This window comes from Streptomyces sp. NBC_00258 (assembly GCF_036182465.1).
Classification (GTDB): Bacteria; Actinomycetota; Actinomycetes; order Streptomycetales; family Streptomycetaceae; genus Streptomyces.
Genome location: NZ_CP108081.1, coordinates 2,120,447 through 2,177,493, shown reverse-complemented (window position 1 = coordinate 2,177,493; position 57,047 = coordinate 2,120,447). Strand labels below are relative to the sequence as shown.

Annotated in this window: 54 protein-coding genes (2 of these 54 running past the window's edge); 15 read left to right on the top strand and 39 right to left on the bottom strand. The window is 71.5% G+C overall.

The annotated features are described in order from the left end of the window. Positions 1–860, top strand: partial view of a helix-turn-helix domain-containing protein gene (locus OG718_RS10110; protein WP_186001337.1) — the 3' portion only. The gene continues 457 nt to the left of window position 1, outside the view; only the last 860 of its 1,317 coding nucleotides appear in the window; the start codon falls outside the window, past its left edge; its stop codon occupies positions 858–860. A gap of 33 nt (positions 861–893) precedes the next feature. Here OG718_RS10110 and OG718_RS10105 read toward each other — a convergent pair whose 3' ends face one another. From OG718_RS10105 to OG718_RS10095, 3 genes are all read right to left on the bottom strand, one after another. Next, positions 894–1,628 (bottom strand): ankyrin repeat domain-containing protein, encoded by a 735-nt coding sequence (locus OG718_RS10105; protein ID WP_143641092.1) that lies wholly within the window; start codon positions 1,626–1,628, stop codon positions 894–896. 133 nt (positions 1,629–1,761) lie between these two features. Continuing rightward, positions 1,762–2,418: a DUF3105 domain-containing protein gene (locus OG718_RS10100; protein WP_143641093.1), complete on the bottom strand. Its 657-nt coding sequence runs from the start codon at positions 2,416–2,418 to the stop codon at positions 1,762–1,764. An 89-nt stretch (positions 2,419–2,507) separates the two neighbouring features. After that, entirely contained in the window at positions 2,508–2,888 is a 381-nt protein-coding gene (locus OG718_RS10095) for a hypothetical protein (protein WP_143641094.1), read from the bottom strand. Positions 2,889–3,025: 137 nt separating this feature from the next. Between OG718_RS10095 and OG718_RS10090 the strand changes: the two genes are divergently transcribed. After that, positions 3,026–3,640 (top strand): TetR/AcrR family transcriptional regulator, encoded by a 615-nt coding sequence (locus tag OG718_RS10090; protein ID WP_328843953.1) that lies wholly within the window; start codon positions 3,026–3,028, stop codon positions 3,638–3,640. Continuing rightward, positions 3,637–5,028, top strand: a complete 1,392-nt coding sequence (locus tag OG718_RS10085) for an MFS transporter (protein ID WP_328843952.1) — start codon at positions 3,637–3,639, stop codon at positions 5,026–5,028. Before OG718_RS10090 ends, OG718_RS10085 begins: the two co-directional genes overlap by 4 nt. Here OG718_RS10085 and OG718_RS10080 read toward each other — a convergent pair. From OG718_RS10080 to OG718_RS10045, 8 genes are all read right to left on the bottom strand, one after another. Beyond that, the gene (locus tag OG718_RS10080; RefSeq protein ID WP_143641097.1) at positions 5,019–5,705 is read right to left on the bottom strand and encodes a hypothetical protein; all 687 of its coding nucleotides are present in this window, start codon (positions 5,703–5,705) and stop codon (positions 5,019–5,021) included. The genes OG718_RS10085 and OG718_RS10080 overlap by 10 nt on opposite strands. A gap of 117 nt (positions 5,706–5,822) precedes the next feature. Further along, positions 5,823–7,088, bottom strand: coding sequence for a damage-control phosphatase ARMT1 family protein (locus OG718_RS10075; RefSeq protein ID WP_328843951.1), 1,266 nt, complete (start codon positions 7,086–7,088; stop codon positions 5,823–5,825). A gap of 95 nt (positions 7,089–7,183) precedes the next feature. Beyond that, positions 7,184–7,975 carry an MBL fold metallo-hydrolase gene (locus OG718_RS10070; protein ID WP_328843950.1) on the bottom strand — a complete coding sequence of 264 codons (792 nt, stop codon included), beginning with the start codon at positions 7,973–7,975 and terminating at the stop codon, positions 7,184–7,186. Positions 7,976–8,115: 140 nt separating this feature from the next. Beyond that, positions 8,116–8,913, bottom strand: coding sequence for an alpha/beta hydrolase (locus OG718_RS10065; RefSeq protein ID WP_143641100.1), 798 nt, complete (start codon positions 8,911–8,913; stop codon positions 8,116–8,118). Between the two features lie 19 nt (positions 8,914–8,932). Beyond that, positions 8,933–9,787 carry an alpha/beta fold hydrolase gene (locus OG718_RS10060; protein ID WP_143641101.1) on the bottom strand — a complete coding sequence of 285 codons (855 nt, stop codon included), beginning with the start codon at positions 9,785–9,787 and terminating at the stop codon, positions 8,933–8,935. 121 nt (positions 9,788–9,908) lie between these two features. Then, positions 9,909–10,733, bottom strand: a complete 825-nt coding sequence (locus tag OG718_RS10055; protein ID WP_143641102.1) for an alpha/beta fold hydrolase — start codon at positions 10,731–10,733, stop codon at positions 9,909–9,911. A 97-nt stretch (positions 10,734–10,830) separates the two neighbouring features. After that, a complete protein-coding gene (locus tag OG718_RS10050) occupies positions 10,831–13,578 on the bottom strand; it encodes a helix-turn-helix transcriptional regulator (protein WP_328843949.1) in 2,748 nt (915 codons plus the stop codon). 122 nt (positions 13,579–13,700) lie between these two features. Next, positions 13,701–15,116, bottom strand: a complete 1,416-nt coding sequence (locus tag OG718_RS10045; RefSeq protein ID WP_328843948.1) for a S1 family peptidase — start codon at positions 15,114–15,116, stop codon at positions 13,701–13,703. Positions 15,117–15,415: 299 nt separating this feature from the next. Between OG718_RS10045 and OG718_RS10040 the strand changes: the two genes are divergently transcribed. Continuing rightward, positions 15,416–16,408, top strand: a complete 993-nt coding sequence (locus OG718_RS10040) for an alpha/beta fold hydrolase (RefSeq protein ID WP_143641105.1) — start codon at positions 15,416–15,418, stop codon at positions 16,406–16,408. Here OG718_RS10040 and OG718_RS10035 read toward each other — a convergent pair. Continuing rightward, the gene (locus OG718_RS10035; protein WP_328843947.1) at positions 16,398–17,057 is read right to left on the bottom strand and encodes a response regulator transcription factor; all 660 of its coding nucleotides are present in this window, start codon (positions 17,055–17,057) and stop codon (positions 16,398–16,400) included. The two genes, OG718_RS10040 and OG718_RS10035, sit on opposite strands and share 11 nt — an antisense overlap. Then, positions 17,054–18,271, bottom strand: coding sequence for a sensor histidine kinase (locus OG718_RS10030; protein WP_328843946.1), 1,218 nt, complete (start codon positions 18,269–18,271; stop codon positions 17,054–17,056). Before OG718_RS10030 ends, OG718_RS10035 begins: the two co-directional genes overlap by 4 nt. 133 nt (positions 18,272–18,404) lie before the next feature. Here OG718_RS10030 and OG718_RS10025 point away from each other — a divergent pair, with 133 nt between their 5' ends. Both OG718_RS10025 and OG718_RS10020 read left to right on the top strand, forming a co-directional pair. Next, positions 18,405–19,313, top strand: a complete 909-nt coding sequence (locus OG718_RS10025) for an ABC transporter ATP-binding protein (RefSeq protein ID WP_143641108.1) — start codon at positions 18,405–18,407, stop codon at positions 19,311–19,313. Beyond that, a complete protein-coding gene (locus OG718_RS10020) occupies positions 19,310–20,182 on the top strand; it encodes an ABC transporter permease (protein ID WP_328843945.1) in 873 nt (290 codons plus the stop codon). Before OG718_RS10025 ends, OG718_RS10020 begins: the two co-directional genes overlap by 4 nt. Positions 20,183–20,238: 56 nt before the next feature. Here the strand turns inward: OG718_RS10020 and OG718_RS10015 are convergent, their stop codons facing one another. From OG718_RS10015 to OG718_RS10000, 4 genes are all read right to left on the bottom strand, one after another. After that, positions 20,239–20,769, bottom strand: coding sequence for a hypothetical protein (locus OG718_RS10015; RefSeq protein ID WP_143641109.1), 531 nt, complete (start codon positions 20,767–20,769; stop codon positions 20,239–20,241). 20 nt (positions 20,770–20,789) lie between these two features. Then, positions 20,790–21,674, bottom strand: coding sequence for an oxidoreductase (locus tag OG718_RS10010; RefSeq protein WP_328843944.1), 885 nt, complete (start codon positions 21,672–21,674; stop codon positions 20,790–20,792). Positions 21,675–21,800: 126 nt separating this feature from the next. Further along, entirely contained in the window at positions 21,801–22,565 is a 765-nt protein-coding gene (locus OG718_RS10005) for a class F sortase (protein WP_143641111.1), read from the bottom strand. After that, a complete protein-coding gene (locus tag OG718_RS10000) occupies positions 22,552–23,190 on the bottom strand; it encodes a hypothetical protein (protein ID WP_328843943.1) in 639 nt (212 codons plus the stop codon). The genes OG718_RS10005 and OG718_RS10000 overlap by 14 nt, the downstream gene beginning before the upstream one ends. 194 nt (positions 23,191–23,384) lie before the next feature. Here OG718_RS10000 and OG718_RS09995 point away from each other — a divergent pair, with 194 nt between their 5' ends. Further along, positions 23,385–23,771 (top strand): PPOX class F420-dependent oxidoreductase, encoded by a 387-nt coding sequence (locus OG718_RS09995; protein WP_143641113.1) that lies wholly within the window; start codon positions 23,385–23,387, stop codon positions 23,769–23,771. Here OG718_RS09995 and OG718_RS09990 read toward each other — a convergent pair. Beyond that, entirely contained in the window at positions 23,757–24,227 is a 471-nt protein-coding gene (locus tag OG718_RS09990; protein ID WP_328843942.1) for a GNAT family N-acetyltransferase, read from the bottom strand. The two genes, OG718_RS09995 and OG718_RS09990, sit on opposite strands and share 15 nt — an antisense overlap. Positions 24,228–24,395: 168 nt before the next feature. Here OG718_RS09990 and OG718_RS09985 point away from each other — a divergent pair, with 168 nt between their 5' ends. Then, a complete protein-coding gene (locus OG718_RS09985) occupies positions 24,396–24,902 on the top strand; it encodes a VOC family protein (RefSeq protein ID WP_223064948.1) in 507 nt (168 codons plus the stop codon). A 36-nt stretch (positions 24,903–24,938) separates the two neighbouring features. Here OG718_RS09985 and OG718_RS09980 read toward each other — a convergent pair whose 3' ends face one another. From OG718_RS09980 to OG718_RS09920, 13 genes are all read right to left on the bottom strand, one after another. Continuing rightward, the gene (locus tag OG718_RS09980; protein ID WP_328843941.1) at positions 24,939–25,667 is read right to left on the bottom strand and encodes a DUF4142 domain-containing protein; all 729 of its coding nucleotides are present in this window, start codon (positions 25,665–25,667) and stop codon (positions 24,939–24,941) included. Positions 25,668–25,848: 181 nt separating this feature from the next. After that, entirely contained in the window at positions 25,849–26,661 is an 813-nt protein-coding gene (locus OG718_RS09975; RefSeq protein ID WP_143641116.1) for an SAM-dependent methyltransferase, read from the bottom strand. Positions 26,662–26,848: 187 nt separating this feature from the next. Beyond that, positions 26,849–27,202, bottom strand: coding sequence for a hypothetical protein (locus OG718_RS09970; protein ID WP_328843940.1), 354 nt, complete (start codon positions 27,200–27,202; stop codon positions 26,849–26,851). Between the two features lie 505 nt (positions 27,203–27,707). Next, on the bottom strand, positions 27,708–29,240 hold the full coding sequence (locus tag OG718_RS09965) for an ABC transporter ATP-binding protein (protein WP_328843939.1): 1,533 nt from the start codon (positions 29,238–29,240) through the stop codon (positions 27,708–27,710). After that, the gene (locus OG718_RS09960; RefSeq protein WP_306936087.1) at positions 29,237–30,094 is read right to left on the bottom strand and encodes an ABC transporter permease; all 858 of its coding nucleotides are present in this window, start codon (positions 30,092–30,094) and stop codon (positions 29,237–29,239) included. Before OG718_RS09960 ends, OG718_RS09965 begins: the two co-directional genes overlap by 4 nt. Beyond that, a complete protein-coding gene (locus OG718_RS09955) occupies positions 30,091–31,044 on the bottom strand; it encodes an ABC transporter permease (protein WP_328843938.1) in 954 nt (317 codons plus the stop codon). The genes OG718_RS09960 and OG718_RS09955 overlap by 4 nt, the downstream gene beginning before the upstream one ends. Further along, entirely contained in the window at positions 31,041–32,618 is a 1,578-nt protein-coding gene (locus OG718_RS09950) for an ABC transporter substrate-binding protein (RefSeq protein WP_328843937.1), read from the bottom strand. Before OG718_RS09950 ends, OG718_RS09955 begins: the two co-directional genes overlap by 4 nt. Before the next feature lie 59 nt (positions 32,619–32,677). Then, a complete protein-coding gene (locus OG718_RS09945; protein WP_306936084.1) occupies positions 32,678–33,457 on the bottom strand; it encodes a class I SAM-dependent DNA methyltransferase in 780 nt (259 codons plus the stop codon). After that, positions 33,454–34,686: an MFS transporter gene (locus tag OG718_RS09940; RefSeq protein WP_328843936.1), complete on the bottom strand. Its 1,233-nt coding sequence runs from the start codon at positions 34,684–34,686 to the stop codon at positions 33,454–33,456. The genes OG718_RS09945 and OG718_RS09940 overlap by 4 nt, the downstream gene beginning before the upstream one ends. Then, a complete protein-coding gene (locus OG718_RS09935; protein ID WP_328843935.1) occupies positions 34,670–35,716 on the bottom strand; it encodes a mandelate racemase/muconate lactonizing enzyme family protein in 1,047 nt (348 codons plus the stop codon). The genes OG718_RS09940 and OG718_RS09935 overlap by 17 nt, the downstream gene beginning before the upstream one ends. Next, complete coding sequence (locus OG718_RS09930) at positions 35,713–36,798, bottom strand: PLP-dependent cysteine synthase family protein (RefSeq protein ID WP_143641124.1); 1,086 nt, start codon at positions 36,796–36,798, stop codon at positions 35,713–35,715. The genes OG718_RS09935 and OG718_RS09930 overlap by 4 nt, the downstream gene beginning before the upstream one ends. Beyond that, positions 36,795–37,790 (bottom strand): Rossmann-like domain-containing protein, encoded by a 996-nt coding sequence (locus OG718_RS09925; RefSeq protein WP_328843934.1) that lies wholly within the window; start codon positions 37,788–37,790, stop codon positions 36,795–36,797. Before OG718_RS09925 ends, OG718_RS09930 begins: the two co-directional genes overlap by 4 nt. Beyond that, entirely contained in the window at positions 37,787–39,043 is a 1,257-nt protein-coding gene (locus tag OG718_RS09920) for an ATP-grasp domain-containing protein (RefSeq protein ID WP_328843933.1), read from the bottom strand. The genes OG718_RS09925 and OG718_RS09920 overlap by 4 nt, the downstream gene beginning before the upstream one ends. Before the next feature lie 315 nt (positions 39,044–39,358). Between OG718_RS09920 and OG718_RS09915 the strand changes: the two genes are divergently transcribed. Together OG718_RS09915 and OG718_RS09910 are read left to right on the top strand one after the other, a co-directional pair. Next, positions 39,359–40,105, top strand: coding sequence for an SAM-dependent methyltransferase (locus OG718_RS09915; protein WP_328843932.1), 747 nt, complete (start codon positions 39,359–39,361; stop codon positions 40,103–40,105). Between the two features lie 207 nt (positions 40,106–40,312). Beyond that, positions 40,313–41,035: a peptidoglycan-binding domain-containing protein gene (locus OG718_RS09910; RefSeq protein WP_143641128.1), complete on the top strand. Its 723-nt coding sequence runs from the start codon at positions 40,313–40,315 to the stop codon at positions 41,033–41,035. 22 nt (positions 41,036–41,057) lie between these two features. Here OG718_RS09910 and OG718_RS09905 read toward each other — a convergent pair whose 3' ends face one another. The 3 genes from OG718_RS09905 to OG718_RS09895 all read right to left on the bottom strand — a co-directional run bounded on the left by OG718_RS09905 (position 41,058) and on the right by OG718_RS09895 (position 46,172). Next, positions 41,058–42,041 (bottom strand): aldo/keto reductase, encoded by a 984-nt coding sequence (locus tag OG718_RS09905; RefSeq protein ID WP_143641129.1) that lies wholly within the window; start codon positions 42,039–42,041, stop codon positions 41,058–41,060. An 88-nt stretch (positions 42,042–42,129) separates the two neighbouring features. Further along, entirely contained in the window at positions 42,130–42,825 is a 696-nt protein-coding gene (locus tag OG718_RS09900) for an alpha/beta fold hydrolase (RefSeq protein WP_306936075.1), read from the bottom strand. Between the two features lie 59 nt (positions 42,826–42,884). Then, positions 42,885–46,172: a family 78 glycoside hydrolase catalytic domain gene (locus OG718_RS09895; protein ID WP_328843931.1), complete on the bottom strand. Its 3,288-nt coding sequence runs from the start codon at positions 46,170–46,172 to the stop codon at positions 42,885–42,887. A gap of 273 nt (positions 46,173–46,445) precedes the next feature. On the opposite strand from OG718_RS09895, the gene OG718_RS09890 reads away from it, so the two are divergent. Both OG718_RS09890 and OG718_RS09885 read left to right on the top strand, forming a co-directional pair. Continuing rightward, positions 46,446–49,046, top strand: a complete 2,601-nt coding sequence (locus OG718_RS09890; protein ID WP_328843930.1) for an ATP-binding protein — start codon at positions 46,446–46,448, stop codon at positions 49,044–49,046. Between the two features lie 115 nt (positions 49,047–49,161). After that, entirely contained in the window at positions 49,162–50,559 is a 1,398-nt protein-coding gene (locus tag OG718_RS09885; protein WP_328843929.1) for an FAD-binding oxidoreductase, read from the top strand. Positions 50,560–50,615: 56 nt separating this feature from the next. Here the strand turns inward: OG718_RS09885 and OG718_RS09880 are convergent, their stop codons facing one another. The 4 genes from OG718_RS09880 to OG718_RS09865 all read right to left on the bottom strand — a co-directional run bounded on the left by OG718_RS09880 (position 50,616) and on the right by OG718_RS09865 (position 53,253). Beyond that, a complete protein-coding gene (locus OG718_RS09880; protein ID WP_328843928.1) occupies positions 50,616–51,425 on the bottom strand; it encodes an SAM-dependent methyltransferase in 810 nt (269 codons plus the stop codon). A 20-nt stretch (positions 51,426–51,445) separates the two neighbouring features. Further along, complete coding sequence (locus OG718_RS09875) at positions 51,446–51,976, bottom strand: hypothetical protein (RefSeq protein ID WP_143641135.1); 531 nt, start codon at positions 51,974–51,976, stop codon at positions 51,446–51,448. Positions 51,977–52,182: 206 nt separating this feature from the next. Beyond that, positions 52,183–52,428 carry a DUF397 domain-containing protein gene (locus OG718_RS09870; protein WP_143641136.1) on the bottom strand — a complete coding sequence of 82 codons (246 nt, stop codon included), beginning with the start codon at positions 52,426–52,428 and terminating at the stop codon, positions 52,183–52,185. Positions 52,429–52,431: 3 nt separating this feature from the next. Next, the gene (locus OG718_RS09865) at positions 52,432–53,253 is read right to left on the bottom strand and encodes a helix-turn-helix domain-containing protein (protein ID WP_143641308.1); all 822 of its coding nucleotides are present in this window, start codon (positions 53,251–53,253) and stop codon (positions 52,432–52,434) included. A 290-nt stretch (positions 53,254–53,543) separates the two neighbouring features. On the opposite strand from OG718_RS09865, the gene OG718_RS09860 reads away from it, so the two are divergent. Then, positions 53,544–54,956 carry a hypothetical protein gene (locus tag OG718_RS09860; RefSeq protein WP_328843927.1) on the top strand — a complete coding sequence of 471 codons (1,413 nt, stop codon included), beginning with the start codon at positions 53,544–53,546 and terminating at the stop codon, positions 54,954–54,956. 35 nt (positions 54,957–54,991) lie between these two features. Here OG718_RS09860 and OG718_RS09855 read toward each other — a convergent pair whose 3' ends face one another. Continuing rightward, entirely contained in the window at positions 54,992–55,816 is an 825-nt protein-coding gene (locus tag OG718_RS09855) for an SDR family NAD(P)-dependent oxidoreductase (protein ID WP_328847718.1), read from the bottom strand. A gap of 153 nt (positions 55,817–55,969) precedes the next feature. Here OG718_RS09855 and OG718_RS09850 point away from each other — a divergent pair, with 153 nt between their 5' ends. Together OG718_RS09850 and OG718_RS09845 are read left to right on the top strand one after the other, a co-directional pair. After that, entirely contained in the window at positions 55,970–56,512 is a 543-nt protein-coding gene (locus tag OG718_RS09850) for an ATP-binding protein (protein ID WP_143641139.1), read from the top strand. Next, a protein-coding gene (locus OG718_RS09845) for a DUF6624 domain-containing protein (RefSeq protein ID WP_306936066.1) crosses the window boundary here: on the top strand, positions 56,509–57,047 show its 5' portion. Its footprint extends 202 nt past the window's final position; the window shows 539 of its 741 coding nt (coding positions 1–539); it begins with the start codon at positions 56,509–56,511; the stop codon falls past the right edge of the window. Before OG718_RS09850 ends, OG718_RS09845 begins: the two co-directional genes overlap by 4 nt.

The following is a 57,047-nucleotide window of genomic DNA, read 5'->3' as shown; positions in this document are numbered from 1 at the left end:
TCACCGAGGACACGTTCACCCTGATCGGGACGGCCATCGCGGCCGCGACACGCGGCTACACGGAGGAGAGCCACCGCGCCCCGCTCGACGTACAGCGGGACCGGCTGCGCGACGCCCTGGTCGCTGAACCAGACGACCGGGCCCGGCCGCTCGCCGAGCTGGCGGCGGCTGCCGACTGGCGGCTGCCCCGCACGCTTGCCGTCCTCGCCCTGCCACCGGGCGACCATCCGCAGACACACGTCCTGCCGCCCGAGATCCTCGCCGACCGCAGCCCCGCCGCGCCCTACCTCATCCTGCCCAACCCCCGTACGCCGGGCCCGCGTTGGCTTCCGAAGACCAGGGGGGCGGCCCTCGGGCCCGTGGTGCCGGCCGACCGGGGCGCGGTGTCTCTGCGGTGGGCGCGGCGCGGCCTGGACCTCGTCGAGCGCGGGGCTCTGCCCGCCGACACGCCGCTGCGCTGCGTCGACCACGTGGCCGTCCTCACCGCGTTCCGGTCGGGCGACCTCCTCGAAGCCGCGGCGGCCGAGCTCCTCGGGCCGCTCCTGGAACTCCCGCCCCGCCGCCGCGAACCGCTCCTCGAAACCCTGCTCGTGTATCTGCGCTGCGGCGACAACGCCGTCCTCACGGCGGAACGCCTGCACGTCCACGAACAGACGGTCCGCTACCGCCTCCGCCAGATCACCCAGCTCACCGACGGCAACTGCCCCGACTCCGAACGCCACCTGGAGACCATGCTCGTACTGACCCGGCTGCTGTCCCCGGGCACCGCGGACCGGGGCACGGCCGGATGGCGGGCCGGGGCGGGCGAGGCGGTCGACGCGGCCCGCGCGCACCCACCCGTCCGGCCGAGACAGGCGTAGGCACGGCGCCGGGCCCTGATCCCGTGCGAACGGTCAGGGCAGCTCGGCGCGGCCCCTCGCACCGTGCTCCCGCAGCCACTGGACGACCCCGTCCGCGTCGGTCGTCCGTGCGATGTCGAGAGGGGTCTTGTTGTCGTAGCCCACCCAGTCGAGATCGGCCCCCCGCGCCAGCAGGTAGTCGGCGGCGGCCAGTTGGCCACCGTGACAGGCGCCCCAGAAGGCACGGGTGACGGCGTCGCGGCCGGGCGGTTCGGGTCTCTCGACGACCTCCTTGACCCGGTCCAGCAGACCGAGCGTCGCGGCGTCCATGAGGGTCGTACGCGCGCCCAGTTCCACCAGCCGGTACGCCGCCCGCCACTGGCCGAAGCCGCGGGCGTCGGCGAGCGGTGTGCCACCGCCGATCACGGCACCCGTGGCTTCGATGTCGGCGCCCGCCTCGACGAGTGCGTCCAGTACGGGCACGTCGTTGCTGCTGGCCGCCCAGTGCAGCGGGGTCTCCGAATGGGCGCCCTCGAAGCGGGCGTTGGGGTCGGCGCCCGCCGCCACGAGGACGGCGACGACGGCGGGACCGTTCGGGTAGTGGCCGGGCCAGTCCGCGGCGATGTGCAGCAGGCTGCGCGACCCGGCCCCGGCGCCGCGCCGCACGATCCGCGTGTCGGTGAGGCCGGGGTGTTCGGCGAGGCACTGCCGGAGCGTCGGCAGGTCACCGCCGCGGATCGCCTCGGTCACCGCGACGGACAGCGGATCCTGCGAGTCGAGCGTCTCCATCTCACGCCTCCTGCTGAGGACGTCCCGTCGGGGACGTCCTGCTCGGGATCGGAACGATGCGCCTGGGGTGAGCCTGCCAGAGACGGAGGTACGGCGTGGCGCCGGGCCCTCGGAAGAGCCCGGCGCCGGCACGTCAGGACGCGTCGATCCCGTTCGTGCACGCGGCCCCCGGCTCCGGGGTCTGCGCGCCCTGCACGTACTTCGTGAGGAACTGCTGGACCCGCGGGTCGGACGCCTTGTCCACGGTCAGCTGCTTGCCCCAGGCCGACAGCATGATGGCCCCGGCCTGGTCCTTCACCGGACTCATCAGCGTGTACGGGGTCTTGGCGACCTTGTCGGACAGCGTCTTCACATCGGCGTCCGCGGCCTTGTCGTTGTACGTCACCCAGACCGCGCCGTGCTCCAGCGAGTGCACCGCGTTCTCGTTCGGTATCGCCTTCGTGTAGACCGAGCCGTCACAGGTCATCCACGCCTGGTTGTGGTCGCCGCCGACCGGCGGGTTCATCGGGTACGACACGGCCTTCGCGACATGGTTCTGCGTCAGCTTCTTCGCGTTCCAGGACTTCTCGCCCTTCACGGGCTTCTTCACGGCCGCCTGCTGCTGCTCGTCCTTTTCGTTCGCCTTGTTGAGGCCGTAGGCGCCGAAGGCGACCAGCCCGACGACGATGGCCGTGCTGACCGTGATCGTGAGGATACGGTTTCTGCGCTCGCGGGCCTTCTCCGCCCGCCGCAGCTCCTCCACGCGCGCCTTGCGCGCCGCGGCGGCCGACTTCTTGCTGGTCCTGCTCATGGGAATGCGTTCCTTGTCCCCGCCGCGCCGGTTCCTTCGGGCGGCGGTGGGTGAGGGGTCGGACGGACGTCTCGGTCATGGACGTCGGTCTAGATCCGCTGCACCTGGAGGACATGGAGATCGGGAGCGCCACGCGCGGGCGGCAGGACGGGGACGTGCGTAGCCACGGCAGGGCGCGCCACGACCGGCATACGCGGCAGCACCGCGGGCAGGGGGTGCGCCCCCACGGGGAGTACGGCCCTCGCCTCCCGGGTGGGCAGGCCGCAGCACCGGTCGTGCTCGGCGGGGGAGCCCAGCCGTTCCTGGGCGACGGAGACGGTGACGACGGGATCGGCGACCGGAGCCGCCCGGCCGTGCGAGGGCACGTACCCCAGACACATCACCAGCGCCGCGAGCAGCACGGCGAGGGCAGGGCGCAGCACCGCGTCCCGCGTGACGCGGTGCGGTCGCCGGTGCGTCCTGCTGCTCATCACGGTGATGGTATGCGGTGCGCGCGACGGTGGTTCGCGGGCCCCGCAGATCGGCCGGGCACACACCTTCGCTCAGCGGGGAACGCACCCGCGGTCGAGAGTAGACACTGTCTACGCGCCACTGGTAGACAGTGTCCATGACCGAACAGGAGGCGGGACTTCGAGCCCGTTTGGTGGCCGTGGGCGTGGACCTGGTGACCCAGGAGGGGGCACAGGCCCTCTCCCTGCGGGAGATCGCCCGCAGGGCGGGTGTCTCGCACGGCGCGCCGCGCCGCTACTTCCCGACCCACCTGGAACTGCTCTCCGCGATCGCGCGAGAGGGATTCGCCGAACTGGGGGCCGAGGTCGCCGAGGAACTGCGGGGCGGCAAGGAGCCGGGAGGCGGTGAGGAACCGGACGGCCGTGAGGCGAGCCCGCGTGCCCAACTCGCGGCACTGGCCCGTATCTACGTCGACTTCGCGCTGTCGCACCGCGGCATGTACGAGCTGATGTTCCGTCACGACCTGCTGGAGAGCAACAGCCTGGGACTGCGCGAGACCAGCCTGCCGCTGTTCAACTCCCTTGCCGACCTGGTGAGTCGGGTACGCCCCGACATGCGGGCGCCGGACGTGGCGGGCGCCCTCTGGGCCAACCTGCACGGCATCGCACAACTGTGGGGCTGGGGCAGTCTCCAGCTCGCGACGGGGGCGGACGGCGTCGAACCCCTCGTACGGGCCGCCCTGGACGCCCACCTCGGGCCGGAGCCCCGGTGAACTCGGCGCGAGACCAGCGCCTCACGCTCACCGCGGGCATCACCGGGGCCGCGCTCGTCGCCCTCGACGGGACCGCGCTGACCGTCGCACAGCCCAGCCTGGGGCGTGACCTCGACGCCTCGTTCGTCCAGATGCAGTGGACGAGCACCGGCTATCTCATCGCCGTCGCGAGCCTGCTCGTCTTCTCCGGACGCCTCGGCGACCGGTACGGACACCGACGGGTTTTCGCCCTCGGAATGCTGGGCTTCGCCGTCACCTCGGCGGCGATCGGCCTGGCACCGGGCGTGGGCTGGGTCATCGGCCTGCGTGTCGTACAGGGGGTCTTCGGCGCGCTGCTGCAGCCGGCGACCCTGGGCATGCTGCGCGCCGCGTATCCGCCCGACCGCCTCGGTATGCCGATAGCCGTGCGCACCAGTGCCATCGGGGCCGCCGCCGCGCTCGGCCCGCTGGTCGGCGGGGCGTTGGCAACCCACTTCGGCTGGCGGTCCGTCTTCTTCCTGGGCCTCGTCCCGGCGCTGGCGGCGGTTGTGCTCGCCCTTGCGGCGCGGGTGCCGAGGGAGGCCTCGGACGTCCGCCTCGACCTGCCGGGCGCGTGCCTGCTGGGGGTGACGCTGGTGTGCCTGGTCCACACCCTCGTCGGTCTGCCGGACACCGGCTGGACGGCCGCGAGCGCGCTCGGACTCCTCTGCACAGCTGCCGCGTGCGCCGCCTTCGTCCGCCACGAGCGGCGTACGACAGGGCCGTTGGTGCCGCCCGACGTGTTCCGCTCGACCACCATCACCTCGGCACTCGGCGTCCTGCTCACCGCGTCGGCGGTGCTGTTCGGCGCGCTGTTCCTCAGTACGTACTACCTCCAGGACGTTCTGGGCCTCGACCCCCTCCGCGGCAGCCTCCTCGCGCTGCCGCTCGCGGTGGCCATGGTGGTCGGCGCGCCGGTCTCGGCCGTACTGATGCGACGGTACGGACCGCGCCGAACGACCGTGGCGGGCATGGTTCTTGTGGCCCTCGCCACGCTTCTGATGTCCCGGCTCGACCAGACGTCGGGCTCCGTGGCGATCGGCGGCTGCTTCCTTCTGCTGGGGGCCGGCTTCGCCCCCGTGATGGTCACCGCGACGGCGGTCGTCGTGCGGGAGGCGTCCGTGCGGTCGGTGGGCGTCTCCGGCGGACTCCAGCAGACCGCGATGAACATCGGTCCGGCTCTCGGGGTTGCCGTGGCCACGACGCTCGCACCGGCCGGTGCCTCCGAGAGGGGAACCGCGCTGGCCGTCCTCGCCGCGGTCGCCGCACTCGGCGCGCTACTGGCCACGGGACTGCCTGCCTCGGCAGGGAAAGGGCGCCCGGACCCCGCCGAGGGTCCGGGCGCCAGAAGCACAGTGGGTCACCCGTAGAACGGCCCCGGTGTACTCCACGTCGTCGTACCGAAGACGTTCGCGTCGTCAATGCTGATGTTGACGTTGCTGACCTTCAGCCCGTACTGGGTCGCGGTCATGCCGGCCGGGCAATTCACCTCCACGGGAGGGAAGTTGACGAAGAAGTGCGGGCCGAACTCGCCCTCGTTGTTCCGGTGCCTGGACAGGATCCAGTTGCTGTCCGGCTCGTAGTACCTCGAGCCGAGGCGTTGCTGCTCGGTGCGGACGACGAAGCTCGTGCCGTGGTCGAAACTGCCGTCGGCGCGGAGGCACCCGAAGGTACGGGCGGTGTCGGCGTGCGCCTGGAAGTAGTTGGCGGTGCTGTTGAGGCCGGCCAGATAGCCGGGCTGGTTGCGGACGTTGTGCAGGACGACGCCGAGCTTGAAGCCCCCGCAGCCCGCCGTCGGGTCGTAGTCGTGGTAGATGAGCTGGCACTTTCGGTCGCCGAAGTAGGCGGTCGGATCCGGGTTGTAGGGCTGAGGCACCACGGTCCCGTAGAACTTCACGGTCGCCGAGATGCCGCCCTCGGTCGGTGCCGGGATCTCCACGGTGGTCGTGGCGTGGGCGGCGCCCGTGCCGGTCAGGACCAGAGCGAACCCGGCGAGCAACGCGATGATCAGCCGTGCCGGATGTCTCAGCACACGCTTGTTCCCCATAGCTGACTTCCCCCCTGTGCATGTCATGCACATTCACGCGAACGGTGACCATCGCACGCTAGCGGCACCCACCACCCCATGAGGGGACAAACAGCTCAGCCCTCACAACCGGAACGCTCACGCGCCGAACTGGACCAGGGCGTGCGTCCCGCTCGTGCGCCACACTTCTTCACCGGCGTCCAGCTCCGCCAGCACTTGGGGTGGGAGTCCGGTCACGACGTCCGACTTGAGCGTCCGCAGCGCCGCCACGGGACCTGGGAAGTACGCGGTGGCCTCGGCGAACGGTGTCGTGGCCGGCCAGTGGCGGTCGCCCACCAGGCGGCGGTAGTTGAGGTCGCCCTTCATCACGGTGAGCGTGGCGGACGCGAAGTCCTCCCGGAGATCGGAAGGCATCCGCTCGTAGGGATGCGGCGCGCAGGAGAACGGGTGGGTGCGCAGGATCAGCCGACCGCTGCTGACAGCCTGTCGCAGCCGCTCGCCGACCTCCGTCGCGTGTCCGGATGCCCCGGTCATACGGTCGAGACAGGCCAAGGTGTCGGTGGTGGTCGCGTCGGAGACGTAGTACGGGTACGGCTTGAGGTGCAGGACGACGGTGGCCGCCCGCCGCGTGGTCAGGAGATGGTCGGCGAGGACGAGGTCGGGAAGCAGCTCGGGGCCGGCGTTGTCGGCGACCAGACAGACCTTTCCGGGTTCGCCGGCTTCGAGGGTCTCCAGGAGGGCGGGGGAGTCGTCGACGACGAGACCCGTCACGCGCTCGCCCAACCCCTCGGCGCCCGCGGACAGTTGGAAGCCGAGATCGGCCCGGTTGCCCCAGAGGGAGGAGAGCAGGAGCGTGCGGTCCTGCTCCTCCGCCGGGAGTCCGGGCAGGCGGTCGAGCGCGACCAGCTCCTCGTCGACCTTGGAGCTCGTGAGTTCGGCGTTCTTGAACGGGGCGAAGGGGTCGATGCCCTGCCACGGTCCCGGCGTGAAGTGGCCCAGGGCGGCCAGGAGTTTGCGGTAGAAGAGGCTCTCCGCCCACAGGAACGGTACCTCCGGCCAGCGCTGCCCGTAGTAGGGCTCGTCCGCCCACCGCTCGGCGCCGGGCTCGCTGTCGTCGAGCCGCTCGATGACCCCCTTGGTGATCTCCTCCAGGAGGGAGTCCAGCGCGCGCTGCTGCTCGGGCGGATACGGGGTGGCCCGCCGTACGCGCTCGATGAGGGCCGGGTGCCGCTCGTCGAGCACGCTCCGGGCGAAGGAGCCGGGGGAGCTGACGATGACGGGGGCACGGTCCTCGGCGGAAGCGGAAGCGGAAGCGGAAGCGGAAGCGGAAGCGGAAGCGGTGGCGGCGGCAGCGCCAGTGGCGTGGCCGGGGGCTCGGCCGGGGCTGTGACTGGGGTGCGTCATGCCCCCCAGTAAACCGTCCGCGCTTCCCGGCGGACGGGAGCGGGGACGGATGCGCCGTGGACCGCCGGGCCGAAGGAACCCTCCCGGTCCGGGCGTCACACCGTGACGTCCAAGGCCTTTCCGGTGGGCAGCCAGCGGAAGCGGTTACGGATGTCGGCCGGAGCACCGGCGAGTTCCGCCTCGATGGCGGTCCGGCCCTCCCGGAAGTGGCCCCAGCCCTCGTAGTGCACGGGCAGGACCGTGTGCGCCCGGAGCTCACCGCACAGGCTGACGGCCTGCGCCGCGTTCATCGTGTAGCGCACAGGGCCCGTCAGCGGGAAACGGACACTGCCCAGATGCAACAGGGCGGTGCCCACGTCCAGACGGCGGGCCACCTCCCGTACGCCCTCGTACAGGACGGTGTCGCCGGAGACCCACAGCACGCCGTGCCGCTGGCCCTCCCAGCGGAGCGCGAAGCCGATGACGTCACCGGTGACCGGCCGGGACAGCGGCGGGCCATGTCGGGCCGGAGTCGCCGTGACGTCGATCGCCGGGCGTCCGGGTGCCTCCAGCCGCGTGCTCGTCCAGGCCGCGAGACCACGCGCGTTGCCACCGAGCCTTCCCGCCCCGGACGGCGTGGTGAGTACGGTGCCGACGCCCGGCAGCAGGGCACGTCCCGCCGTGTCCAGGTTGTCGCCGTGGTGGTCGTGGGTCAGCAGGACGGCGTCGATCGGCGGCAGGTCCGCGACGGCGAGGGCGGGGCCCGCCAGCTTGCGGGAGGAGGTGCCCCAGCCGAACGCGTAGCGGCCGCCCGGCGGATCGAACGTCGGGTCGGTCAGCAGCCTCCAGCCGTCGATCTCGATCAGCGTGGTCGGACCGCCGATGTGCGTGACACGGACCTCGGTCATGCGGTGACCCCCTCCGAGGGCATGCGGTGATCCCTTCCGATCCGATCCGATCCGGTCTCTGTCGGTTTCTGTCGGTTTCTGTCCGTCTCTTACGGCGGCCCGGGGCGGCCCGTGCGGTCGCCCCGGGCGCATTGCGTGCCCTACCTGGCGTGTTCCACGGCCCAGGACAGCGCGTGGTCGGCGATCTCCTCCCAGCCGGGCGAGGCCGGCATGAGGTGCGGCTGTCCCGGATACACCCTGACCTCGGTGACGGTCTTCGACTTGTAGTGCTTGGCGTTGGACTGCTGCACCTTCGGCGGCATCAGATGGTCCTCCTCGCCGGAGAGGAACAGCAGCGGGGCCCGGTCGTCGTTGTGGTAGTTGACCCAGATGTCCTGGTGGCCGGGCTGGAGGTTGGCCAGCACGCTGTTCCACAGGATGCGGCCCGAGGCGGGGATCGCGTACCGCTCGTACAGTGCCCGGGACTCCTCCTCGGGGAACGTGTTGGTGAACGCGTAGTGCCACTGCTCGAAGGTGAGGCCGACCGCCTTGTGATGGTTGGCGGGGTTCTTGAGCACGGGGAACGTGGACTTCACCTGGCTCGGCGGGGTCACCCGCACTCCCTCGGTGGGCGCGGAGTTGATGGCCACGCCCGCCGCCCCGAAGCCGTGGTCCAGCAGGACCTGGGTGAAGGCCCCGCCCGCGGAGTGGCCGATCAGGACGGGCGGCCTGTCGAGTGCGCGGATCACGTCGGCGAGGCTCTCGACGATCCGGGGCGCGGTGATCGCCTCGATCGGCGTCGGGTCGGCGTTGAGGGACTCGACCTCCACCTCGAACCCGGGGTAGGCGGGCGCGATCACTCGGTAGCCCTGCTTCTCGTAGCGGTCGATCCAGTGTTCCCAGCTGCGGGGCGTGACCCAGAAGCCGTGGATCAGGACGATGGTGTCCGGCTTGCTCATGGGCTTTCCTTCCGGTCGGTCAGCGGGTGGCGAGGTGGGCGGCCAGGATCTGGCGGACGACGACGGCGGGACGGGACATCATCACGACGTGCGAGGCGCCCTTGACCTCGACGACCCTGCTCCCCGCCCGCTGTGCCATGAAGCGCTGCACGGCGGGCGGGATGACCTTGTCGGCGGTCGGGATCACATACCAGGACGGCAGCGACTTCCATGCCGGTGCGCCGCTCCTGCCCGCCAGACCGCCGACGCTGCCCGGGCGTTGGGCGGCCGCCATCAGCCGTGTCTCGGAGCGCGGCAGATCGCCGGCGAAGACCTCGCGGAACTTCGCCGGGTCGATGTAGCCGTCGAGGCCGGGATCGCCGGCGGGCGCGTCCGCGGGCAGCGGGAACGGGCGGGTCACCAGGGCGCCTGGCAGCTGACTGCCCGGGAACTGCTCGGCCAGCTGCAGCGCGCTCTCGCCCTCGTCGGGGGCGAACGCGGCGACGTACACCAGCGCCTTGACGTTCGTGTGGCCGCGCCCGGCGTTGGTGATGACCTCGCCGCCGTAGGAGTGTCCGACCAGGATGACCGGGCCGGGGATCGTGTCGACGATGCTGGAGACGTACGCGGAGTCGCCGGCCAGGGTGCGCAGCGGGTTCGCGGCGGCGATGACCGGGAAACCGGCGTCCTGCAGTCCGGCCATGGTCTTGTACCAGCCGGACGCGTCGGCGAACACGCCGTGGACCAGGACGACGGTCGGCTTGGCACCGCCGGCCGCGGGTCTGCCTCCGGCTGCCGACGCGGAGGGCAGCGCGCCGCCGAGGCCGAGCGCGCCGGTGCCGGCCGCGAGCATGCCGCCGAGGACACGGCGGCGGGGGTGACGTTCGGACGTCATGTGAAGAGCTCCTTCTGGGTCGGGGCATGTCGGTGACTGGGCATGCGGACGGAGCTTCGGGAGTGCCTCAAGGCGCCCCACTGGTACGTGAGTTGCGCCGCACGGGTGCTCGCGAGGTGCCTCAGGAACTGAGGAACTCCAGCAGATCGGCGTTGAGTTGTTCCTTGTGGGTGTCGGTGATGCCGTGCGGCGCGCCCGGATAGACCTTGAGCGACGCGTTCTTGATCCGGGCGGCGGAGGCCTTGCCGCCCACCTCGAAGGGCACGACCTGGTCGTCGTCGCCGTGGATGACGAGCGTGGGCACGTCGAAGGCGTCCAGGTCGGCTCGGAAGTCGGTGGCGGAGAAGGCCGCGATGCACTCGTACGCGTTCCGGTGCCCGGACTGGAGCCCCTGGAGCCAGAACGCGTCGCGGACCCCCTGGGACGGGCCTGCGCCCGGCCGGTTGCCGCCGAAGAACGGCCCGTCGGCCAGGTCGCGGTAGAGCTGCGAGCGGTCGGCGATCGAGCCGGCGCGGATCGCGTCGAACACCTCGACCGGTACACCGTCCGGGTTGTCGTCGGTCTTGAGCATGAACGGCGGTACGGCGGAGACGAGTACGAGCTGGGCGAGCCGGGCGGTGCCGTGCCGGCCGACGTAACGGGCCACCTCGCCGCCGCCGGTGGAGAACCCGACGAGCGTCGCGTCCCGCAGATCGAGCGCGTCGACGAGCGTGGCGAGATCGTCGGCGTACGTGTTCATCTCGTTGCCGAGCCAGGTCTGCGTGGAGCGGCCGTGGCCACGGCGGTCGTGGGCGATGACGCGGAAGCCGTTCGAGGCGAGGAACAGCTGCTGCGCCTCCCAGCTGTCCGCGTTCAGGGGCCACCCGTGGCTGAGCACGACCGGGCGGCCCTGTCCCCAGTCCTTGTAGTGGATCCGTGCACCGTCGGAGGCGGTCACGTACGGCATGGGGGGTGCTCCCGTCTGTGGGTTCGTTCCGACCGCCCGATCGTCCGGCGGGGCAGGTCGTCCTCGAATCCCGTGGAGCGCGTAGTCGTGAACCCGTTCAGAGGTCCGGGGTGCGGGCGAGCTGGCGCCGGGACGTGACGTCGAGCTTCCGGAAGATCTTCCTGAGGTGGTAGTCGACGGTGCTCGCGCTGATGAACAGTTGGGCGGCGATCTCGGCGTTGGTCGCGCCCGACCTGGCGAGACGGGCGATCGTGAGCTCCTGCGGGGTCAGCGCGTCGGTCGTCCCCGCCGCACCGCGTCTGGGGTGCTCGCCGGTGGCGGCGAGTTCCTGGGCGGCACGGGCGGCGTAACCCATGGCACGCATGGCGTCGAACATCGCGACGGCCGTGCGCAGTTGCTCACGGGCGTCCTTGCGGCGCTTGCGGCGGCGCAGCCACTCGCCGTACAGCAGATGGGCGATGGCGAGATCGGAACGGGCCCGGGTGCCCGACAGCAGGGTGATCGCCTCGCGGTACAGGGCTTCCGCCTCGCTCGTGGCGGCGAGCAGGGCCCGCGAGCGCGCCAGCAGTCCCAGTGCCCAGGGGGTGCCGGAGGCGGAGGCCCGGGATGTCAGCGTGCGCAGGGCCGCCGTGGCCAGGACGCGGTCGCCGCAGCGTACGGCTGCCTCGACCAGGTGAGGGAGCAGCCGGGAGTGCACCCCGAGGACGTCGTGCTCGATCAGTTCATGGGTGGTGCTGCGGGCCTGGGCGTAGTTGCCGCGGCTCAGGGCCAGGACGACCATGCCGATGCGGGCGATGGACTCGACAGCGCCGTTGCCCAGCCAGGTGCCGGACCCCATCGACCCGTCCAGGACCGCGGGGAGGTCGTCGAGTTCACCGTGCCAGGCGAGCAGTTCGGGATGGCGGTAGATGGCCCACATGTCGTCCGTGGCGCCGATCGCCGCGCGGATCTGGCTTCCCTCGGCACGCAGTTCGTCGGCGGCCGTCAGTTCGCCGAGGTTGGTTTCCGACATCACCGCGCAGTAGAGGGCGATGTCGAGCTGCATCAGGGCGCCGGTCGCGCGGGCGGCGTCCGCGGCCCGCAGGATCACGGCAGAGTGCGTCACCTCGTCCCACAGCATCATCGAGAGGGTGACGACGGGCATGTAGCCCCGCAGCACCTGCTCGTCGGGGGTGCGCGGGTCCAGCAGCACCGCGCAGGCCCGCCGTACGTGGGGCACGGCGCGTTCGTAGCCCTCGGTGGCCAGGACGGCGAACGCGCGCAGCGCCAGGTCGATGCCGGTCGCGTTCCCGGTGCGGGGCACCAGGCCTTCGATGGCCCGGGCGATCTCCGCCACCGTGGTGTCCCGCATGAGGTGTTCCGCGGTGATGGCACGCTCCACCGCTCTCAGCAGCGCTTCGCGGGCGAGCTCCGGCGCTCCACCGGCGAGGAAGGGCACGGCACGCAGACACAGTGCGGGAGCCCGCGCGAACGAGTCCGCGTCGCCCAGCGCGATGATCGTGTGCGCCCGGACCAGCAGGGCCCGGCCCCGGCCGACGTCGCCGAGCAGATCCACGTCGATCCCGTCGAGCAGCGACTCCGCCTGCAACGGCGCCCCGGCGCGCAGCGCGGCCTCGGCCGCCGAGAGCAGCCGCCCGGCCCGGACCTTGCCCTCGGGTGTCAGCTCGGCGGCCCGGGTCAGGTAGGTGGCGCGGGCGGCGTACCCGCCGCGGGAACCCGCACGGTCGGCCGTCCACTCCAGTTCGGCGGCGACATCGGCGTTCGGGCCGATCGCGGCCGCGGCGAGATGCCAGGCCCGGCGATCGGTGTCGGCCGGGCGGTCGGTGACCTCGGCGAGCGCCCGGTGCGCCCGTCTTCGCTCGGCACCGGTGGCTGCGCCGTACACCGCCGACCGCACGAGCGGGTGCCGGAACTCCGCGGCCGAGCGCAGCACCACGAGGCGGGCGGCCTCGGCCGGATCCGACGCCTCGGCACCGATCCCCAGCTGTCGCGCGGCGCTGGTGAGGTAGCCGAGGTCGCCGCTCGGCTCGGCGGCGGCGAGCAGCAGCCACGTGCGTGCGGACCCCGGCAGTTCCCGGACCCGCTGAAGATAGTGCGCCTCCAACCTGCTGCCCACGGGCAGGGGTTCGGGCAGCGCGAGCCCGCCGGAGAGCTGGTCGGCGGAGAGTTCGAGACCGAGGTCTGTCAGCGCGAGCGGGTTCCCGGCGGTCGCGGCCACGATCCGCGCCGCGACCCGGGCATCGAGTTGTCCGGGCACGGCCTCCCGCAGCAGCTCCAGCGCGAACGGCTCCTCCAGACCGGCGACTTCGGTGACGGGCAGGCCGGCGGGTACGTCGAATCCGGTCCGCGCGGCGAACAGCAGGCCGACGCCCTCCGCGTGCACCCGGCGGCCCACGAAGGCGAGCACGCCGAGGGACTCCTCGTCGAGCCACTGCGCGTCGTCGACGAGCGCAAGCACGGGCCGCCGTTTCGCGGTCTCGGCGAGCAGGGTGAGCGTCGCGTGCCCCACCAGAAACCCGTCCGGGGGCGGTCCTTCGGCCAGCCCGCACGCCACCCGCAGCGCCGTGTGCTGGGTCACGGGCAGGACGCCGGGTTCCTTGAGCCCGTCCAGCAAGGGGACGAGCAGCCGATGCAGCGCGGCGAACGGGAAACCTGACTCCGCCTCCACGCCCACCGCCCGCAGCACCCGCAGTTCGGCGGCCTCGGTCACCGCGTGCTCCAGCAGGACGGTCTTGCCGATACCGGCGTCGCCCCGCAGCACCACCACACCGCTGAGCCCTTCGCGCAACTCCCTGACGAGCAGATCGAGTTGACCGCGTTCCCGGGCTCGCCCCTTGAGAGTCATGTCGAACGATTGAACCAGCGCCACGGGCACGATGGACGACAATGGGCACTATCGACTGTTTCAGTTATGTGAACCGGTATATGTGCGGGGATCCAGCCATGGCGGATCGCAGCCGGCCGCCGTCAGCCCCAGCTCTGCGAGTACTGGTTGCGGTACCGCCTGCGTCCGCGTTCCGAGCGGATTCGCAGGGCCACCAGGGCGACCAGGCTGCCCGCGATGACGAACAGTCCGGGACCGAGGTTCCTGAAGTCCGCGACCCGCTCGAGCGCCGAGGCCAGGCTGTCGCTCTGACCCTCGGACGCCGATCCTCCCCCTGCCCCGGGCAGGACCGCTCCGCCGGGAGCGGTCGAGGACGTGCCGGGAGGGGTCGCCGCGTCCGCGCCGCTGTTGGCGCTGCCCGTGTTCCCCGTGCTCCCGGAGGAGGGGGTCGCCTGGCCGCCCGCCCCGGGTTCGGTCACCAGCTTCACGCCGAGCGAGTCGAGCGCCTTGGTGACCGGCTGGAAGAACGTCGTACCGCCGCTCTGGCAGTCACCGTTGCCGCCCGAGGTGATGCCCATGGCCAGCCCGTCGGCGAACATCGGGCCGCCGCTGTCGCCCGGTTCGGCGCACACCGTGGTCTCGACGAGCCCGCTCACCGTGCCCTGCGGGTAGTTCACGGTGGCGTTTAACCCGGTCACCTCGCCGGACTGGAGCCCGGTCGTGCTGCCGCTGCGGAACACCTTCTGTCCGACGGCGGCGTCGGCCGCTCCGATGATCCGTATGCCCTCGCCGTTGCCGACGGCCACGAGGTCGGCGCCGCTGAGCGTCGTGCCCGGGCCGTACTGCACGAGCGAGAAGTCACCGCCGGGGAACGAGCCGGACACGGTCGCTCCGACCTGCTGGTTTCCCTGCTGGTCCGAGAACCACGTCGTGCCCACCGGCCCGCAGTGACCCGCCGTGAGAATGAAGTTGGCCTGTCCGTTGGTCACGTTGAAGCCCGCCGAACAGCGTCCGGCGCTGGCGAAGAGCGGCGACGCGCCGTTCACCCGCGGGGTGAACGTGCCCTCGATGCGTTCCATCCGTACCGACTTGCCGAGGCTCTCGGCGACCTTGGCCAGCCGGTCCCACTCGGCCGCGGAGACGGTGGTGTCGGCTCGGACCACCACCTGGTTGGAGGCGTAGTCCATCGACCACGAGGTGCCGGCCACCTTCGGCGCGTCCTTGAGGGTGTCGGTGGCGGAGCGCAGATCCTTCATGGCGTAGCGGACGACCTTGGGGACGGCACCCGCGCCACGTACGTCGGCCGCCGCCTCCTCGTCGGTCACCGCGACGACCGGGCGCCCCTTCGCGTCGATCCAACTGCCCGCCGTACGCGAGGTGCCCAGCTCGGTGACCAGCTCCTGGCCGGTCCGGGCAGCCCGGGTCTGGGCGTTCGGAGCCTTCGGATCGTCCGACGTCTCGTTTGCCACGGCATGCGAGACCATCAGCCCCCCGCACACCAATCCGCCGATTGCGGCGAACCGTGCGATCCGCTGAACGTTCCGTCGTGCATGCCTCATCCACGGCTCCCGTGCGACTGTCCTGACACAGCGTCACTGCTGTGGGCGCTTCCGTTAGGTGAACGCCCTCCTTCAGTACGTGGCGCCGCTCGGTCTGGTTCACCGGCCCGGCCGAGTGTTCGGAGTCGGCGTGAACTCGCCTGTAACCGCGACCGTCCCGCCGGACATGGGCCGGCGCCACAGACAGCCGGGGTGGTGTGCCCCATCAGTGCGTTGTTGCCGAAACGGCAACGTCCCTCGCACCCTCCCGGAACCGGCGCCATGATCGGAATCAGTGCTTTCCAGCCCGAGGAGGACCCATGCCGCAGTCCGTCGACCCGTTCACCCCGGCAGGCGCCCAGCATCGACTGGTGGACGTCCCCGGCGGCCGTATCCACCTCGTGGAACAGGGCACCGGCCCTCTGGTCCTGCTGGTCCACGGCTTTCCCGAGCTCTGGTACTCGTGGCGCCACCAGCTCCCCGCACTCGCCGAGGCGGGCTACCGCGCCGTCGCCATCGACGTACGCGGCTACGGGCGGTCGTCGGTACCCGACCCCGTGGAGGCGTACCGCATCGGGGCGCACGTCGAGGACAACGTCGCCGTCGTCCGTGCCCTCGGCGAGGAGACCGCCGTGATCGTCGGCCACGACTGGGGCTCGACCATCGCCGCGGACTCCGCGCTGCTCAGACCCGATGTCTTCGCCGCGGTGGGACTGCTCGGCGTGCCGTACGCGCCGCGGGGCGGGATCCGGCCGACCGACGCCTTCGCCATGATCGGCGGGGACGAGGAGTTCTACGTCCGCTACTTCCAGGAGCCCGGCCGGGCGGAGTCGGAGATCGAGCCGGACGTACGGGCATGGCTGACGGGCTTCTACGCCACGCTGTCGGCCGACACCATGCCGGAGGAGGGAGAAGCCGGCGTCTTCTTCGTCCCGAAGGGCGGCAAGCTCTCCGACCGGTTCGTGAAGGACCGGCCGTCCTGGCTCTCGGACGACGAACTCGACTTCTGTGCAGGCGAGTTCGAGCGCACCGGATTCACCGGCGCGCTCAACCGCTACCGCAGCATGGACCAGGACTGGGAGGACCTCGCCGAATGGGACGGCGCCCCGATCACCCAGCCGTCGCTCTTCGTCGCGGGCCGGCTCGACGCCTCCATCGCCTGGTTGGCCAGTGCCATCGAGGCGTTCCCCACCACGCTCCCCGGCCTGGTCTCCTCGCACCTCGTCGAGGGCTGCGGCCACTGGGTGCAGCAGGAACGCCCCGAGGAGGTCAACCGGCTGCTGACCACCTGGCTGCGCACCCTCAAGGCGTAGACGAGACCAGCCCCGCCTCGTACGCGATGATGACGAGCCGCACCCGGTCCCGGGCGTCCAGCTTGGCCAGCAGTCGGGTCACATACGTCTTCGCGGTGGCCACGCTGATGGACAGGCGCGCGGCGATCTCGGTGTTGGACAGCCCGTTTCCGATGAGGGTGAGCACCTCGCGCTCGCGGTCGGTGATAGCCAGGGCCGTGCGCGTCGCGGGCGCGGCGGACACCGGCCGGTCTGCGAACTCCCTGATGAGACGGCGTGTCACACTCGGCGCGAGCAGCCCGTCCCCGGTGGCGACGACCCGGATCGCGTCGAGGATGTCGTCCAGGGCCATGTCCTTGACGAGGAATCCGGCCGCGCCCGCGCGCAGCGCCCCGTACAGATAGTCGTCATCGTCGAAGGTCGTCAGCATGATGACCTGGGCCCCGCCGGATCCCTCCGCGATCAGCCGGGTGGCCTCGATGCCGTCCATGCCGGGCATGCGGATGTCCATCACCACCACGTCGGGGCGCTCCGCCCCGGCCAGTGCGACCGCTTCGGCGCCGGTGCCCGCCTCGCCGACGACCTCCAGGCCGGAGGTCTCGGCGATCACCATGCGCAGGGCCGCGCGGACGAGGGGCTGGTCGTCGGCGAGGGCGACCCGGACGGTCATCGCACACCCGCCGGTACGGGCAGCCGAGCCGCCACCCGGAAACCGCCCTCGGGGCGCGGCGCGGCCGAGAACTCCCCGTGCAGCAGACCGACCCGCTCACGCATGCCGAGCAGCCCGTAGCCGGTGGCCGCGGCGCGCCCAGGGCCGTTTCCGCTGTCGACGACCTCGATGGCCAGCTCCTCGTCCCGGCAGTCGACGGTCACCTGACAGGAACGGGTGCCGGCATGGCGTACGACATTGGTGACGGCCTCCTGCACGATGCGGTACGCGGACATGCCGATCTCCGGGGGCAGCGTGTGCCGTTCGCCCTGCCAGCGGACCTCGACACGGACGCCCGCGGCCGTCGTCCGCTCGGCGAGCCGGTCGATGTCGGCGAGACCGGGGGCGGGGGAGGGATCCAGCGGAGTCTCCTCGGGGGCGTGGCCCGGTTCGGCCCGGCGGAGCGCGCCGAGCATCCGGCGCAGGCCGGACAGCGTCTCGCGGCTCGCGTTCTCCACCTCGCCGAGGGCCTCCCGCGCCAGCTCGGGCCGGGTGTCGATGACCCGTCGCGCGGCGCCGGCCTGGAGGGCGACGATGCCGATGGTGTGGGCCACCATGTCGTGCAACTCCCTTGCGATCCGCAGCCGTTCGGCGGTGACGGCCTGGGCGGCGGCCTGGGCGCGCACCTGCTCGGCGTGCACCCGGGACTGGTGCATCGAGTCGCCGATGAGCCAGGCGATGACGGCCGTGAGGGCCACGATCAGCTCGGTCGTGGTTCCGATGGCCCATCCGCTCAGAACCCGGACGGCCAGGAACCCGGCCAGTGTGCAGAGCGCCATGGAGATGGCCACGATCCCGGTCCTGCGTGCCCGGGCCGCCGCGATGAAGTACAGCGTGAGATCGACTGCCAGGAACTGCAGGAGCTGGATCGCACCGACGCTCAGCGCGCTCGTCGCAGCGATGGAACCGGCGAGCATCAGGGCGAGGGCCCACAGCGGGCGACGGCGCATCAGGACGCAGCCGCCCAGCGTCAGGGCGGTGCCCAGCGCGAGAAGTGTCCAGCCCTCCCACTTGGCACTGCTGAGCAGCACGGTGCGATAGGCGTCGGCCTCCTCCTGGCCGGGCAACCGGAAACGCATGAGCATGGTGAGCGCCAGACCTGCACACCAGATCACCGCCGTCCAGACGCCCGGCGGTATGCGCTTGAGCAGGGGAAGTCGTGGTGTGGCGGGCATACGCCGATCCTAATGACGTGAACTGCGCGGGGCATCGGACCGTGGGTGTACACCCGTGGTCGACATCCGCCCCGCGCGATTGTCGGCGCCGGTCCGATGCCGAACCGCCGTGTTGCCGGGGACCGTTGGACCCGTGATCGAAGTCAACGAACTGACGAAGCGATACGGCGACACTACGGCCGTCGACCACCTGAGTTTCACGGTGCGGCCCGGACACGTCACCGGGTTCCTCGGCCCGAACGGCGCAGGGAAGAGCACCACCCTGCGACTCGTCCTCGGCCTCAACGACCCCACCGGCGGATCCGTCACCATCGACGGACGCCGCTTCCGGGACCGCCCGCGCGGTCTGCGCCACGTCGGCGCGCTGCTCGACGCCCACGAGGTGCACGGCGGCCGCAGCGCCCTGGCGCACCTGACCGTCCTGGCCCGTTCCAACCGCATCCCGCGCCGCCGGGTGGACGAGGTACTGGAGGAGGTCGGACTCGCGGGCGCACGGCGGCGCCGGATCGGCGGCTTCTCGCTCGGGATGAAACAGCGGCTGGGCATCGCGGCCGCGCTGCTCGGCGACCCGCCTGTGCTGCTGTTCGACGAGCCCCTCAACGGCCTTGACCCGGAGGGGGTGAAGTGGCTCCGCGGCCTGTTCCACCGGCTGGCCGCCGAGGGCCGCACTGTGCTGGTCTCCAGCCATCTGATGTCCGAGATGGAGAACACCGCCGACCAACTCGTCGTCATCGGCCGCGGCGCGCTGATCGCCGCCGAGAGCCTCACGCAGTTCGCGGCCCGTGGCACCAGCCCGACCGTGACAGTACGGACGCCGGAGCCCGTGGCGCTGACGGCGCTGCTCACGGGGGCGGGAGCGTTGGTCCACCAGGACGCCGACTCGCTGACGGTGACCGGCATGCCCGCGGACCGGATCGGTGAACTCGCCCTCCGGCACCGGGTGCTGCTGCACGAACTCACCACCCGGACCGCCTCCTTGGAGGAGGCCTTCATGGAACTCACCGCCGACAGCGTCGAATACCTCGCGGGAGAAGCCCGATGACCACCACCGACAGGGCCGCTGCCGCCACCACTGCCACTGCCACGGTCGGCCTTGCTCAGGTCACCGAACCCCGCGCCCGGTTCCGCGACCTCGTCGCCGCCGAGTGGATCAAGCTGTGGTCGCTGCGCTCCAACACGTGGGCGTTCGTGATCGGCGCGCTGGCCGTCATCGGGTTCAACGTGGGAACCGCCTGGGACACGTGCCGCTACTGGACGGCGCAGGACGCGGGTTCCCGGGCCGACTTCGTCCGGGACGGGATCCCGCTGGCGATCGCCTTCACGGCGAACGCCGCCATGGTCCTCATGCTCGCCCTCAGCGCCATCGGCGCCACGGCGATCGTGGGCGAGTACAGGACCGGAATGATCCGCATGACGTTCACGGCCGTCCCGGCCCGGCGTTCGGTGATGGCGGCGAAGGTGTGTGTGGTCACGGCCGTCACGACGGTGTTCGGCGCGGTCGTGGCTGTGGCCTCGTTCGGTCTGACCCAGGCCGTTCTGTCCGGCCGGCACATCGGCGTCCCGATCGACCATCCCGGTGCGCTGCGCGTCGTCGTGGCGTCCGCTCTCCTCGCTCCGGTGTCCGCACTCCTCGGCATGGCCCTCGGCACCCTCATCAGGCACAGCGCGGCCACCATGACCGCCAATGTGGTGATCCTCCTGCTGCTGCCCCTGGCCTTCAGCGCCGACCGGCACTGGGCGGCCGTCGCCGACCACGCCCTGCCGGCCGGGGCCTGGACCCGCCTGGTCGACGTCGACCAGCAGCAGGTCGCCTACCCGTGGACGCTGACCGGCGCCTGGACCGTCTACGTGGTCTGGGCCCTGGCCACCGCCGCTGTCGCGGTGACCTCGGTGCAGCGGCGCGACCAATGATCGTCCGGACACGCCGATCACCACAGGCGCGCCGTCACTGCGTACGTGTCTCGTGCTTACGTACGTGTCTCGTGCAGGGCGGTGCGAGCGAGGTCGACGAAGTTCACGACCGACTCCCAGAACGGGCGGTAGCAGTCGCCGAACCGCTGTCCCGCCCCCTCCTCGCCCTCGATCATCGCGCGGAGCGCCCGCCAGTTGTCGCCGGTCGCGAGGCGGAGCCGGTCCGCGGCCGTGGCGGCCTCCGCCGACCCTTCCAGGTCCACCACCCAGACCCGCTGACGCAGCACGGCGTACTCGCCCCGGAGCCGCATCCGCAGATCCTTCAGGGTGGCGAGCCGCTCGTCCGGGTCCTGGATCTGGTCGGCGTCGGTGACCTTCCAGTAGAGGTCTCCCATGCGCTGGGCCTGCTCGATGACGTCCACGTACGCCGATCGCCGGGTCGCCCGGAGCCGGTCCGCCTGTACGGTCGCGGCGGCCGCGTCCGCCTGGATGCGGGCGGCCCGGTAGGTGCCGCGGCTGGTCACCCAGCTTGCGAGCACGGCGGTCCCGGCCGTCAGCGCGGCCACCCACAGTGTGCTGTCCCCCATGTCGAAGAGTTCCTCAACCCTCAGGCGAGCCGGGCGAGTTCGTCGTCCGACAGGCTGATCGCGCCCGCGGCCACGTTCTCCACGAGATGGTCCGGATCGCCGGTGCCCGGGATGGCCAGGACGTGCGGGCCACGGTGCAGTGTCCAGGCCAGCCGGATCTGCGCGGGGGTCGCGTCGTGGGCTTTGGCGATGTCGAGGACCTCGGCCTCGTGGGTGCCGTCGGCGCCCTTCCGGCCGCCCTCCCCGGCTATCGCGAAGAACGGCACGAAGGCGATGCCCTGTTCACCGCAGATCTGCAGGACGTCGTCGCCCATCTCGGTACGGGTGTCCAGGGCGTACCGGTTCTGCACGCAGACCACCGGTGCGATGGACTGCGCCTCGGCGAGCTGCTCGGGGTCGACGTCGGACACGCCGAGGTGGCGGACGAGCCCGGCTTCCCGCAGTGCGGCAAGTGCGCCGAAGTGCTCGGCGATCGAATGGCGCCCGTGCGTCCGCAGGTTCACCACGTCGAGGTGGTCGCGGCCGAGCTGGCGCAGGTTCTCCTCCACCTGGCCGCGCAGCTGCTCGGGCCTGGCCCACGGCAGCCACTCGCCCGACGGATCGCGCCCCGGTCCGACCTTGGTGACGATGACCAGGTCGTCCGGATACGGGGCCAGCGCCGAGTTGACCAGCTCGTTGGCCGAGCGCAGGGACGAGAAGTAGAAGGCTGCGGTGTCGATGTGGTTGACGCCGAGTTCCACCGCGCGCCGGAGCACACCGAGCGACCGGTCGCGGTCGCTCGGCGTGCCCTGGTGGAAGGCGCCGCTCCCGGTCAGCCGCATGGTCCCGAAACCCAGCCGGCTGACCGTGAGGTCGCCGAGCCGCCACGTGCCCGCTGCCGTCGCGTTGATCGTCTCCGAGGTCATCGTCGGAGTCTTGCACGGAGGTTCGGACGATGGGAGCGGACGGCGAAAAGCGATCTTCACGGGCCTTGCGGACGTGGATCGCCGACGTGGACCGCCGACGTGGACCGCAGGCGTGGAGCCGGTCACCTATGCGGGGCGATCCGGTTCGCGCGTCCCGGTCAGATGCGCGAAGACGACCACATTGCTCCGGTAGCCGGTCCTCCGGTCGTACGCCCCGCCGCACGTGATCAGCCGCAGTTCGGGACGCTTTCTGGCGCCGTACACCTCCTGGCTGGGGAACTGCTCCTTGTCGTACGTGCGGACGGCGTCCACCGTGTATACGGCGGTGCGGCCGTCGGCGCGCCGGGCCTCGACGAGCCGGCCGGGAGTCAGTCCGCTGAGGCCGACGAAGACGGCGGGCCCGGTGGCGGTGTCGAGGTGGCCGACCACCACGGCGGTGCCCGCCTCGCCGGGCGAGGGGCCGCCCTCGTACCAGCCGACCAGTTCGGGCTTGTCCACCGGCGGAGTGGTGAGCTGCCGCTTCCCGTCCAGGCGCAGTCCGACGACCGGGGCCTCCAGACCGAGATACGGGATTCTCAGGACCGTCGCCCTGGACCGCGGGAGCGGCCGGGGAACCGGGCCGGGCCGGCGGACGGGAGGCGGCACCCGGACGTGGCCGCGCCGGGGCTCAGGTGTCGCGGCGGCGGAGGGACCCGGGGCTGGGGAACCCGGGGACGCCGTGGCGTCCCCGGGCCGGGCGGCGGGGGCGGCGGCCGGTTCCGGGGGCCGACCGTCGTCCTCGGCCCACCAGATGCCGCCCATCACCAGCGAGAACGCCAGCACGGCCGTCCGCGTCAGACGGTAGGCGCGCGTCCGGTGCCAGGGCCTGGGCGCGCGCCTACGCGGCGCCATTGGGCCGGCGGCGCAGCAACCGGAAGTAGACGAAGCCCGACACTCCGACCAGGCCCAACGCCGCCGCGGCGCCGACCGCCGACACACTCGGTGGCTCGGCGAGACCGCCGCCGCCCGCGGGCACTCCGCCGTTGGGCCCGCCGGGTGTCACGCCCTCGGATCCGCCGGCGGGCGGGGTCTTCTTGCAGTCGACCTTGAACACCTTGTGCTTGCCCGCGCCCTTGCCGTCCACGATCTGCCAGGTGAGCTTGTACTGGCCGTCCGGCAGGGCCAGCAGACCGGTCGTCCGGCCGGTGCCGGTGGGCAGTGCGAGGGTGCCGGTGAGCGTGGCGCTGCCCCGCTTCGCCGGCTGGGGCTCGATGATCCAGGTGACCCCCTGTCCCCGGTCGAAGTTGAAGGCGGCGAGGTAGAACTGGCAGACCTTCGGGTTGTTGCGCTGGTCGGCTTCGGGCGTCGTGTCCGCGTGGATCTTGACGTCGCCGTTGTCACCGGGGGCGGCGAAGGCGGCGGCCGGGGCCCCGAGGAGGGCGGTTCCGGCGAGGGCGAGCGTCGTGAGCGCGGCTGCCCCCGTGCGGGCGCGGGCGGTACGGGCGCGGGTGGTGCGGGGGAGTGGCGAGGCGGGCATGCGAGATCCTCCGAGCGGGATGATTGTCGTACAAATTGACTCTTCGTCTGACTCCCTTTCACATCCCGCGCCGGAAAGCCCGGAGCATCGCTGACGAGGCGTCAGAGATCGCTCGTCCGGCTTAGGATTCCGCCAGCCCAGGATCCCGGCCGGCCGGACTCCCGCCGGGCCCGCCCGCCGCCTAGACTCACCGCGTGGACAACGCAGCGCTGGAGCGGCTCGGTGCCGGCAAATACCTGCTGGTCACCAGCTTTCGGAAGAACGGCACGCCGGTCGCGACCCCGGTGTGGGTGGTCCGCGACGGCGACACGCTCGGAGTCTGGACCGTCGCGGACTCGTGGAAGGTGAAGCGGATCCGCAACCGTGCCGACGTCCTGGTCGGCCCCTGTGACGCCCGCGGCAACCCGACCGGCGAGCAGCTCCCCGCCACCGCCGAGGTCTGCGACCAGGACGTCACCGACCACTATCGCGGTCTCATCGCCCGCAAATACGGCATCAACGGCCGCCTCGTCCTGCTCGGCAGCCGGCTGCGCCGCGGGAAGAAGGGGACGCTCGGCATTCGGGTGTCACTGGTGCCGTAGCCAGACGTAGTCGACGGGCTGTACGGCGTTCCAGGCCTCGGCCAGTTCCGGGCCGACGGGGGCGAAGCCGGCTCCCCGATAGCAGCGCAGAGCCCTGTCGTTGTCCGGGTGCACCCGCATGAACACGTCCGAGTGCCCGGAGCCGCGGGCCTCACCGAGCAGACCCCGGACCAGTACGCGCCCGAGGCCACGACCGCGGGCCGCGGGCGCCACGATGATCCGCGCCAGCTCCACCTCGTCCTCCTCGGCGTCGAACCACAACTCCCCGTACGCGACGGGCCGTTCGTCCTCGACGAGCAGACGAGCCGTCACGTCCGTGTCCTGCTGCCACGCCGCGACGGTCTCACCGGCCACGGGGAACTCCCGCCGCCCGCACCACATCGCGACCTCGATCGCGGAGACCGGCCAGGTCGCCACGGTCGTCGCGTGCGCGGTGCTGAAGGGAAGCAGGTCCATGGTGTGGCTCCGTTCGTTCGCCTCCGCTGCCCCTTGACCGGGCGGAGGGGATGCCTAGAGTGACCGGTGGTTGAACGGCAAATCGTTTTCGCGATGGTGTCGGCGACGCGCCGGCGCCGGCCGTCGTGGCCGACGTCCCGATCCATTGTGTGAGGAGTGTTCGCACACGTGGCGAGCCAGGAGGAGAAACCCTTGGACCTGACGGCGATCGAGACCGAGAGGGCACGGATCCGGGATGCCTATCTTGCCCCGGACAGACGGCCCAGTTCGGCCCGGGGCGTGCACCATGTCGCGCTGCTCTCCGGCGACGTCGAGCGGACGGTGCGCTTCTACCAGGAACTGCTGGAGTTCCCGCTCACGGAGATGTTCGAGAACCGCGACTACAAGGGCTCGACCCACTTCTTCTTCGACATCGGTCACGGCAACCTGCTCGCCTTCTTCGACTTCCCCGGCCTCGATCTCGGCCCGTACGCGGAAGTCCTCGGCGGCCTCCACCACCTGGCCATCTCCGTCGAACCCACCGCCTGGCGCCGTTTGCGCGACCGGCTCGACGCGGCCGGGGTGGACTACCAGGAGGAGAGCGGCACTTCGGTCTACTTCCGCGACCCCGATGGAACCCGCGTCGAGCTGATCGCGGATCCGCTCGGCGAGATGTACGGCACGAGCGTGCGGTGAGTCGCGCGGGACAGCCTGCGGCGCCGCGCCGCAGGCCTACCGCACCGTCGGTGACGGTGTCGGTGAGGTGCTGCCGGACGGCGGATTGAGAGCGACGACCGGCGCTCCTGGCTGGGGCGGGGGCGGCGTGACATCGCCGGCGGGCAGCTTCGGAGGGGTCGTCTCCTGGAAGAGGACCGAGTCGAAGTCGACCAGCCCGGTCTTCTCCAGGACGGAGATGTGGTCCAGGACGGTGTCGTTGGCCTGGTCGGCCAGCTCCCTGACCAGGCTGTTCTCGGTGGTGGCACGGATCTTCGCGACGGTCGGGAAGATCTGGCCGTGGGTCACCCGCAGGATGTTGGCGAGGTCGGTGTCGAACTGCTTGCCGTGGTCCGCGGTCAGGGTCGCCACGAAGCCCTGCTGCTGAGGGGACGCCTGGTTGGGCAGGGTGATCCCCAGCCGGGGAGCGATCAGCCGGCACTCGGCGTCGAGCGCGGCGTGGCCCGAGATCAGGTGCTCGCCCGCCGTCCTGACGGGCTGGGTCGTGCCTTTCGTCAGGGCCAGCTCGCCGGAGGGGAACTCCCACAGCCCGGCGGCGCGCACCTTGACGACGAAATCGCGGTCCGCTTCCGTGAGCGGGCCGGTCGAGGTACGGGCGATGATGCGCGACGAGGAACTCGACGCGTTCTGCACCCCGAGCATCGCGGGATACGCGAGCGCGACGAGGGTCAGCGTCAGACTGCCGACGACGAAGACCGTTCCCGCCACGTTCCGGGACATACGCATGGCTCCTCCTGGCCCATCCGTCCCCGAAGTGGAGTGCTCCGGGAACGCTGCTTTCGCCCCGCGGTGGCGGTGCAGATGCCGGGGAGTACGGCTGCGCCGGTTCAGGAGATCCTTTGGCCCGGGCAAAGACTGAGCCATGGAGGACGGCCCTGGGACCGGCCGGACCTTTACAGGCAGCGGATCACGGCTTGCGGCCGACACCGCCGAGGGCGATCACCTCGGACGGGATCGCGGCGGCGCCCGGGTCGGGCCGCCACTCCGCGAGCGGGACCACACCCGGGTCCAGCAGCTCCAGGCCCTCGAAGAAGCCGGCCAGTTGTTCCGGGCTGCGGAGGAAGTACGGGGCGGCGCCGCTCTCGTTGTAGCGCCGGGTGGCCTCGGCGTTGGCCTTGTGGGTGTCCACGCTGTCGTTGAACGCCAGGAAGCTGCCGGACGGCAGGGCCTCCATCAGCGTGGTCACGATGGAACGCGCCTCGTCGTAGTCGGCGATGTGCCCGCTGACCTGCATCAGGGTGAGCGCCACCGGACGGGTCAGATCCAGCGTCGTGGCCGCCTGCCGCAGGATCGCGTCGGGATCGTGCAGATCCGCGTCGATGTAGTCGGTCACCCCCTGCGGGGTGCTGGTCAGCAGCGCCCGGGCGTGCGCCAGCACCAGCGGGTCGTTGTCGACGTAGACGATGCGTGCCTCGGGGGCCACGCGCTGGGCTATCTGATGCGTGTTGTCCACGGTGGGGAGTCCGGTGCCGACGTCCAGGAACTGCCGGACACCCGCTTCGCCCGCCAGATGACGAACGGCCCGGCCGAGGAAGGCCCGGGAACCCCGGGCGAGTTCCTCGATGCCCGGGAAGAACTCACGGAACGCGTCGCCCACCTGATGGTCGACGGGGTAGTTGTCCTTCCCGCCCAGCCAGTAGTTCCAGATCCGGGCCGAATGCGGCACCGATGTGTCGATCTTCGACCGCTGGCCCGCGGGTGCGGACGAATCGTGAGTCACCGAACAGCCTCCTCAGCACGCGCCGTCGCAAGTCTCACCACACAACGTAGAGCCGCCGCCCCGGCCGCCGGACGGGATCCGGCCAAGTGCCGGGGACAAGGGCCAAGAACAGCGGATCGGGCTCGTGTGTACGGCCGGAAGACGTGCGTCCCCTCCCGTGCCGCCTCCTGTGTCTTCCCCGTGTCTCTCAGCGGAACTCGTGGACGAGCTGGATCTCTCCCACGATGTGGGCATTGAAGTCGTCCAGCTCTTCGGCCGGAACCCACAACTCGAGGATCGTCCGTCCACCGGCCTGCTGGACGGGATACCGGCGCAGGAACTCCGACTCGACCTCGAATCGCGTGACGAACCCGGCGCCATCGTGTTTCACGTTCCAGTCCCGCGCGATCCTGACCGCGTAGTCCTCGTTGAGGACCGGGTAGAAGATCGGCTGCTCGGGGAGACGCGGCGGCCAGGCGCGCCACTTCAGTTCCCTGACCAGATCCAGCTCTTTGGGGCCGACCGGGCGCCAGAGGGTCGTCGTCGCGTGCCGACTGGTCATGAGCGCTGCTCTCCGAATGTGGGAAGCCGCTGAAACGGCTGGTCAGGAGATCGAACGATAGCGGTACGGTCCGCCCGACGGCGACGCGGTTTCCCCGCCCCGGCCGGTCCGCCCATGGCCGTGCGGCCCCTCACGCGACAGCTCACCAATGAATCCCCGACCCCCCAGTGAATTGCTGAAACGGCGCCCGTCGTATTTCTGCGGTACAACGGAAAGGACCGTTGACGCGGCGAGAGCGCGGTGCCAACGTGCACGCACCAGTCCCCCCGGCCGACCGGGACCCGGGGTGACGTCGGCCGGACGTCACCTGCTGAACGGCGTTACCGAAGACCACCGCCGCGGCCAGACTGGCGGAGATCATCCGCGACGTCGCCGCCGGCCGCCGGTACGTCGCCCCTGATATCGCCGCCTCCGACATCGTCGCCTCCGCGCTGACCGAGGACGACTGCCCCCTCACCGACCGCGCTGACGCCCGGCGACTTCACGGCGCACAGGATCCGCCCGGTCACCGCCGTACTCTCGAACGGCCCGAAGTCTCCACCAAGGACACGGTGAACGGATGTGCCGGTGCTGTCAGCACGTCCTCGGCCGGGCCCTGCTCGACCACCTCCCCGGCGTCCAACACCGCGATTCGGGAAGCGAGTCGGGCGGTGTCCAGGTCGTGTGTGATCAGTACGAGGGACAGGTCGCCGCGGTCCCGCAGCAGCCCGGCGAGCAGGTCGAGGATGCCCCGGCGGGTGACCGTGTCGAGCCCGGAGGTGATCTCGTCGCACACCAGGACCCGCGGCCGGGCGAGCAGGGCCCGGGCCAGTGCCGCCCGTTGGAGTTCGCCACCTGAGAGCCGGGCGGGTGAGCGGTCCGCCAACTCGTCAGCCAGGCCAAGGCTGTTGAGGACCTTCGACGCCTCGGCCAGGGCCTCCCGAGGGGGCACCCCACGCAGCCGTACCGCCGTACGGGCCACCTGGTCGAGCACCGGCCGGCGTTCGTCGAAGGAGGCGCGCGCGTCCTGGAACACGTACTGCACGGCGGCCAGTTGACCGCGCGCACGATCGCGCAGGCTCGGTGGCAGTACCACCCCGTCGAGCAGTACCTCGCCCTCGTACCTGCGATGGAGTCCGGCCATGCAGCGGGCGAGTGTCGTCTTTCCGCTGCCGGAGCGGCCGAGGACGGCGAGGCACTCGCTGGAGCGCAGGGCGAGTTCCGGCGTATGCAGCACCTCGACGTCGCCGTGCCGGGCACGGAGATCGCGGACCTGAAGCACGGTGCACGAGTCCGACGTTGCCGGTGTATCGCTTCTCAACGTCGGCTGTTCCGCGAGGAGTTCACGCGTCCATGGATGCGAGGGCGCGAGCCATACCCGCTCCGTCGGCCCGGACTCGACGACCCGGCCGTCCCGCATGACCAGTACCTCGTCGGCGAGCGCGCGTACGGTCTCCAGGTCGTGGCTGAGCAGGACGACGCCGATACCCCGCGCGGCGACCGCCGCCAGTTCGTCGACCACGCGTCGCTTCGTCAGCGCGTCCTGCCCGGTGGTGGGCTCGTCCGCTACGACGACCCGCGCGCCGAGGAGCAGGGCCTGAGCGAGGACGACGCGCTGCTGCTGGCCACCCGAGAGCTGATGCGGAAAGCGCCTCAACAGCTGTGATCCATCCGGAAGTTGTGCCATCTCCAAGGCGTTCAGGACGTGCTCCCGCGCCGCGGCACGACGGGCACGTCGAGGCAGTTCGCGCACCTGGCCCCGCGCGATGTCGTACAGCAGCGCACCGATCCGCCGCGCGGGGTTGAGCACCGCCGCCGGATGCTGCGGGACGTAGCCGACCAGTGCCTCGTCCACCCGTACGGAGCCGGTGACCCGCGCGCCCGACGGGAACTCGCCCAGCAGCGCACGCCCTGTCGTCGTCTTCCCGCTGCCGGAGGCACCCACCAGCGCGGTCACCCTCCCCGGCAGAACCCGCAGGCTCACCCCGTCGACGATGCGCCGCCCACCGACCTCGACGGTCAGCTCCTCGATCTCCGCCACCGCGGTCGACTCGCTCACGGGCGGGGCTCCTTCACATGGTCACGAGCAGCAACGGCGTCGTGGGCGACATCCCGTTCAGTCCTGAGCAGCGCGTCGAAGAGCAGATTGCAGCCCATCGTCAGTGCCACGATCAGCAGCGCCGGGACCACCACGGCCCACGGCTGCACGAACAGACCCGTACGGTTGCGGTCCACCATCACCGCCCAGTCGGCCGCGTCCGGGGCCACCCCGATGCCCAGGAAGGCGGCCGTGGCCACCAGATAGAGGACACCCGTCAGCCGCACGCCCGCGTCGGCGGCGAGCGGCCGCAGGATCGACCGGCCGACATGGCCGACGGCGATGCGCCACCACGACTCGCCCTGCATCCGCAGCGCCTCCACCGTCGGACGCGAGGCCACGTCCGCCGCGGCGGCGCGCACGATGCGTGCCGCGTCCGGGATGTTGACGAGCGCCACCAGCAGGGCGAGACCCGCCGCGCCGGGCGAGAACACCGACGCGACCAGCAGGATCATCAGCAGCGACGGCACGGCGAGGAGCACGTCCAGCGGCCTCATCAGCACCTCTTCCAACCAGGTCCGGTGGGTGAGCGCGCTGATCAGCCCGACCGGCAGCGCCACCAGATAGGCCAGCGTCGTGGCCGCGAGGGCGACGACCACCACGGGCCGGCCGCCGAACAGCACCTGCCGCCACACGTCACGCCCCACGAAGTCCGTGCCGAGCCAGTGCCCGTCGCCGAGCGTGAAGGAGACGGCCCGCGGCCCGGGTTGACCCGCGAACAGCGGCCCGAACAGGGCGAGTACCAGCGGTACGCACACCAGGGCGGCCCCGAGCGCGAAGCGCCCCGACGGCAGCCACTTCGCCCGTCTCCTCACGCGGCCACCTCCGCCCGCGGCGCGAACCGGTGGGCGACGAGATCGGCCCCCAGGTTCAGCACGACGGTGATCACTCCGAAGATCACCGCGAGCCCCTGCACCACCGGTACATCCCGTTCGGCGACGGCGTTCATCAGTACGGTCCCCAGTCCGGGAATCACGAACAGCGCCTCCACGACGATGACCCCGCACAACAACCAGTCGACGGTGCGGGCGAGTTGCTGGGCGGCGGGCGCGATCGCGTTGGGCAACGCGTGCGCGTACCGCACCCGGGTGCCCGGGATCCCGTAACGGCGGGCCTGCGCGACGTACGGCGAGGCGAGCGCGTCGATCATCCCGGCGCGCACCAGCCGGGACAGCGAGCACACCGGCCGGGACAGCAGGACGAGCACCGGCAGTACGAGCGCGGCCGGATGCCCGAGCAGATCCGTGCCATAGCCGACCGCCGTCGGCGGCAGCCAGCCGAGCCGCAGCGCGAACACCGTCACCAGCAGCACCCCGAACGCGAACTCCGGCACCGCGTACACCCCGAGCGTCACGGAACTGACCAGCCGGTCCACGAACCGCCCCTCGAACCGCGCGGCCAGCACCCCGAGCCCGACCCCGACCGGCACCAGCAACGCGACCGTGAGCCCGGCGAGGAGCAGGGTGGGACCGAAGGCGTCGGAGATGTACGAGGAGACGGGCCGCCCGGACGTCAGGGAGTTCCCGAAGTCCGCGTGCAGCAGGCCGGTCGCCCAGTCGGCGAGCCGTTCGTACGCGGGACGGTCCAGGTCCAGCGCCTCGCGGATGGCGGCGATCCGCGCCGGATCCGGCTGGTCCCCGGCGAGGGCCACCGCCGCGTCGCCCGGCAGCGCCTCGGTGAGCGCGAAGACCAGCACCACCACGGCCACGGTCTGCGCGCCACCGAGCAGCAGCCGACGGGCGGCCCACGAGCCCAGTCCGCTCACGCCAGCCAGACCTTGTCGAACCGCGCCCAGTCGAGCGTGTTCGCGGGCGCCTTCCGCTCAACTCCCTTGACCGTGCGGGCCGTTCCGATGATCCAGTCGGCGAACCCCCACACCAGGAATCCGCCCTCCGCATACAGGCGGCGCTGCATCCGGCCGAACACGGCGGCGCGTTCGGTCTCGTCCTTCGTGGACTGCGCCTGGTGGTAGAGCGCGTCGAAGTCCTTGTGGTGCCACTTGGTGGCGTTGGTGGTGGAGTCGGTGAGCAGCCGCTGCGAGATGTGCGACTCGATGGGCATCGCGCCCGAGCGGTAGCAGCACAGGGTTCCGGAGTCGAGGATGTCCGCCCAGTACGAGTCCTTGCTGCCCATCTTCACCTCGACGGTGACACCGGCCTTGGCGGCCTGGTCGCGGAAGATGCCGGCCGCCTCGGTGAATCCGGCCGCGACCGCCGACGTGTCCAGCGTGACCTTCAGCTTCTCCGCGCCCGCCTTCTTGAGGAGGGAACGGGCCCGGTCGAGGTCTTGCTCGCGCTGCGGCAGGCCGTCCGCGTAGTACTCGTACCCCTTGCCGAACAGGTCGTTGCCGACCGCGCCCGCCCCGGACAGCGCGCCGTCGATCAGTTCCTGGCGGTCGGCGATGAGGAAGAACGCCTCCCGGACCCTCTTGTCGTCGAAGGGCGCCCGGTCCGTCTTCATGGCGAAAGCCTGCATGGCGCTGTTCCGCAGCCGCACGATCTCGATCTGGCCCTTGCCCTCGTGGGCGCGCGCGGTCGTCGGGTTCAGCTCATGGGCGTACTCGACCTGTCCGCCGAGCAGCGAGTTGACCCGCGCGGACTCCTCGTTGGCGACGACGAACTCCAGCTCGTCGAGGTGCGGGGCGCCGTCCCAGTAGGCGTCGTTGCGCCGGAAGACCGCCGAGCGGCCCGGTGCGAACGACGCGAAGCGGAACGGCCCGGAGCCGACCGGCTTCTTGTCGAAGGCGGTGTCCGACGTCCCGTCGGGCACGATGTACGCGCCGAACGCGGCCAGCACATTGGGGAATTCGGCGGTCGGCCGCTTGAGGACGAACTCCACGGTCCGCTCGTCGACGGCCCGGCTCGCCTTCAGGTCGATGGGTTCGAGGGAGGCCTTTGCGCGGAACGCCTTCTCGGGATCTGCGATACGGCGGTAGCTGAACAGGACGTCCTCGGCGGTGACGGGCTTCCCGTCGTGGAATTCCGCCTTCCGCAGGGTTACCTTCCAGCGGTCCAGGCCCGCGTTCGGCTCCCAGCCGGAGGCCAGGCGCGGCTGGGCGGAGAGGTCGTCGCCGTAGTCGGCGAGCTTGTCGAAGAGCGCCTTCGCGCGGGCCACATCGGCGAACAGGTTGGCCAGGTGCGGATCGAGCGTCTCGCTCGCACCGCCGCCCGCGAAGGCGGCCCGGAGCCGCCCGCCGCGCCGGGGCTTCCCGTCGTTCCCGCCGTCCGCGCCCGCACCCGAGCCGTTGTCCGAGCTGCCGCAGCCGACGAGGGCGAGGGCGCCCGCACCCGAGGCGGCGGCGAGGAAGCCTCTACGACGGAGGCCGGGGTATTCATGCATGACGATGTCCTTGCTGTGTGAGGTGGACGAAGCAGTTGAGGCAGGGAGGCGTGGTGCGGTCAGACGTCGAGCCGGGCCACCACGTGCAGCCGGTCGGCCTCTGCCGCGGTCCCGGGCAGGTCGCCCTCCTGCCACGGCGGTTCGGTGCGCGGCCCCGGACCGTCGTGCAGCGCGAGCACGGTGAAGCCGTGGGAGGCGAGGAAGTGACGCAGCTCCAGCGGGAGGAGCAGCCGCCAGGCAGATCGCTGTTCGACGGGGGCCGAGCCGTCGTCGGCGGTCCATGCGCGGGTACGCCGCAGGAGTTGCGCGGTGCGGTCGACGTACAGCGTGGTCGTCGACCGGTACGAAGTCCCCTGCCAGGCAAAGGCGTTGACCTTCGGTGTGTTCAACAGGTCGTCGCGGCCGAGGAAGTAGGCGCCGTTGCGCATCTCGGCGACGAGCAGGCCTCCGGGTGCCAGGCTCCGGCGACAGGAGGCGAGAAAGCCGTCGAGATCGTCGTTGGTGTGGCAGTACAGCAGCGAACTGTCCAGACACACCACGGCGTCGAAGACGCCGAGCGAGAAGTCCCTCAGATCGGCGCGCACGTACTCCGGGCCGGGGTGTCGCTCGCGGGCGTACGCCAGCATCGCCTCGGAGAGGTCGGCCCCGACGACCGTCCGCCCGGACGCGTGCAGCTGGGCCGCGTCCCGGCCGGTGCCGCAGCCCAGGTCGAGAACCCTCGGACCGGCCGCGTACCGCCGCAGGCAGTCCTCGGCCCACCGCCCGGCCAGCCGATCGGGATCGGGGAACCGGGCCTCGTACAGCTCAGGGTTGTCGGTCAGCAGATTCCCGCTCGTCATGCCGTCGCCCCCACGGGCACGGGACGCTCGGGCAGCGCCTTGAGACGACGCAGCCAGGTGACCCCGCCCGCAGACGCCAGGCCGAAGACCAGGCAGCAGGCCCACGGCAGCCAGGAAGCTCCCCGCTCATCACCGGTGTCCATGGCCCAGCCGACGACCGTGTTGCCCACGGCCGCCGCGATCCCGGACACCATGTAGAAGATCCCGAAGTACGTGCCGGTCAGCTCAGGCCGCCCGAAGCCGGGGATCAGCTCCATCACGAAGGGCTGGGCGACCATGACGCCGACGTAGAGGAACAGGACACCGACGAGGACGGGCACGGCGTGCCACACCTCCGGCGAGGCCCCCGACACCAGCATCGGCGGCAGGAAGGCCAGACCCATGAGGGCGAGCCCCACACCGATTGCCTGATGCCCGCGGTCCTTCAGAGCCCGGGTCAGGCGCATCTGCAGGGCGAGATTGGCGAGCGCGCCCACCAGGAAGACGAGTCCGGCCGCGCCGTCCCAGCCCGTGGCCCGGCGGGCGCCGTCGGGCAGCAGCAGATACAGCTGGTTCTCCAGGGTGAACATGCCGACCATGGCGAGCGAGAAGGCCAGGAACGCGCGGTTGCCCACCACCTCACGCCAGTCCGCGAGCACACCGCCCGTGCTCTTCGGCACCGCCCGCGCCGGCAGCACGAGCGCCTGCGCCACGGTCAGCACCGCGAAGATCCCGGCGGCCGTGAGCGCGGAGGCCCGGAAGTCGAACAGCAGCAGGACACTGCCGAGCAACGGCCCGATCAGCGCACCGGTGGTCGCGAAGACGTTGAACAGCGCGAACGCCTCGGCCTTGCGCTCACCGGCCTCCTGCGAGAGATAGGCCCGCACGGCCGGGTTGAACAACGCCCCCGCGAGTCCGCTCAGCACGGACGCGGCGAGCAGCACCGCGAGCCCGTCCCCGAGCGCGAACAGCGCGAAGCCGACGGTACGCACCGCACACCCGGCGATGATCACGCCGCGTGCCCCGAGCCGGTCCGCGGCCGATCCGCCGATGAGGAACAGCCCCTGCTGGCTGAGGTTGCGCACCCCGAGCACGATCCCGACGACCGCCGCCGACATGCCCAGGTCCTCGCCCAGATGCGTGGCCAGATAGGGGATGAGCAGATAGAAACCGGTGTTGACGCCCAGCTGGTTGACCAGGAGCAGCCGGATCGCGGGCGAGAAGCCGCGTATCTCATGCAGCGTCTTCACGGCTCACCTGCCTCTCCCGTACGCCGAGCCCGGGCAGATCACTCGCCCGTACGACACCGTCGGTGCCCCCGATGCCGGTCCACGGGTCGTCGGCGAGCAGCAGATGCCCGTCGAGGTCGGCCCAGCGGGCGCGGTCGGCGAGATGCACGGAGGGCGCGAGGCCGAGGGTGCTGGCGGTGAGACAGCCGAGCATCAGGTCGGTGCCGCTGCCCTCGACCAACTCGGCGATCCGCAGCGCCGTGTACGGACCACCGCACTTGGCGAGCTTGACGTTCACGCCGTGCACCCGGCCCACGAGACGGCGTACGTCCTCGTACGTGACGGCGTCCTCGTCGGCGATCAGGGGCAGCGGTGAACGCTCGGCCAGCCGCGCCAGCGCCTCCGGATCGCCGGGGGCAAGGGGCTGTTCGACGGCCTCGACGCCCAACTCGGCGTAACGGGGGAGAAGTTGAAGTGCCTGAGCGGACGTCCAGGCACCGTTGGGGTCGAGGAGCAGCCGGGCCCGGGGCGCGGCGGAGGCTATGGCGCGTATGCGGTCGAGGTCGTCCTCGGGGTCCGGGGCACCCGCCTTGACCTTGATGACGGTGAAGCCGCTCTCCGCGAGCGAGCGGGCCTGCGCGGCGGCGCGCTCGGCCGGGACGATCCCGATGGTGCGGGCGGTCCGGGCGCTCGGAGCGCTCCTCGCGCCGAGCAGCCGGTGCACCGGGACACCGGACCGCTTGCCGCACAGGTCGAGCAGCGCGGCCTCGACGGCCGCGGTCACCGCCGGCGGCCGGTCGCCCGCGGGCCGTTCCCGCAGCGCGTTCTCGGGGTCGCCGAATCGGCCCAGATCCAGACCGGCCTCGTACAACTGCCGTTCCAGTTCCGCGGTGTCGAGGCCGTAGTAGACGCTGGTGACGGCCTCGCCGTGGCCGGTCAGGCCCTCGTGCTCGACCGTCAGCCAGACGGCGTCGCGGGCGGCCATCGTCGAACGGGATATGCGCAGCGGCTCGGCGAGCGCGAGCCGCACGGTGCGCAGGGTGGCCTTCACGGGCTCCCTTCCAAGGGGGTGTGCAGCGGGTCGGTGACCGTGGCGCAGCGGACCCAGCCGGTGGCCTCGACGGCACGCGGATGCGGGATCTCGACGGGCCGGGTGGCGGCGCCGGCCGGGTCGAGGCCGTGCGCGGCCGCGAAGTCGTCGTCGTAGACCGTGCCGAGATAGCGGTGCGGTCCGTCGGGGAAGACGGTGGCGACCACGGCCCCGGGGTGGACGCGGGCGGCCCATGCCGAGACGAGCGCCACCGCTCCGGTACTCCAGCCGCCGCTGACGAAACTCCCGCGAGCGAGACGTCGACAGGCGTCCGCGGACTCGGCCGGGCCGACCCAGTGCACCTCGTCGAACGCCTCGTACGCCACATTGCGCGGATGGATGCTGCTCCCGAGGCCGCGCATCAGGCGGGGCCGGGCGGGCTGGCCGAAGATGGTGGAGCCGGTGGCGTCCACACCGATCAGGCGCAGCCCCGGCCAGTGCCTGCGCAACGGCCCCACCACCCCGGCACTGTGACCGCCGGTGCCGACACTGCACACCAGTACGTCCAAGTGGTCGAGCTGGGTGGCGAGTTCGGCAGCGAGCGAGGCGTACCCGGCGATGTTGTCGGGGTTGTTGTACTGGTCGGGCCAGTACGCGTCCGGCAGCACCGCGAGCAGCTCCCGCAGCCGGGCCAGCCGCGCGGCCTGCCAGCCGCCAACGGCCGCCGGGCGGTCGACTAGTTCGAGACGGACCCCGTAGGTGCGCAGCAACTGCCGCATGGACGGTTCCAGTTCGGTGTCGCCGACCAGCACGATGGGATGCCCGAGTGCCTGCCCGGCGAAGGCGAGACCGATTCCGAGCGTCCCCGAGGTGGACTCCACCACCGGTGCGCCGGGCCGCAGTTCACCCCGTTCGCGGGCGCCGAGCAGCATGGACACGGCGGCCCGCGCCTTCATGCCACCGGCGGCGAGCCCTTCGAGCTTGGCCCAGAAGCCGGGCTGGGGGCAGGGCAGATCGGTGGTCACCCGGGCCAGCGGCGTGCGGCCGAGGAGCGCGAGGAGATCGGGGTTGGCGGTGAGGGGGCGCAGCGCGGCCGTCGTCACAGCGCGGCCTCCGTGGAGCCGTCGCGATGTCCGGACCGGTGGTCGGACGGATGCCCGGACCAGTGCCCGTAGCGGTGGATGACGCCGGGGCCGCCGTCCAGCCAGAAGAACGGGTACGGCTCCGCGCACACCGCACTCACTCCGGCGCCGAGGAAGCGCGGCAGGACGGCGCTTCCCGTCTGCGCGAACATCACCAACTGCTTGCCGGAGCGCAGGGCATGCTCCCGCAACGGTTCGAAGGACCCGTTGCCGAGCGTCATACCGGACGCCAACACGGCGTCGCATGCGTCGAGTTCGGCGATCGCGTCGGTCGCGATCGGCTCGCCCCACTCCGTCCGGCCACCCTTGAGATCGCACGGTATGTACGGGACGCCTCGTGAACGGAGCGCCTCAAGCAGGGAGTTGACGACGCCGACGACGAGCACGGACTGCCCCGGCCGGACGTCCAGCAGCTCGACGACGGCCTTCGCCCGAGCGCGGGACTTCTCCAGGGAACTCCCGGCGGGCAGCGTCCGGGGGAGTGCCCCGTTCTCCGGCGTGTGCGGGGTGACATGCATCAGATACGCGTCCAGAGCCGCCACCCTGACCGGCGTCAGCGGATGCTCCAGCAGCCGCGCCACGTCCGCGCCGGCACAGTCGTCCACCGCGTCTTCGGACAGCGCCCCCGGTTCGACCGCACACGAGCCGACGGCCCGGTCGAGGCGCAGGCTGAGCACCTCGTTTCGGTATCCGCCGCGGCGCCCGTCATGACGTACGACCTGGCTGGTGGTGAACGCCACGGCGATGCGCAGGGTGCGGGGGTCCGGACCGAGCCGGCCGGCCAGGACGCGACCGGCCAGGTCGTCGTACGAGGCCGGGGGTGTGGCGTCGAGCCCGGCCGGGGGTGTCGTGTCGTACGAGGTCGCGGGTCCGGTGGCGGATGGGGCGGCCGCTCTCCCCGCCCTCTCCTGGACGGCGGGGGCCGATGCCCCGGTGCCGGTCGTCGCGCTCATCGGGTGTTCACCCGCGGCCGCAGCCCGGACAGCAGCGACTCGACACGGGCCCGTGCACCGAGCCCCTCCGCGTCACCCGCCATCACATGACCGAGGTACTCGTTGTTGCTGCCCGCGGCCTTGACCGCCCGCCCCGGCTCGGCGAACTGGACCTCCAGCACACCCTGCGCGCCGCGCACTTGATCGCAGCCGTCGATCGCCTCCAGTGTCCCCGTGGCGTCCGGCACCAGGAAGCCGACGGCCGCGCTGCGCAGCCCCGTCTCGCTCCGCCGCAGGTCGGGAGCGCGGCCGAGAGCGACCTCCACGCAGGCCGCGGCCAGGTCGAGTCCGGTGACGTGCCGGATCAGCTCGGTGATGCGGTTTCCGGCCGGACGGGGATTGACCTCGACGACCCGCGGACCGGCGGCGGTCAGCTTGATCTCGGTGTGGGCGACCACGGAGTCGAGGCCGAGCGCCTTGATCGCCAGCACCGCGGTGTCCTGGGCGGCCTCCGTGTCACCGGGCGCGAGCGCGGCCGGGAACATATGGCCCGTCTCGATGAACGCGGGCGCTCCGCCGACGCTCTTGTCGGTCACGCCCACCACATGGGTCGAACCGTCGAACGACACGGTCTCCACGCTGACCTCGGGCCCGTCGAGGAGTTCTTCGAGGAGGAGGACGGGCGCCCGGATCTGGCCGCGCGCGTTCACCGGGAAGTCCGCGATGGCCCGGCAGGCGTCCGACAGCTCGCGCTCGTCGTCCACGCGCCGTACGTACATGCCCGCGCACAGGTCGACCGGCTTGACCACCAGCGGGAAGCCGAGCTCCCGCGCGGCCTCCTCCGCCTCGGCCCGGTCGGCGCAGACGGCGAACCGCGGGCCGGGGACGCCGGCCTCGCCCAGGACGCGGCGGGTCGTGTCCTTGCGGCAGGCGTTCTCCACCGATTCCGGCGTGGGACCGGGGAGCTCCAGCCGGGCGGCGATGCGTGCCACGGTCGGCAGGTAGTAGTCGCAGGACGTGACCACCCCGTCGAAGCCGAGAGCCCCGTGCAGGCGCTCGGCCTCCGGGAGCAGGGTGTCGACGTCGTTCGTGTCGGCGGTCAGCACATTGCGGGCCGCGAGCAGGGGGTGGGCCGTGCCCTCCGGGGCGGAGCGCAGGTAGTGGTGCAGATCGCGGGTGAGGAACGTGAACTCGTGCCCGCCCTCCCGGACCGCCCGTGGCAGCAGTCTGCTCATCGACCCGACCCAGCTCTCGACCACCAACAGATGAGCCACAACTCCCCTTTCGCGCACGCTGGTTGAGATTCCGGGCACGCCAGGGGCGCCCCATGGCGGGGCGCGGACGGCGTGACCGACGCACACGCTATCGACAATCATTTTCATTGTCATCTGATTGCCCGGCCTTTGTTGCCGACGCGGCAAAAAACCGTTGGACAGGGCCGGACGAGCAGATCTAGCCTCGCCCGGTCCGAGTGATGGTGTGCCTACCGAATGAGGTGCGGGAGATGACGGTCCTGACGAGCGCGGCCGCGTACGACGGGCTGCGTACTTCAGCCACCACGACCTCCTCGGACCGAAGGAATCCCAGAAGTGGATCTTCCACGTAGCTTCACCATCCGCGAGAGCGGACACCGCATTCACAACCCGTTCACCAGCGAGAAGCTGGCCACGCTCGGCCGGGCCCTCGACCTGGCTCCTGGGACGAGCGTGCTCGACCTCGCCTGCGGCAGCGGCGAGATGCTGTGCACCTGGGCGCGCGACCACCAGGTGACCGGCACCGGAGTGGACATCAGCACCGAGTTCCTCGCCGCGGCGCATGCCCGGGCGACGGAGCTCGGGGTCACCGACCGGGTCGCCTTCCGGCACGGGGACGCGACCGGCCATGTCGCCGACGAACCCGTCGGCGTCGCGGCATGCCTCGGCGCCACCTGGATCGGTGACGGGGCGGCCGGCACCGTCGAACTGCTCCGCCGGAGCCTGGCGCCGGGCGGGATCATGCTGATCGGCGAGCCGTACTGGCGCCGGGAGCCCCAGGACCAGGCCACCGTCGAGGGCTGCCACGCCACCACGAAGGACGACTTCCACCCGCTCCCCGAGCTGCTCGAACTCTTCGGCCGGCTCGGCTGCGACGTGGTGGAGATGGTCCTCGCCGACCAGGACAGCTGGGACCGGTATGTGGCGGCGCAGTGGCTCAACACCCGGCGCTGGCTGGACGCGCATCCCGACGACGAGATGGCGGACGAGATGCGCGAGGACCTCGCCACCGGACCCGTACGGCACGTCCGGTACCAGCGTGAGTACCTGGGCTGGGGCGTCTTCGCGTTGATGAACCGCTGACGGGCGCCGGGTGGGCTCCGCCGGTACGACGTACTGACGGGCGGAGCCCACCCGGCTGCCGGCTCCATCGGGCAGCCGGTCCCGTCGAGCAACCGGCCTCGCTCGGGGGTCGCCCACGCCCAGGGCGATCAACTCGGCGGGCCGCTGTTGAACTTCCGGGCGGGGGTACCCGTATCAATCCTCAGTACCGCCCGGAGGGAGAGCAGGTTGTCGACACCGTCCGACCCACAACTGCCACCGAACCGGTCGGCGCTGGAACCGACCCACGTCATGCGCCGACGCCGGTCCGGAGCCCTGTCCGAGCTGGTGCGACAGGTCCAGGAACGGGAACGCGACCCGGACGACGGGTACGAATTCGTCGCGGTCCCGGTAGCGGACACCGCCGCACTGCCTCGTACGGCGGAGGACGACACCCAGGAACTGCCGCCGTACATCGTCGACTTCGGCAGCGACGAAGGCCACGATCAGGGCGGCACACGCGGCCGCCGGGTCGCCCGCACGACGGCGCACGGCCGTACGTCCCTGTTCCGCCGCACGGCGATCGCCATCGCCGCCGTGGCCGCCGCCCTGGCGGGATTCAGCGCGGCCCTTCTGCTCACCTGGGACCGCGAGGCCACCGACGACAAGGCCCAGGCGCCGCCCCCGGCCGCGTCATCCGCCCCGGCACCGTCCCAGCCCGCCGCCGCTCCCGACCCCGATGGCGCAGGCACCCTCCGCGAGGGCGACAGCGGCCCGGAGGTGAGCGACCTCCAGGAACGACTGCTCCGCATCCCCAACGTGTACGAGGGCGGCACGGCCACCGGCCGCTACGACGCCACACTCACCGAGGCGGTAGCCCGTTTCCAGCTCTGGTACGGCATCCGCGGCGACGAATCAGGCGTCTACGGCAACGACACCCGCACCGACCTGGAATCCCGCACGGGGTCCTAATCTCCTGACTCGGAAGACTGGACTACCCCTTCGTAGGAGCCCGTTCGTCCAAGAGGCCATCCGCGCGGAGGTCGTCCCACAGGGGCTGCGGGACGTTCGTGGCGAGGGACGCGATGTTGCTGCGTACCTCTTCGGCCGTGCGCATGCCCACCACGATGCCCGCGATCGTGGAGTGGAGGAGGGGGAAGGCCATGGCGGCCTGGGGGAGGGTCACACCGTGGGTTTCGCAGATGTCGGCGATGCGGTGGGCGCGCTGGAGGAGGGCCTGCGAGGCGGGGGCGTAGTCGAAGCGGGCCTCGGAGGTGGGGCGCGGGGTGGCCAGGAGGCCGGAGTTGAAGACGGAGGCCGCCAGGACCGAGACGTCGCGGGCCGCGCAGGCGGGGAGGAGGTCGTCGAGGGCACTGTGGTCGAGGAGGGTGTAGCGGCCGGAGAGCATCACCACGTCGACGTCGGTCTCCTCGACGAGCCGGGTCAGCATTCCGGGGTGGTACATGCCCGCGCCGATCGCACCGACGACCCCCTCGGCGCGCAGCTCGGCGAGCGCCGGGCAGCCGTCACGCAGCGCGGTCTCGAAGTGGGACTCGGCGTCATGGAGGAACAGCACGTCGATCCGGTCGACGCCCATACGGGTGAGGGAGTCCTCCACGCTGCGACGGATCCCGTCCCGCGAGAAGTCCCACACCCGGCGGTGCGTCGCGGGCACCTCGAAACTCTCGTCCTTCCGCCCCGCCGGATCCTGTGGCACGAGCAGCCGGCCGACCTTCGTCGACAGCGTGAACTCCCCGCGCGGCCTCGTCCGCAGCAGCTCACCCACGCGCCGCTCGGAGTGGCCGATGCCGTAGTGCGGCGAGGTGTCGAAGTAGCGGATGCCGCTGTCCCAGGCCTCCGCCAGCGCCCCCGCCGCGGTCGTGTCGTCGAGCGGCTCGAAGAGCCCGCCCAGCGGCCCGCCCCCGAACCCCAGCTCCGTGACCTCCACGGCGGTACGTCCGAGCCGGTTCCTCTTCATCCAGCAGGTCCTCTTCCTCAGGAGACACAGCACCGTCAGGACATGGTGTCCCGGCGGCGCCGTGACTCCAACCGCTTTTCCAGGGAGGTCAGATCCAGCCCTCCAGCGACTTCATGAAGCCGTCGAAGTCGTCGCGGTGGATGGTGTGGCCCGCGCCGGGGACCGTTCGGACCTCGAAATGGCTCGCGCGTAGGTGGGTGGCGTCCTCGGGGCCGATGAGGAAGCTCGGGTCGGCGAGTTGGACGAGTGAGGGGACCACCGGCTGGGTGGGGAGGAAGCCGAGCAGGGGGCGGCCGCCGAGGAAGTGGGCCGTGTCGGGATCCCAGTCCGCGAGTGTGGCGAGTTCGATGTCCACATCGGCCTCGTCCCAGCGGGGGTTGAGCCGGGCGATGTGCTCGCGGGTCGCGTTCCTGCCCTCGACGAACGCGGCCGCGTCCACCCGCCGGTCGGGCGCGGACGTCGCCCAGACCGGGTCGCAGTACACCGCGCGACGCGGCCGCAGCCGGTCGATGGCCAGCGACAGCGCGAGTCCGCCCAGGGAATGCCCGATGGCCACGTCGGCCCGCCCGGTCAGGGTGTCCACGAGGTCGCGGGCGAAGAGCGCGGGGCTGTACTCGCCGCGAGGCGACGCACCGTGCCCGCGCAGATCCACCGCGACCACCCGGTACCCGCGCTCGGCGAGCGCCGGTCCGACCCGGCGCCAGGTGCGGGAGTCGGACATGATGCCGTGGACGAGTACGGCACTCTTGTCGCCGGATCCCCACGTACGGGTGTTGAGCTGCACGTCGATGCCTTTCTCGGTCCCAGGCCCCAGGCCCCAGTCGTCGCTCTCGCCGCCTCACATCACTCGGCGGCCCGGCCCCGGGCCACGAACTCCCAGCCGCCGTGGGCCACTTCATACACCACGAACCCCGGCTCGACCCGCACGAACCCCGCCCCGCCCGGCGCCTTCACGGCCGAGCGACTCTCTGCAGGCACGCACACCTCGGCCGTCGAACCCACCGGCACCCGCACCGACAACCGTGTCGAACCGTCCACGACCGACCACGCCGCCGAGGCCTCTCCACGTACCGTGCGGACCGAGGTACGGGCCCAGTTCACGCCCGTACGGCCGTCCGGGCGGACCGTGAAGGTCCGGTAGCCCGCGTCTCCGGGACGCAGTCCGGCCACGTTCTCGTACAGCCACTGCACGACCGTGCCCTGGAAGTAGTGGTCGCGGGAGCGCGAGTCGAGCGGCCACATCTCCCACATGGTGTCGGCGCCGTTCTCGAACCAGTAGCCCCAACTCGGGTACGTGCGCTGAGTGGCGATCGCATGGGCCACCTCGGGATGGCCCTGCGCGGACAGCTGCCGCAACAGCACACTCGTCCCGAGCGCACCGGTGTTGAGATGGTTCCCGCGCTGCTTGATGTCGGCGAGGAGGGAGTCGACGACCGTGGCCCGAGCGCCCGGCGGGACCAGCCCGAAGGCGAGCGGAATGCAGTTGTTGGTCTGGCGGTAGCCGGGGTCCTTCGCCGTGCGGTAGTGCCCGTCCGGTCCCAGGAAGGCCGCGTTGAACGCCGCCTTGAGCCCGTCGGCGGCCTTGCGATAACGGTCGGCGACCTCCGCGTCGCGCAGCAGATCCGCCAGTTCCGCCGTGTCCGTGAGTGCCCGGTGCAGATACGCCGTCGCGGTCAGCCGGGTGTCCTCGGGCGGGTTGCCGCCGTACCCCGGCGGCAGATAGTCGCCCAGGGCGGTCACCGCGAGCCCGTCCTTCAGCCGGGAGATCTCCCAGTCCAGATAGCGCGTCAGCGGCGCCCAGTGGTCACGGGCCAGCCGCTCGTCCCCGTAGACGCGGTACATCTCCCGCAGCAGGAAGGGGTACACCGTCGTCCACTCGGGCGAAGGACCGAGATCGCCGTAGCCCCAGCCGCCGCTCGGGACGATCACCGGCAGCTGCCCGTCGGCGTTCTGACTGTCCTTCAGGTCACCGAGCCACTTCGAGAGGAAGCGGTGCACTCCGAGCGCGTACGTCATGACGGGCGCGCCCAGCTGCGCGTCACCGGTCCAGCCGTTCTTCTCGTACATCGGCGTGTCCGTCGGAATGCCGTGCAGGTTGTTGAGGACCGTGCGCCGCATCGCCCCCTCCAGCCGCTCGTAGAACGGCTCGGAGCAGGCGAACGTACCCGTCTCCGCCACGCGCGTATGGACGACCCGGCCCAGCACCTGCGACGGCTTGGGCTTCGCGGGCAGCCCGCTGATCTGCACGTAACGGAAGCCCTTGTACGAGAACTTGGGCTCCCACACCTCGTCGGCGCCGCCGCCCGCGCACACGTACTCGTCGGTCTGGAACCGGCCCGGCACGTGCCCGGTCTCGGCGTGGACGCTCCCGTCGGACTTCAGCTTCTCTCCGTGGATCATGCGTACGGTCGTCCCGGCGCCGGCCCGCACGGTCAGCCGCGTCCAGCCGGCCATCGTGCGGCCCATGTCGACGACGTACACGCCCTCGCTCAACTCCTCGACGGCGACCGGGCGTACGGTCTCGACGACCTCGATCGGGTCGTGCGGCTGTGCGTGAAGGGTGCCTTTAGGGGCCGCCTGCCGCTGGACCTCCTGCCAGCCGCTGTCGTCGAATCCGGGGCGGGACCAGGCCGCTCCGGGTGCCTTGCGCGCGTCGTAACTCTCGCCCGCGTACAGGGAGTTGGAGAGGGTCGGGCCATCGGTGATCCGCCACCGGCCGTCCGTGGCGACCGTGGTGCGGGAACCGTCGGGGTGGTCGATCTCCAACTGGCCGAGGAGCCGCGGCTCGCCGTGCCACGGAGGGCGGTGCCAGTTCCACACGTTCGGTGTCGTCATGCCGAAGAAGCCGCGGCCGAGGGTCACCCCGATCGCGTTGGTGCCCCGGCGGAGGAGGTCCGTCACGTCGTGCACCGCGTACAGCACGGTCTCGTCGTAGTCGGTGAAGCCCGGGTCGAGGACCTGACGGCCGACGCGTCTGCCGTTGATCTCGGCGTCGTAGTAGGCGAGTCCGCTGATGTAGAGGCGAGCGCGGGCCACGGGCTTCGGGACGGCGAACTCGTGTCGCAGCAGCGGAGCCGGCTGCTCGGTCGCCGTGATCGACACACCGTTGCCCCAGGGGCCTTGTCCGTACGCCGCGAGTACGGCCGCCTCGGGCCACCCGCTGTCGTCGAACTCCGGCCGCTGCCAGCCTTCTTGCTCATTCTCGGCACAGCGCCACCCCTCGTCCGTGACCAGTTCGACCGTGTCCGATCCGGTCTCCACGATGAGCCGTACGAGCAGTCCTCCGGGGTTGACGGAGGCGTTGCCGCGGTTCGTCGCCAGGGCGGCGACCGCGATCGGCCCGGACCCGGCGGCACGTACCTGCTCGGTGACGTCGACGAGATGGCCCTGCCGCCAGGCATCGGTCTGCTCGGGCTGGTGCGCCACCCGCTCGCCGCCGAGATACAGGGTGAAGTCGTCGTCGGCCGTGGCGAGCAGCGTCGCCTTCCGGACCTCCGCGCCCGCGGGCGGTGTCAGCGCGCCCCGGAACCAACGGGGCCCGGCGGGCGCGTCGTTGGAGGTCGAGCCGGGTGACCAGATCCAGGACGCGCCGTCGAACGTCGGCGGCTCCGGCGCGGCGGCCGCACCGATCCAGACCCCCTTCCAGGCATCCTTGGACAACGTTGTCTCCCACCAGCGGGGCGCACTCCACGCCGACGGCCGGCCCTCGCCGTCCCACACCCTGACGTGCCAGTGGTAACGGGTGCGCGGCTGGAGAGCCGGGCCGTCGTAGGCGATACCGACGGTCCGGTCCGAGGTGACCCGCCCCGAGTCCCAGACCGTGCGCCGCTCCTGGCGCAGGCCCTTCTTGCTCAGCGCCACTCTCACCTGGTACGCGGTCTGCCGGGCCCCGCGCCCCTCGGCGGCCAACTCCCAGGTCAGTCTGGGCTTTTCGACCTCGGTGCCGAGCAGTGTCTCGGCGTACTCGACGGTCGTGCGCTCGATCCGCAGCCGGCCGGCCCCCGAGGCGTCGGCGGCCGTTCCCGCCGACGCGGCGGCGGTCTCGACGGCCCCGGAACCCAGAGCGGCGGAGGCGCCCGCTCCGGCGACGGAGGTGCGGAGGAAGGCGCGGCGGTTCCAACCCTTGGTCATCTGGGGCCCCTTGGTTGCGTACATGCGTGCACGGATGCGGGTGGCGAAGGGAGAAGGGTGTTTGAAACGATTCATTCGACTGTGGACGATCCTATGCAGTGCGGCTGTCGGGCTTCAAGAGGCGTGCATGGTGTGGCCGTCGGTGCCGCAGGGGGTGGTGAGGTCGGGGGTGGGTGTCCTCGGCCGGGCCGGAAGGCGCCGCAGTCCGCGTCCACGTGCGGGGAAGTGGTTCGCGACCGACCGGAACGGCCCGGCGCGTGCCAGAATCGCAGCGTGGATTGGGGGATCCTCGAACGAGACGACGAGCTGGATCGTCTGGCCGCCGCCGCGCGGGACGCGGCGGACGGAGCCGGTTCGGTGACGCTCGTCTTCGGCGAGGCGGGTATCGGCAAGTCGAGCCTGGTGAAGGCCATGCCTGCCGTGCTGCCCGAGAAGGCGCGCGTCCTGGTGGGGGAGTGCGACGACCTCGCGACGCGACGGCCGCTCGGCCCCTTCCGCGACCTCGTCGGCAGCGTCGGTGCCGAACTGGCCCGGGCCCTCACGGTGGGCGGTGACCGGCCCCGGGTGTACGACGCCCTGCGGGCGGAGCTGACCGCGGCTCCGCATCCGGCGGTCCTCGTCATCGAGGACGTGCACTGGGCCGACGAGGCCTCGCTCGACGCCCTGCGGTTCCTGGTGCACCGGGTGGAACGCCTCCCGGCCCTCCTGGTCCTCACCTACCGGGACGACGAACTGGACCGCCGCCACCCCCTGCACCACCTCCTGGGTCAGGTCTCCCGGGCCGAACGCGTGCACCGCCTCCCGCTGTCCCGCCTCTCCGCGGGCGCCGTGCGGGAGCTGAGCTCGGTGAGCCGCCTGGATCCGGCGGAGGTGTACGAGGTGACCTCGGGCAACCCGTTCTTCGTCGCCGAGGTCGTGGCGGCCGGCGGCACCGGCGGGGTCCCGCCGACCGTGGTCGACGCCGTCCTCGCCCGGCTGCGAGGCCTGGACGACCGCACCCGCGACGCCCTGGAACAGCTCGCCGTGGTCCCGTCCGCCGTCGAACGGTCCCTGGTCGACACGCTGTTCACGGACGGCGTGGCCGAACTGGCCGCCGCCGAACAGCGCGGACTGCTCACCGTGACCCCCGAACGGGCCGGTTTCCGGCACGAGTTGATCCGCAGGGCCGTCGCCGACTCGCTGCCCGCCGCACGGCGTATCGAACTCAACCGCCACATCCTCGCCGCGCTCGTAGCCAAGCCCGGCTCCGACCCGGCCCGCGTCGTCCACCACGCGGCGGAAGCCGGCGACCAGGAGGCCATCGCGCGGTACGGCCCCGACGCCGCCCGGGACGCCTCAAGTGCCGGTGCGCACCGGGAGGCCGCCGCCCATCTGCGGCTCGTCCTGCGACAGCGCGACCGGTTCGAGGCCACCGAACTGGCCGACCTGCTGGAGCGGTACGCCGTGGAGAGCTACACCATCGCCGACTCCGCGGCCGCCGTGGACGCCGAACGGGACGCGGTCGCGCTGCGGCGGTTCCTCGGCGACACCCGGGCGCTCGGCGCCGACCTGCGCTGGCTGTCCCGTATCCACTGGTGGGCGGGCAACGCCGACGAGGCACAGCGTGCCGCGCGCGAGGCCATCGCCGTCCTGGAGGACGCGGGCGACGACCGGCTGCTCGCGCTCGCCCTCAGCAACACCTCCCAGCTCCACATGCTCTCCGAACGCAGCGCCCTGGCCATCGACTTCGGCGAGCGCGCCATCGCACTGGCCCGCCGCACCGGGGACGACGCGATCCTCGCGCACGCCCTCAACAACGTCGGCTCCGCCCGCTGGCGCTCCGGCGACCCGCTCGGCCGCGCCCAACTGGAGGAGAGCCTGAAGGTCGCGCTGGCCGCGGGCGAGGTCGAGCACGCCTGCCGGTCGTACGCCAACCTCATCTGGACGCTGCTCCAACGCCTCGAGTTCACCGAGGCCGACCGCTACCTGGCACCCGGTATGGCGCTGGCGGACCGGGCGGAACACGTCGGCTTCCTCAGCTATCTCCATGTCGCGACGGCGCTGCGCCGGTTCGCCGCCGGGGCCTGGGACGACGCGGAGCGGCACGCCGAGATCGGCGCCCACGACTTCGTGCCCGCCCGCTGCCCCGCACTGACCGTGCTGGCGCGGGTACGCGTCCGCCGCGGCCGGGACGGCGGGGAGCAACTGCTCGACGAGGCCTGGCAAATCGCCGTGCGCGCCCGTGAACTGCAGCGCACCGGGCCGGTCGCGGTCGCCCGGGCGGAGGCGGCCTGGCTCCGGGGCGATCACGCGGCGGTGATCGCGGTCGCCGGTGAGGTCTTCGAGGAGGCGCGCCGCCTGTCCGCCATGCCGCACGTGGCCGAACTCGGCTACTGGCTCACCAAGGCGGGCAGCCCCGTACCGGCGGACGGCTGGGACCATCCGTACGCGCTCCAGACCGCCGGACGGTGGCGCGAGGCGGCCGAGGTCTGGCGCGCGGCCGGCTGCCCGTACGAGGATGCCGCCGCCCTCGCCGAGAGCCCGGACCCGGACGACAAGCTCACGGCCCTCGCCGGTCTGGACGCGCTCGGCGCGGAGCCCCTGGCCCGCCTGGTCCGCGGCGAACTGCGACGGCTCGGCGTGCGCCACATCCCGCGCGGCCCGCTCGCCGCGACGCGCGACAACCCCGCGGGCCTCACCGAGCGCCAGCTCCAGGTGATGCGACTGCTGGCCCAGGGGCTGACCAACCCCGAGATCGCCGAGCGGCTCGTGGTCTCGGTCCGTACGGTCGACAACCACGTCTCCGCCGTACTGGACAAGCTCGGTGCCCGCTCCCGGCGCCAGGCCACCGCCCGCGCCACGGAGCTGGGGCTGGTGCCCGGACGCGAGACCTAGGTAGCCGCCGACGCCGAGCTGAGTGACCGGCACGGATATCTGCGCACGGTGGACGGGACTAGAAACAGGCCCATGGAAGGGGCCCGGAAGCCGGGTCCCGGATCGGGGGATGCACATGTCCGTCACACCCGCACAAGCGGCCCGGCAGGAACTCACCCAGTTCAAGGGACAGTTGATCGGGCCGGACGACTCCGGCTACGAAGAGGCCAGTCCCGTCTACAACGCGATGATCGTGCGTCGGCCCGCCCTGGTGGCGCGCTGTACGAGCGCCGAGGACGTCACGCACGCCGTCGGCTTCGCCCGCGCCCACGATCTGCCGCTCGCCGTGCGCGGCGGAGGGCACCACGGCGCGGGACTCGGGACCTGCGACGACGGAGTGGTCGTCGACCTGTCCCCGCTCAAGGACATCGAGGTCGACCCCGAGGCCAGGACGGTCCGCGTCGGCGGCGGCTGCGTCTGGGGCGAGGTGGACCGGGCCACCAACGCGCACGGTCTGGCCACCCCGAGCGGCATCATCTCCACGACCGGCGTCGGGGGCCTCACGCTCGGCGGCGGCCTCGGCCATCTCACCCGCAAGTGCGGGCTGGCCATCGACAACCTCCTGGAAGCCGAGGTCGTCCTGGCCGACGGCCGCGGCGTGCGCGCGAGCGCCGACGAGAACCCCGACCTGTTCTGGGCGATCCGCGGCGGAGGCGGCAACTTCGGCGTCGTCACCTCGTTCCTGTTCCGGCTGCACGAGGTGAGCACGGTCGTCGCGGGTCCCACGTTCTGGCCCGTCGAACAGTGCGCCGAAGTACTCGCCGCCTACCGCGACTTCATCCCGCACGCGCCCCGTGAACTGAACGGCTTCTTCCTGATCGGCGCGGTCCCGCCCGCACCGCCGTTCCCCGAGGAGCTCCATGGGCGCAAGGCCTGTGGTGTCGTGTGGTGCTACGCCGGGGAGGACGCGGACGCGGCGGCGCGCGCGATGGCGCCCCTGCTCGACGCCCTGCCGGAGCCGATGCTGCACGGCCCCGCGCCGATGCCGCACCCCATGATCCAGGGTGCCTTCGACGGCCTCTACCCGCCCGGCGACCAGTGGTACTGGCGTGCCGACTTCGTCAACGAGATCCCCGCCGAGGCGATCGACCTGCACGCCAAGTTCGGCGCCGAACTGCCGACCATGAAGTCGACCATGCACCTGTACCCGATCGACGGCGCCGTCCACGACCACGCGCCGACGGACACCGCCTGGAGCTACCGCGACGCACGCTGGGCCTCCGTCTTCGCGGGCGTGGACCCCGACCCGGCCAACGCCGACGACATCAAGCGGTGGACCGTCGACTACTTCGAGGCCCTCCACCCGTACTCGGCGGGCGGCGCCTACGTGAACATGATGATGGACGAGGGCCAGGAGCGCGTACGCGCCAGCTACCGCGACAACTACGCCCGGCTGGCCCGGATCAAGGCCGAGTACGACCCGGGCAACCTCTTCCGGCTCAACCAGAACATCGAGCCGGCCGCGAGGCCCTGACCGGCGGGACCCGGACCGGCCCTGGCGCCAACGGGGGGCGTCAGGGCCGCGGGGACTCAGGACTTGCGGGCGACGCCCCCGTACACGTCCGTCGCCTCCGGAGTGCTGCCCGGCTCGGGGCGCCACAGCGGGCAGGAGACGATGCCGGGGTCCAGCAGTTCGAGACCGTCGTAGTAGACGGAGATCTCCCGCGGGCTGCGCAGCACGTACGGGACGGCGCCGGTGTCGTCGTAGCCCTCCTGGGCCCGCTTGAGCTCGGCGTCCGTGTCGGTGCTGTCGTAGTGCACGAAGTAGCTGCCCGGCGGCAGAGCGGCCTGGAGACGGCGGACGATCGACCGGGCCTCTTCGTAGTCCTGGATGTGGCCCAGGATGCCCATCAGCATCAGCGCGACGGGCTTGCTGAAGTCGAGGATCTTGCTCGCGGCCTCGATGATCTTCTCGGGCTCGTGCAGGTCCGCGTCGATGTAGTCGGTGACACCCTCGGGGGTGCTGGTGAGCAGCGCCTGGGCGTGCCGCAGCACCAGCGGATCGTTGTCCACGTAGACGATCCGCGACTCGGGCGCCACGCGCTGGGCGACCTGGTGGGTGTTGTCGTACGTGGGCAGGCCCGTGCCGATGTCCAGGAACTGGCGGATGCCCAGCTCACCGGCGACCAACGTCACGGTACGGATCAGATAGCCGCGGGAGGCGCGGGCCATCGCCTCGATGTTCGGGGCGATCTCGCTGTAGGCGTCACCCGCCTCCCGGTCGACCTCGTAGTTGTCCTTGCCGCCCATCCAGTAGTTCCAGATGCGGGCCGAATGCGGCACCGTGGTGTCGATCTTGGACAAAGCGTCCCGGTCGGGGATGGACTGGCCGTCTGCCATGCGAGATCTCCTGCCGTGCGTCACGCGGTCTGCTTCCAACCTACCGTCAACTGCCCTTTGCATCGCCCCAGTTGAAGATCGGGGGCGGATGGCGCACGGATGGGAGGACTGGGGCCACCGACGTCCAGAGTGACGACGGGGACGTGCTGGGCGAGGGTGCGGAACGCCCTGCGGTAGGCATCGGCAGCCTCGGCGCTCTCGGAGTCCGGGCGGTGTCCGGAGTCCGTCAGATGGAGAAGGGCGCCGTCCCGCTCGGCCACGGACTCGGCGAAGTCGAGCGCCTGGATCCATGTCACCCGGGAGTGCCCGCGGCGCAGCGGCCCGTAGACGAGTTCGTGGATGATGCCGCCGTCGACCGCCAGGCGGCCGGGGGCGGCGAGGAGTTCGCGGTACGGACGGGTCGGGTCCACGTGGTGCAGGTGGCCCCGCGAGCGCCTGATCATGAATCCGCTGCGGACCAGTTCGGCGAGCAGCCCGCTTCTGGCGATGCCGTCGGGGCCCTCGACGACCAGTGTCCGGCACCGGTCGACGGCCTCATGGAGCGTGCGCATACCACTCCCTCCAGGACGACCGACTTTCCCAGTGTGGCCGGGCGACCCGCACGGCGGGAGTGCGCGTGCGGGTTGTCCGGTTGTGCGGCCGTAGTGGTGGATGGTTGTGCGGGCGTAGTGGTGCCGCCCGGACCGGGCGGGCGAGGGCGTCGGAGCGCGGGCTCGCGACGCGGGAGTTCGGACAGGGTGTCGGGCGACGGGCGGCGTCAGGCGACGAGGAAGTCGGCCTGGCCGGACTTCGCGCCCTCCAGGAACGAGATCATCTCGTCCCGGGTGTAGATCAGCGCGGGCCCCTCCGGGTCCTTGGACTGGCGGAACGCGACGCTGCCGTCGGGCAGTCGCTTGGCCTCGACACAGCTGCCGCCGTTGGTGCCGCTCCAGGGCTTCTGCCAGCCCTCGGTTCCCAGATCGATGGCGGGCATACCGCTGTGGATGGGGTCCATGGAAGTCATGGCTCACAACTCCTTACGCAGTTCAGCCAGGATGGCCCTGGTCCGAGCGACCGGCTCCGCCTGCACGGACATCCGGTCCATTACTTCGAGGTACGTCACGACGTCGGCCGGCTGGTCGACGTAGACAGAGCCGACGAGGCTCTCGGTGTAGACGACGTCGGGAAGTTCGGAGAAGCCGAAGCGGAAGTAGTGGAAGGGGCCGAACGCTCCCGGATGGGCTCCTACGGAGTAGCGCAGGATCTGGATCCGGACCTTCGGCATGTCCAGGACCTCGTTCATCCGGTCGATCTGGGCCCGCATCACCTCGGCCCCGCCCACCGGGCGGCGCAGCACCGTCTCGTCGAGGACGGCCCAGACGGCCGGTGCGTCGGATTTCCCGAGCAGGTCCTGGCGCTTGAGGCGCAGGGCGACGCGGCGGTCGATGTCCTCCTTCGTCTCGTTGGGAAAGCCGATGTGCATGAGCGCGGCCGCGTAGTCGTGCGTCTGCAACAGGCCGGGGACGTAGTGGGGTTCGTAGAGACGGATGACGCTGGCTTCGCTCTCCAGGCTCACGTAGGCGCTGAACCATTCGGGCAGCACGTCGCGGTACGAGTACCACCAGCCGGGCCGGTTGGCCTCCCTGGCCAGGGTGAGGAAGTCGTCGACCTCGGACTCCGGGACTCCGTAGGTGTGCAGCAACTCCCTCACGTAGGGGATACGGAGACCGACCTCGGCCTTTTCGATCCGGCGGACCGTCAGAGGAGTGACCTCGATGGCCCGCGCGGCGTCCTCGAAGGAGACTCCGGCTTGTTCCCGCAAGTGCCGGAGCCGCTTGCCGAGAACCATCCGCAGGACGGTCGGTGCACTGCCGCCCGAGCGGTTGTCGCTCACGTCCTACCTCCCGGAACGGCCGTCACAGCGTGCAGTGTGCCACGAGGCCGCTGACACTGACAGAGCGATGAGGATCGTTCTGAAATTATCAGAACGCTTGTTGCGGGTTGAGTGTGTCGGCCATCATAGTGATCGAGTGACCTGCCGCACAGTCCGGCGGCGACGGCGCACAACAGCGCATCGCCCTCCCGGACTTGACGCCCCGGCAGGGAGGGCAGACCGCAGTACCGCGATGCGACACCTGGATGGCCACCGTGACCGACGGACAATCGAGGAGCCCGGGCAAGGGTCCCGCCGGGGCCAACAAGGTGCTGGCGGCCGCCCTCAGAGACGCCGGCTGCTCCTATGCCTCACTCGCCCTTCGGGTCAACGAACTGGGGCGCAGACAGGGCGCGGACTCCAACTACGACAAGGCGTCGGTCACCCGCTGGCTGAACGGCCAGCAACCCCGGGGAAACACCCCCCAGTTGATCGCCGCCGTCCTGTCCGAGCGACTCGGCCATGCCGTCTCGCCCACGGACCTCGGCTTTCTGCCCGACCAGCAACGCCCGGTCGCCGGCAGGGCACTTGTGTACCGCGAAGACCTGGCAGACACCTTGCACACCTTGGCCGAACTGGGCTCCACCGACATCTCCCGCCGCAGCCTCCTCGGCGCGGTCCCCTTCGTCGCGGGCGCCCTGACGAACCCTCAGCGTGAATGGCTGCTCTGGCTGGTGGAGAACCCGGATGCCACGCGGCTCGCGCCGGTGACCGACGGCGGTCCCGTCGAGCAGGTCCACGCCATGATCAGCATGTTCGACCAGATGGACAACCACTTCGGCGGCGGCGGAGTGCGCACCAGCATCGTGCACTACCTGTGCACCGAGGTCGTGCCCATGCTCCAGCGCCGCGGCACGCCCCCGCACCAGCAGCGCCTGCTGTACGCGGCGGCCGCCCGCCTCGCCGCGATGGCCGGCTGGAGCTCGTACGACGCGGGGGAGTACGGGCTCGCGCAGCGCTATATGACCCAGGCGCTGCGGCTCTGTGCCGAGGGCCGCGACCGCGTCCTCGGCGGTCAGATCCTGGCCGGTCTCTCCCACCTCGCCACCAACCTCGGTCGCCCGGACGAGGGCGTGGCACTGGCGAGGGCCGGCATCGCGACCGCGAAGGACTCGGGCAGCCCGCTCGGTCTGATGCGCCTGTATGCCATGTCGGCGCGCGGACACGCCGCGCGGGGCCGCTCCGGTGAGACCGCCGAGGCGCTGAGGCTCGCGGAACAGCAGCTGGACGCGAGCCGGGGAGCCGCGCAGGAGTCGGTGTGGGTGCGTTTCCTCGACCACCACTACCTGCAGGCCGAGTCCGCCCTGTGCTTCCGCGACCTCGGCCTGGCCGCGCAGGCGGAGCGCACGGCCGGTGAGTCCGTCGACGCCAACGCCGACCGGCGCAGGCGCCAGGCCATCAGCCGTTCCGTACTGGCGACCGCGCATCTCCAGCAGAACCGCCTCGACGAGGCGATCGGTACGGCCACCAAGGCGCTCGACGCTCTCAGTACGGTGCACAGCGAGCGGTCCATCCAGGCCCTGCGCGACTTCCGCAAGAGGCTGGAGCCCCGCAGCCACGAGCCACTGGTCCAGGAGTTCGAGCGCAGGTCCCGGCCGGTGCTGGGGGCCGCGGCATGACCATCGGCCCCGGCGCGACCGGCCTGCCCGACGGCTTAGTAGCCGTCCGGCGAGGGCGCGTTCTGGGCGCGGTCGACGGGCAGGTTGGCCCCGGAGATCCCGCTCGACCAGTCCGACAGCAGGAACGCCACCACGCGCGCCACCTCCTGCGGCGCGACCGGTTCCCCGCCCGGCAGCTCGGCTGCCGCGAACGCGGCGAAAGCCTCGGGTTCCTCCCTGCGCATCCGGTCCCAGCGGCGGCCCGGTATGAGCATCGACCCCGGCGAGACGGCGTTCACCCGGATCCCGTCCGGGCCGAGTTCTCGGGCCAGCGAGGCGGCCAGATGGATCTGCGCGGACTTGGCTGTTCCGTACTGCGCGTCGGGCCCCGGCTTCCAGCCGGAGATCGACGAGATGACGACGACCGACCCACCGCCCGCCGTACGCAGATACGGGACGGCGGCCCGTACCAGCCGCGCGGTGTGTCCGACGTTCAGTTCCCAGGTCGCGGCCCAGTCCCCGGGGTCCGTCTGTTCGAGGCCGCGCCCGCGAGAACCGCCCGCACAGGCCACCACCCCGTCCAGGCCGCCGAAGCGATTCGCCGAGGCCGTGACGAACGCCTCCAGCCGCTCCGGTTCGGTGACATCGAGGGCTCGGGTGAACAACCCGTCGGGCGCCGCGGCATCGACCGTGTCTCTCAGCGTCTCCAGGTCACGTGCGGTACGGGCGCACGTCGCCACCCGGGCGCCCTCGGCGGCCAGCAGCCGCACGATCTGCTCGCCGAGCCCGCGCGTACCGCCGGTGACGAGCACGCGCTTGCCGCTCACGCCGGACCAGCCGCGGGCACCCTGCCCGCTCTCGACCGCCCGGCCCTCGCTCACGTTGCTCACGCGTTCGAACATACATGCCACACCACTACGCGCCTGCAACCGGACAACCCCCGCACCCCCTGGTCCGCCGCCGCTCGGACCGGTTGGCTGCACGAGCAGCCACCGAGACCGTCCCCCACCCGTGCTGCACTCGAAGGAGGCACGATGACGGCATCCGGGGCGCACCGCCGTGGGCCGTCGCCCTCGCCGACGCGCGGCGCGGACCATGACTCGCCCGCCGGTCGGCCCTGGGCCGGTGAGACAGCCGGGGCCGCTCCGGCCGCGCCCGTCGCCGTGAGCGCGGCCCGTGTCCTTCGCATCGCGGTCCCCGCGCAGCCCGCGCGCGCCTCGGGCGTACGGCGCATGGTCGCCGAGCAGCTGTCGTACCTGCGGTTGCCGGCGGAGCGGCTCGACATCGCCGTGCTGGCCACGGACGAACTGTTCGCCAACGCCGTCAGGCACGGCAGCCCCGACGCCGGTGACATGGTCACCGTCAGCGTCGAGTGCACCGACCGCGAAGTACGGGTGACGGTCGCCGACCACTCGCCCGACCTGCCACGCCACCGTACGGCCGGCGACGCCGAGGAGTCCGGACGCGGGCTCACCATCGTCGCCGCGCTGGCCGACGACTGGGGCAGCGCGCCGCCCGACCCCGGCGAGACGGGGAAGCGGGTGTGGTTCTCGTTGGAAATCCAGGGGGCGTCATGAGCGGTTCCGGCATGCCGGGCCACGTCGCGCACGACACGGCGCGGGAGGGGCGTACGGGGGTCGCCCCCCTTCCGGGTCGCGACGGGCCCACGGAGCCGACGGGTGCCCCGGACGACCCGGGGCACCCGTGCCGGGACGGGCACGCGGGGCGAGTGCACGACACGGCGGGGGAGGACGGCGCGGGGCGCAGCCACGACGAGATACACGACGAGGTGCGGGAAGTGCGTCCGGTCGTCGTGCCGGCGCTCGCGGCGGCCCTCGCCCACGAACTGGTCCGCAGAGCGGACGAGGACCGGAGAGTGACGCGGGCGGCGCACCGCAGTCCTACGCAGGTCGCGCGCCGCCGCATCACCGAGTGCCGCAGGGGCAACGCCGAAGCGCTGAAGACCATCGTCAAGCGTCATGCCTGGCCGACCGCCGACCTGGTCGGCGCGCCCGCCTCGACGGCGGCGCTGATGATCCTCCTGCACGCTCCCGACCTCGACTTCCAGCTCGCCTGCCGCGACCTGATCGCCCAGGCCACGGCGGACGGACG

Coding starts and splice junctions, on each gene's coding strand:
- OG718_RS10095 (WP_143641094.1), bottom strand. CDS start 2,888: ATGAGCAGCAGGACGCACCGGCGACCGCACCGCGTCACGCGGGACGCG.
- OG718_RS10045 (WP_328843948.1), bottom strand. CDS start 15,116: ATGAGGCATGCACGACGGAACGTTCAGCGGATCGCACGGTTCGCCGCA.
- OG718_RS09990 (WP_328843942.1), bottom strand. CDS start 24,227: ATGGACCTGCTTCCCTTCAGCACCGCGCACGCGACGACCGTGGCGACC.
- OG718_RS09865 (WP_143641308.1), bottom strand. CDS start 53,253: ATGGTTCTCGGCAAGCGGCTCCGGCACTTGCGGGAACAAGCCGGAGTC.
- OG718_RS10015 (WP_143641109.1), bottom strand. CDS start 20,769: ATGGGGGACAGCACACTGTGGGTGGCCGCGCTGACGGCCGGGACCGCC.
- OG718_RS09905 (WP_143641129.1), bottom strand. CDS start 42,041: ATGAAGAGGAACCGGCTCGGACGTACCGCCGTGGAGGTCACGGAGCTG.
- OG718_RS09885 (WP_328843929.1), top strand. CDS start 49,162: ATGTCCGTCACACCCGCACAAGCGGCCCGGCAGGAACTCACCCAGTTC.
- OG718_RS10070 (WP_328843950.1), bottom strand. CDS start 7,975: ATGACCGAGGTCCGTGTCACGCACATCGGCGGTCCGACCACGCTGATC.
- OG718_RS10005 (WP_143641111.1), bottom strand. CDS start 22,565: ATGGCGCCGCGTAGGCGCGCGCCCAGGCCCTGGCACCGGACGCGCGCC.
- OG718_RS10000 (WP_328843943.1), bottom strand. CDS start 23,190: ATGCCCGCCTCGCCACTCCCCCGCACCACCCGCGCCCGTACCGCCCGC.
- OG718_RS10035 (WP_328843947.1), bottom strand. CDS start 17,057: ATGACCGTCCGGGTCGCCCTCGCCGACGACCAGCCCCTCGTCCGCGCG.
- OG718_RS09945 (WP_306936084.1), bottom strand. CDS start 33,457: ATGACGAGCGGGAATCTGCTGACCGACAACCCTGAGCTGTACGAGGCC.
- OG718_RS10020 (WP_328843945.1), top strand. CDS start 19,310: ATGACCACCACCGACAGGGCCGCTGCCGCCACCACTGCCACTGCCACG.
- OG718_RS10055 (WP_143641102.1), bottom strand. CDS start 10,733: ATGCCGTACGTGACCGCCTCCGACGGTGCACGGATCCACTACAAGGAC.
- OG718_RS10010 (WP_328843944.1), bottom strand. CDS start 21,674: ATGACCTCGGAGACGATCAACGCGACGGCAGCGGGCACGTGGCGGCTC.
- OG718_RS10080 (WP_143641097.1), bottom strand. CDS start 5,705: ATGGGGAACAAGCGTGTGCTGAGACATCCGGCACGGCTGATCATCGCG.
- OG718_RS09880 (WP_328843928.1), bottom strand. CDS start 51,425: ATGGCAGACGGCCAGTCCATCCCCGACCGGGACGCTTTGTCCAAGATC.
- OG718_RS09970 (WP_328843940.1), bottom strand. CDS start 27,202: ATGACCAGTCGGCACGCGACGACGACCCTCTGGCGCCCGGTCGGCCCC.
- OG718_RS10075 (WP_328843951.1), bottom strand. CDS start 7,088: ATGACGCACCCCAGTCACAGCCCCGGCCGAGCCCCCGGCCACGCCACT.
- OG718_RS10090 (WP_328843953.1), top strand. CDS start 3,026: ATGACCGAACAGGAGGCGGGACTTCGAGCCCGTTTGGTGGCCGTGGGC.
- OG718_RS09980 (WP_328843941.1), bottom strand. CDS start 25,667: ATGCGTATGTCCCGGAACGTGGCGGGAACGGTCTTCGTCGTCGGCAGT.
- OG718_RS10040 (WP_143641105.1), top strand. CDS start 15,416: ATGCCGCAGTCCGTCGACCCGTTCACCCCGGCAGGCGCCCAGCATCGA.
- OG718_RS10100 (WP_143641093.1), bottom strand. CDS start 2,418: ATGAGCAGGACCAGCAAGAAGTCGGCCGCCGCGGCGCGCAAGGCGCGC.
- OG718_RS09860 (WP_328843927.1), top strand. CDS start 53,544: ATGGCCACCGTGACCGACGGACAATCGAGGAGCCCGGGCAAGGGTCCC.
- OG718_RS10105 (WP_143641092.1), bottom strand. CDS start 1,628: ATGGAGACGCTCGACTCGCAGGATCCGCTGTCCGTCGCGGTGACCGAG.
- OG718_RS09870 (WP_143641136.1), bottom strand. CDS start 52,428: ATGACTTCCATGGACCCCATCCACAGCGGTATGCCCGCCATCGATCTG.
- OG718_RS10065 (WP_143641100.1), bottom strand. CDS start 8,913: ATGAGCAAGCCGGACACCATCGTCCTGATCCACGGCTTCTGGGTCACG.
- OG718_RS09950 (WP_328843937.1), bottom strand. CDS start 32,618: ATGCATGAATACCCCGGCCTCCGTCGTAGAGGCTTCCTCGCCGCCGCC.
- OG718_RS10030 (WP_328843946.1), bottom strand. CDS start 18,271: ATGCCCGCCACACCACGACTTCCCCTGCTCAAGCGCATACCGCCGGGC.
- OG718_RS10060 (WP_143641101.1), bottom strand. CDS start 9,787: ATGACGTCCGAACGTCACCCCCGCCGCCGTGTCCTCGGCGGCATGCTC.
- OG718_RS09850 (WP_143641139.1), top strand. CDS start 55,970: ATGACGGCATCCGGGGCGCACCGCCGTGGGCCGTCGCCCTCGCCGACG.
- OG718_RS09875 (WP_143641135.1), bottom strand. CDS start 51,976: ATGCGCACGCTCCATGAGGCCGTCGACCGGTGCCGGACACTGGTCGTC.
- OG718_RS09925 (WP_328843934.1), bottom strand. CDS start 37,790: ATGAGCGCGACGACCGGCACCGGGGCATCGGCCCCCGCCGTCCAGGAG.
- OG718_RS10050 (WP_328843949.1), bottom strand. CDS start 13,578: ATGACTCTCAAGGGGCGAGCCCGGGAACGCGGTCAACTCGATCTGCTC.
- OG718_RS09895 (WP_328843931.1), bottom strand. CDS start 46,172: ATGACCAAGGGTTGGAACCGCCGCGCCTTCCTCCGCACCTCCGTCGCC.